The organism is Streptomyces sp. NBC_01635 (assembly GCF_045209715.1).
Lineage (GTDB): Bacteria > Actinomycetota > Actinomycetes > Streptomycetales > Streptomycetaceae > Streptomyces > Streptomyces hirsutus.
In genome coordinates, this window is record NZ_CP109277.1 from 8562949 (window position 1) to 8620619 (window position 57671).

Consider the following 57671-nt stretch of genomic DNA (forward strand, 5'->3'; position numbering starts at 1 on the left):
CGTCATCGACCTGCTGCGCCCGCACGACATCGACGTCCTGCTCCACGACCCGTACGTCGACGACAAGGAAGCGGCCGGACTCGGTGTGCGCCGGGTGGAACTGGCGGAGCTGTTCCGGCAGTCCGACACGGTCAGCGTGCACACCCCGCTGCTGCCCGAGACCCGTGGCCTGGTCGGCCGCGAACTGATCGACTCCATGCGGCCCGACGCCGTACTCGTCAACACCGCCCGCGGCGCCGTCGTCGACCAGGACGCGCTCACCGACGCGGCGCTGGCCGGCCGCATCCGTGCCGTGCTCGACGTCACCGAGCCCGAAGTCCTGCCGTCCGACCACCCGTTGTGGAGTTGCGAGAACGTCCTGCTCACCCCCCACCTCGCCGGTTCCCAGGGCAACGAGCTGCGCCGCCTGGCCGATCTCGCGCTCGCCGAGATCCGGCGCTGGGCCGCCGGCGACGGCTTCCTCCACCCCGTACGACGCGAAAGGCTGGCCTTCCTCGCATGAGCATCCCCTTCGAACTGCCCCCGGAGAACCGTGACCTGAGCCCGCACACCGGCTACACCCGCGCCCACTGGGAGGCCGCCGCGGACGGGCTCCTCACCGCGGCCTGGCGCTGGAGCACCCCCGGCCACGCCCTGCTGGACCTGCCGGGACGCCCCTCCCGCTCGGGCGTGCGCTCCGACGGCCTCGAGGGGTACGCGAGGACGTTCCTCGCCGCCGCCTTCCGGGTGGCCGGCGCGGACGGGGACGACCCGCACGACCTGCTCGAGCGCTATGCGGGCGGACTCGCCGCCGGCACCCGCACCCCGGGCCGCGACGACACCGAGTCCTGGCCGCTGATCCTCGACTTCACGGTGCAGGGCCAGCCCATGGTCGAGTCGGCGTCGATCGCCCTCGGCCTGCGCCTGACCGCCCCCTGGCTGTGGAAGAACCTCGACCCGGGCGTGCAGGACCGCGCCGAGCAATGGCTGCGGGGCGCGCTGCGGCACACCCCCGCGCCGAACAACTGGTACCTCTTCCCGTACACCGTCGCCGGGTTCCTCGAGTCCGTCGGCCGGGGCGACCGCGAGACGGCCGCGGCCCGGCAGCGCGCGGTGGAACATCTCGAGAACTGGTACCGGGGCGACGGCTGGTACACCGACGGGGAGATGCCGGCCTTCGACCACTACAACGGCTGGGCCCTGCACCTCTACCCGGTCCTCGACGCCCACCTCTCCGGTGACGCCGACGCACTGGCCCACTACGGCGCCCGGCTGCGCGCCCATCTGGAGGGCTTCGCCCTGATGTTCGGCGCGGACGGGGCGCCGATGCACTACGGGCGGTCGCTCACCTACCGCTTCGCCGCCGCGTCGGCCGTCGCGCTGGGCGCGGTGACCGGTCACAGCCCGCTGACCCCCGGGGCCTCGCGCCGCATCGCCGACGGCAGCCTGCGACACTTCCTCGACCGGGGCGCGTTGACCGACGACGGACTGCTGAGCCTGGGCTGGCACGGCCCGCACGACGCCGTACTGCAGACCTACTCGGGCCCCGCGTCCCCCTACTGGGCGTCGAAGGCCTTCGTCGCCCTGCTCGCCCCGGCCGGTCACGCCCTCTGGACGGACCGCGAGGAGCCCGCGCCGGTGGAGGAGGCAGACCGGGTGCTCGCCCTGCCCGCGCCCGGACTGCTCCTCCAGGCGACCCGGGCCGACGGAGTCGTCCGTCTGCACAACCACGGCAGCCACCATGTGAGCCCCCACCAGGCGGAGTCGGCCGCCGAGGACGACCCGCACTACGGGCGCCAGGCCTATTCCACCCGCACCGGTCCGACCGCGACCGGGAACATCGCCGACAACCACCTGTCCGTGGCGGTCGGCGGCCGGCCCAGCGTCCGCCGCCGCGTCCATCCGCTGGGTGCCGGACACGGCGACGGATGGGGCTGGGCGGCCTCCTGGCACCGGCCGGTGTTCGCCGACGGCCCGCCGATGGTGCCGGGCCTGCGGGTGGAGAGCGTCACGGTGGCCCACGGCCGTCACGAACTGCGGGTGCACCGGGTGGTGGGGGCACCGGCGGACTCCCTCGTCACGCACACCGGCTGGGCCACCGGCCCCGACGAACCGCTGGTCTCGTCCCTGCACGGCCTGCACGGCTGGGACGCCCCCGCCGCGGACCCGATCCGCGCCCCCTGGGGCACGGCCTTCACCCGCTGGGCCCGGGTACCCCGGCTCAGCGGCCGCTGCCACGGTACGACCGTGCACGTCAGCCTGGCGAGTCTGACCGCCGAACTTGACCCGCTGCCCCTGGCGGAGGCGGTCCGGGAGGTCCGGGTGGACGGAGGGAGCACGGTCGAGGTCGTGTGGGCCGGGGGCGGAACCCGCACCCGGATCGCGTTCGACCCGGTGGAGGTCAGCCACACGGATCAGTGACTCCGGGCGGGCTGCGGGCCCGTGTCGAACCGGTGCAGGGGCAGGGGCGTCGTCCGGGAGGGCGGCGCTCCTGCCGTGTCCGGACCCCGGCCCATCGAAGGTCGTTGTGTTCATGCCATTGACAAGTGGGGCAGGAGACCGAAACTCTCACTCCAGGAGCCGCAAGAAATGAACTGATGGCCGCAAAACACGTACGGCCAGTCGGCATTCCGTGGCAGGTGCCCCTTGTCTGCCCGATGCCCGATGCCCGATGCCCGATGCCCGATGCCCGCGCCTCCCGTCCGCACCCGGCCGTCTCCGCCCCGCTCCTGCGCACGCCCCGCTCCGCCGTACGTCCCGCACTCGCCCGACCACGCCCCAGCACCCGCCGTGGAACGAGGACTTCATGAGACGGAAGCGATTCGGCCCCCGGACGATCACCGGCCTGCTCCTGGCCGGCCTGGTCGTCGCCGGTCTCCACCCCGCACCGGCCGTCGCCGCGGAACCGGCCGTCCGCGGGCCCAACCTGGCGCTCGGCAAAAGCGTCACAGCCGGTGGCTCCCACCCCGGCCATCCCGTCACCAACGTGACCGACGGCAGCCAGCAGACCTACTGGGAGGGCCCCGCGGGGTCCTTCCCGCAACCGGTACGCGTCGACCTCGGCGGCACCGTCGAGGCCGACCGGGTGGTGTTGAAACTGCCCACCGGCTGGGAGGCCCGCACCCAGACCCTCACCGTCGAGGGCAGCACCGACGGCACCTCCTTCACCACCCTGTCCGCCTCCGCCGCCCGCGGCTTCGACCCCGACGACGGCAACACGGTCACCGTGGATTTCGCCTCCCGCGACCTGCGCCACATCCGTGTGCGGGTGAGCGCCAACACCGGCTGGAACGCCGCCCAGTTGTCCGAGATCGAGGTCTACGACAGCGATACCGGCACCGACCCAGGGCAGCCACCGGTGGACGGGACCAACCTGGCGCTGAACAAGCCCGTCCAGGCCTCCTCCACCGTGCACCAGTTCGTGGCGAGGAACGCCAACGACGGGCGGACGGACACCTACTGGGAGTCGTCGGGCCATCCCGCCACGCTCACGGTCCAGTTGGGTGCGAACGCCGATCTCTCCGGCGTCGTCGTGAAGCTCAATCCCGCCGCGGCCTGGGAGCCCCGGACACAGAGCATCGAAGTCCTCGCACGCGAGCAGGCGGCGAGCGGCTTCACCTCGATCAAGGCCCGCGCCGACTACACGTTCAACCCCGCCTCGGGCGGCAACACGGTCACCATCCCGGTCACCGGACGCCATGCCGACGTGCAGCTGAGATTCACCCACAACTCCGCCGGGTACGGCGCCCAGATCGCCGAACTGGAGGTCATGGGAACCGCCGCCCCCCACCCCGATCTCGTCGTCACCGACCTCACCTGGACGCCCGCGTCCCCCACCGAGTCCGACGCCGTCACCGTCCGTGCGACCGTGCGCAACGCCGGCACCGCCGCGTCCCCCGCCTCCACGCTGGACGTCAGCCTCGAGGGCACCCTCGCCGGCAGCGCCCCGGTCGGCGCGCTCGCCGCCGGAGCCTCCGCCACCGTCTCCGTGGACGTGGGCAGGCGTGCCCAGGGCGCCTACACGGTGTCCGCCGTGGTGGACCCCACGAACACCGTTGTCGAGCAGGACGACACCAACAACAGCCGCACCGCGACGGACAGACTGACCGTGGCCCGGAGCCCCGGCCCCGACCTGGAGGTCCGCGCGATCGCGAGCGACCCGGCGAGCCCTGCCCCCGGCGCCGCCGTCTCCTTCACGGTCACCGTGCACAACCGGGGCACCTCGGCCGTGCCCGCCGGCTCCGTCACCCGGCTGGAGGTGGGCGACCGTACCCTCGACGGCACGACCGGGGCGGTCGCCGCCGGCGCGAGCGTCCCGGTCACCGTCGACGGCACCTGGACCGCCACCAGCGGGTCGAGCATCCTCACCGCGACCGCGGACGCCACCGGCCGGGTCGCCGAGACCAACGAGAACAACAACATCCTCACCCGCTCCCTCGTCGTCGGCCGCGGCGCCGCCGTGCCGTACACCGAGTACGAGGCGGAGGACGGCACCTACCGGGGAACGCTTCTGACAGCCGACCCCAAGCGGACGTTCGGCCACACCAACTTCGCCACCGAGTCCTCCGGCCGCAAGTCCGTCCGCCTCGACTCCACCGGCCAGTACGTGCAGTTCACCTCCTCGGGCCCGACCAACTCGATCGTCGTGCGCAACTCGATCCCGGACGCCCCGGGCGGCGGCGGCACCGAAGCCACCCTGAGCCTGTACGCGGACGGCGAGTTCGTGCAGAAGATCCGCCTCAGTTCCAAGCACAGCTGGCTGTACGGCAACACCGACCAGCCCGAAGGGCTCACCAACACCCCGCAGGCCGACGCCCGCAGGCTGTTCGACGAGTCCCACGCCCTGCTCGGCCGGAGCTTCCCGAAGGGCACCACCTTCCGGCTCCAGCGCGACAACGACGACACCGCCGCGTTCCACATCGTCGACCTGATCGACCTGGAGCAGGTCGCACCGCCCACCGACCGGCCCGCGGGCTGCGTCTCCATCACCGAGTACGGCGCGATCCCGGGCGACGGGATCGACGACACGGACGCCCTTCAGCGGGCCGTGACCGCCGACCAGAACGGGCAGATCGACTGTGTGTGGATTCCGCCGGGCCAGTGGCGGCAGGAGCAGAAGATCCTCACCGACGACCCGCTCGACCGCGGTCAGCACAACCAGGTCGGCATCCGCGACGTCACCGTCCGGGGCGCCGGCATGTGGCACTCCCAGTTCCACACCCTCACCCCGCCGCACCAGTCGGGCGGCATCAACCACCCGCACGAGGGAAACTTCGGCTTCGACATCGACGACAACACCCGGATCTCGGACATCGCCATCTTCGGCTCGGGAACCATCCGCGGCGGCGACGGCGGAGCCGAGGGCGGCGTCGGCCTGAACGGCCGGTTCGGCAAGAACACGAAAATCAGCAACGTGTGGATCGAGCACGCCAACGTGGGCGCCTGGGTGGGCCGCGACTACAGCAACATCCCCGAGCTGTGGGGCCCCGCCGACGGGCTGGAGTTCACCGGGATGAGAATCCGCAACACCTACGCGGACGGCGTCAACTTCGCCAACGGAACCCGCAACTCACTCGTGGACAACTCGTCGCTGCGCAACACCGGCGACGACGCCCTGGCCGTCTGGGCGAGCAAGTACGTCAAGGACCCGTCCGCCGACATCGGCCACGACAACCACTTCCGCAACAACACCGTCCAACTGCCCTGGCGCGCCAACGGCATCGCGGTCTACGGCGGTTACGGCAACACCATCGAGAACAACCTGATCCACGACACGATGAACTACCCGGGCATCATGCTGGCGACCGACCACGACCCGCTGCCCTTCTCCGGACGGACCCTCATCGCCAACAACGCGCTGCACCGCACCGGCGGAGCCTTCTGGAACGAGGACCAGGAGTTCGGTGCCATCACCCTGTTCGCGCAGGGGCCGGACATCCCGGGAGTGGTGATCCGCGACACCGACATCCATGACTCGACGTACGACGGCATCCAGTTCAAGACGGGCGGCGGCGCCATGCCGGACGTCCGGATCGACAACGTCACGATCGACAGGTCCAACAACGGGTCCGGCATCCTCGCCATGGGCGGCGCCCGGGGCAGCGCCACTCTGACGGACGTCACCATCACCGGTTCGGCCGAGGGCGACGTGCTGATCGAACCCGGCTCGCAGTTCGTGATCAACCGGTAGCCCCACCGCACCGCCCCGCGCCCCGCGCCGGGCGACAGGCCCGTACCCCACCCGGGTACGGGCCCCAGTGCGTCCGGACGGCCTCCCCGCAGGGCGCGACATCCCCACCACATACGTCACAATGTGCAAGCGAGCGGATACGTGTCGTGACACGCCGGGCGGGGTCCGGGTCTCACACGAGCGGGCGCATGTGCGACATCCTTCCCGAGGGTAGAGATACCGGCCCCATAGAAAGAGAGCGGAACAGTGGCGGTTCACAGTGCGCCGGACTCGGTCGAGTCGGACTCCTACGAGGACGAGCTGCCGGTCCGGCGCAAGCAGCCCGGCAACGTGGTCGTCAAGTGGCTCACCACCACCGACCACAAGACCATCGGCACGCTGTATCTCACGACGTCGTTCGCGTTCTTCATCTTCGGCGGCATCCTCGCACTGGTCATCCGCGCCGAGCTGGCCCGACCGGGCCTGCAAATCGTGTCGAACGTGCAGTACAACCAGGCGTTCACGATGCACGGCACGGTCATGCTGCTGATGTTCGCGACCCCGTTGTTCGTCGGTTTCGCGAACTGGATCATGCCGCTGCAGATCGGCGCGCCCGACGTCGCCTTCCCGCGGCTGAACTTGTTCTCCTACTGGCTGTTCCTGTTCGGCTCGCTGATCGCGCTGGGCGGTTTCCTCACCCCGGACGGCGCGGCCAGCTTCGGCTGGACCGCCTACTCCCCGCTGACGGACTCGGTCCGCTCGCCCGGGCTCGGCGGGGACATGTGGATCATGGGTTTGGCCTTCCAGGGGTTCGGCACCATTCTCGGCGCGGTCAACTTCATCACCACGATCATCTGCATGCGTGCTCCCGGCATGACGATGTTCCGCATGCCGATCTTCACCTGGAACGTGCTGCTGACCGGTGTGCTGGTCCTGCTCGCCTTCCCGGTGCTCGCGGCGGCACTGCTGGCCCTCGAGTACGACCGGAAGTTCGGGGGCCTCATCTTCGAGGCCGCCAACGGCGGGGCGCTGCTGTGGCAGCACCTGTTCTGGTTCTTCGGCCACCCCGAGGTGTACATCATCGCGCTGCCGTTCTTCGGCATCGTCTCCGAGATCATCCCGGTCTTCTCCCGCAAGCCGATCTTCGGCTATCTGGGCCTGATCGGCGCGACCATCGCGATCGCGGGTCTGTCGGTGACGGTGTGGGCGCACCACATGTTCGCCACCGGGGCGGTGCTGCTGCCGTTCTTCTCGTTCATGACCTTCCTGATCGCGATCCCCACCGGGGTGAAGTTCTTCAACTGGATCGGCACCATGTGGAAGGGGGCGCTGAGCTTCGAGACCCCGATGCTCTGGTCGGCGGGCTTCCTGGTGACCTTCCTCTTCGGCGGTCTGACCGGCGTCATCCTGGCCTCGCCGCCGCTGGACTTCCACGTCACCGACTCCTACTTCGTGGTGGCGCACTTCCACTACGTGGTGTTCGGCACGGTGGTCTTCGCGATGTTCGCCGGCTTCCACTTCTGGTGGCCGAAGTTCACCGGCAAGATGCTCGACGAACGGCTCGGGAAGATCACCTTCTGGACGCTGTTCGCCGGCTTCCACGGCACCTTCCTGGTCCAGCACTGGCTGGGCGCCGAGGGCATGCCGCGCCGGTATGTGGACTACCTGGCGGCCGACGGCTTCACCGGGCTGAACACCGTCTCGACCATCGCCTCGTTCCTGCTCGGCATGTCGATGCTGCCGTTCCTCTACAACGTCTGGAAGACGGCCAAGTACGGCAAGAAGATCGAGGTCGACGACCCCTGGGGCTACGGCCGTTCGCTGGAGTGGGCCACCTCCTGCCCGCCGCCGCGGCACAACTTCCTCACCCTGCCGCGGGTCCGTTCCGAGTCCCCGGCCTTCGACCTCCACCACCCGGCGGTCGCGGCGTACGACCGGGAGGAGAACCGCCCCGAGCGCTCCGTGGTCCAGCCCCCCGGGGACCAGGCCTGACCGGAGTGATTCCGCAGCCCAGTGTGGAGGAGCATGTGAATCCGAGCCAGGACAGCGCCCGCGGCCTCGACCAGTTCGAGGGGTACCTGCTGTGGGCGGCCGAAGTCGAGGACGCCCGGCGCCAGGCCGAGCGGTTCACCGAGCAGCTGCCGTGGCTGACGACCGCGCAGCGCGAGGACGTGGAACGCGTCTACACCGCCGACCGCATCGAGGCCTCCCGCAGGACACTGGTCCGGATCTGCGACCGGGCGGCCGAGCTCCGCGACATGTACGCCCAGCGCTATCACCAACTCCGGGTGCGGTGCGTGGCCGCCGCGGTCGTGGGCATGGCGAGTGGTGCGGGCGCCGTCGTCCTCGCGTTCCTTGTCGGGGAATGACGGCCCACCGCCCCGCCGGGGCCACCGGAGGCCGGTGCCCCGGCGGGCAGATGGGGGACGTTGCCCGGACTCGCGCGGGGAGCGCGGCGATTTGGTTGAGCCGAAGTCAGGCTGACCCCATGGCTTCATCGATCGAAGGCCCGCACCGCGGGCGTCCACGAGCTCCGGCCCCGGGCGACCGGCGGTCCGCCGCCCTCGCCCGGTGCCGCGGCCGGCTGCCGATGCCGGTGCTCGCCCTCCTGACGGCGGCGCTCCTCACCGGCTGTGCGACGACCACCGGCAGCACGGCGGGGGAGTCGTCCCCCACGGCTGCCGTCCCCGCGACGATCCCCCCCATGTCCGCCGCCCCACCGGCAGCCGGAGCACCGGACAACACGGCACCGGGGAAGACGGCGGCGGGAAACGCGGCGCCCGGTACCGGAGCGCCCGGCACGGAGAGCACCGCCCAGGGCCGGACCGACGCCGGAGCGCACCCCGACACCCCCGCCCCGCTCGGCAACCTCGGTCCCCGCACGCTGGCCCTGATCCCCGGGAACGCCCGCCAGGCCGTCGTCGTCACCGGCAGGGGCCGGGACGCGAACCGCTCCGAGGCCGTGCTGTACCGGCGTACCGCATCGGGCTGGAAGGCGGGCACGGCCTGGCCCGCCCACAACGCCCTCAACGGCTGGACCGACGACCACCTGGCGGGCGACCTCCGCTCGCCCATCGGTGTGTTCGCCCTCAGCGACGCGGGGGGGCTGCTGCCGGACCCGGGAACCCGGCTGCCGTACGACGAGTCGCCCGAGTTCTCCATCAACGGGACGGGCTTCATGGGGGAGCCGCTCGCCGGGTCCTTCGACTACGTCGTGGCGATCGACTACAACCGTGTCCCGGGCACCTCCCCGCTCGACCGGACCCGCCCGCTCGGCGCCGACCTGGGCGGCGGCATCTGGCTGCACGTGGACCACGACGGGCCCACCCAGGGCTGCGTGAGCCTTGAGGAACAGCACATGAGGCAACTCCTGCTGGCCCTCGACCCCGAGCAGCACCCGGTGATCGTCATGGGGGACGCCGGGTCACTGAGCAGGTGAACGGGACCTCCGTGGCCGATGCCGGGGCTTCGCAGCGGGGCGGGCGGGTGCTCGGACCGACGGTCAGGGCGCGATCCCGGACCCGTCCGCCCGGCTCCCGGTGTCGTACGCGCGGTCGAAGGAGGCGCAGGACGCGGCGAGCGGCCGCGCCCTCGGGACCTGCGCAGGGGCCCAGGATTCCGGTAACACCGGGCGGGCAAGGCGATGAGGCAGCCGGTCGCGTTCACACTGTTCGGCCCCGTGATCCGTAGCCCGTCCGGGTGGCGGTGGCGGACGCGTGCCGGTCCGCGGGCGGGTCCGCGTGCCGACGTGGCCGCGCCGTCACCGAAGTCGGGCCCATGTCCTCACCCGTTCACCCGGATCGCCTTCGGAGGGCGCTGGTCGTGGTGACCGCCGTCACCGGGATCGTCGACGCCATGGCCTTCCTCGGCCTCGGACAGGTCCTCACCCCTTTCATGACCGGCAATCTGCCCTTCCTCGGTTTCGTCCTCGCCGGAGGTGAAGGGCTGGAACTCCTCGGGCCGGCCACTGCCCTGGCCGTCTCCGTCACGGGCGTGGTCGTCGGCAGCCGCCCGGGCGCGGCCCTGGCCGTCGAACGGCACCGGCGGTGGCTCCTGACCTCGGCCTCCGTCGCCGCGGCCCTCCTGGTCGACGCGGCGCTGACCGCCATCGGCCTGGACATCGGAACCGGTCGGGAACCGGAGCCCCGGCACTACTTGGTGATCGCCCCGACCGCGGTGAGGTGAGCGACAGGACGACGCCCAGGGTGCCGAGAGCGATTCTTGGCCAGTAGCGCATCCCGAAGACCAGCAGAGCGGCGACGGCCACGCCGGCGGGCGGTCGATGGACTTCCGGCCGCCGGACTCGACGGCCCCGGGAGGAGTTGGAGCTCCGTCCGCTCCGAGGTGCGGGGCCCGATCTGCGGCGGGCCCCGCGCCGCCGTCGCGCACGTCGCCGGGATCCGTCAGGACCGGGACGTGCGCCCCAGGTTCGACGGCGGCGCCGCCGGACGGTGGCTGCGGCGGCGGTGCGGCCTGCACGGAGCTGGCCTGTACAAAGGTGCTGGGCGACGGCGGCACGGCAGCACCCGCAAGGGGACCCGTTCCAGCAATGAGGCGGTGGTGCGAAGTACCGTTGGAGCTCTTCCTGTTCCGTACGGTGGCGCTCCCGTGACGGTCCTCGGCATGGAGTGGAGGAAACAGGTTCTGCCGCCGTTTTCCGGCCAAGTCGTGGCATGCCCGCAGGCGATCTCGGCCACCGTCGAACCCGTCTAGGCTGTGCCCATGGAGCAGCGCGAGATCATGCAACGGGGCGTCGGCATCCTCACCGAGGCCCTCGAGATGCGGCGGCAACTCCGGGAGAACCCGGACGCCGAGGTGACCAGAAGCGGAGCGGTCTCCGCGCTCCTCGAAGAGATGCTGCCGCACATCCAGTTGCCGGCCGACGCCAGCCCCCGCGAGGTGGCGGAGATCGTCACCGAGAAGCTGGGGCCCGCCATCGTGCACATCACCTCCGCCCTCACCTTCGCCTTCGTGCAGCTCGCCGAAGTGCACGACGCCGGCCGCACCGACGTGTCCTCCGCCGACGTCCTGCGCTCCATCTCGCTGCGCTACGAGCCCCGGCCGGAGCGGTAGGCGGCGCCCGCCGGACGGTTGAACGACCCCCGGAGGGGAAGGGATCCCACGGAGCTACGGTTGACAACGATGTCAGACCTCCCGGAGGTTTTGGTGTTCGGATCCCCGCTCAGACCGCGTCAGTCCGTCCCTCGCGCCCCCCGCACCCTCCTCGCCCTCCTGCTCGCCGCCCTGCTGCCCCTCGGCGCCCTCGCCGCGCCCGTCCACGCCGCGGAACCGGGCGGGGGGAGCTGGACCGTGCGGCAGCCCGGCGCGGCGCGCGACGGCGTGAGCGCCGAGGTGCGCGTCGACGCCGTGGACGGCACGGTGACCCTGGCCGCCCGCAGGGGTGGCGTCACCGTGCTCGAACCCGCACCCGTCGGCATCGTCACCGACACCGCCGACCTCACCTCGAACCTGCGGCTGGGATCCCGTGCTTCACGCCAGGTGAGCGAGCGGTACACGATGACCACCGGCAAGCAGCTGCGCCGCACCGTCCGGATGACCGAGACCCGGTTCTCCTTCAGCGGCACCGACGGCGCCCGACTCGACCTGCTGGTCCGGGTCGCGGACGACGGCATCGCCTACCGTTACGTCCTGCCGGGCGGCGGCAGCGACAAGAGCGGTGACGTCACCGTGGAGCGCGAGGCATCGGCCTTCCAGCTCCCCGCCTCCGCGCGTGCCTGGCTCGCTCCCTACACCCCCAACTACGAGCGTGTGTACGCCCCGGCCACCGCGGCGGGCGCCGCCGACGGCACGTACGGCTACCCGTCCCTCTTCCGCGTGGGCGACACCTACGCCCTGCTCACCGAGGCCGACGTCGACGGACGCTACGCGGCCGGCCGTCTGGTCCACGAACAGGGCGGCGGACGCTACGCGGTGGAACTGGCCGACGACACCGTCACCTCCGCCGGCCCGCTCGCCACGCCCTGGCGCACGGCCGTCATCGGCAGCCTGGCCGGCGTCACCGAATCCACCCTGGTCGACGACCTCGCACCGGCCTCCCGCATCGCCGACACCTCGTGGATCAGGCCCGGCCCGGTCGCGTGGTCGTGGCTGGACGGATTCGCCTCGGCCCAGCGCAGCCTCGCCGCCCAGCAGCGCTACGTCGACTACAGCGCCGCGCACGGCTGGCCGTACACCCTGGTCGACGACGGCTGGAAGACCACCGACTGGATGCCCGAGCTGATCGACTACGCCCGGAAGCGGGGCGTACGGGTCCTGCTGTGGGCGCACTACACCGACCTGGACACGGCCGCGGAACGTGCCGAGTTCCTTCCCCGGGTGAAGAAATGGGGCGCGGCCGGACTGAAGATCGACTTCATGGACTCCGACTCCCAGGAGCGCTTCCGCTGGTACGACGACGTCCTGCGGGACACCGCCCGGCACGAACTGCTCGTCAACTTCCACGGCGCGACCCTGCCCAAGGGGATCCAGCGGACCTGGCCCCATGTGATGACGCTGGAGGCGGTCTACGGCGCCGAACAGGGCAACGTCCCCGCCGCCGGAATCACCACCCTGCCGTTCACCCGCAATGTCGTCGGGTCCATGGACTACACCCCGATGGCCTTCCAGTTCGGTACCCGTACCGTCTCCGACGCCGCCGAACTCGCCCTGTCCGTGGTCTACGAGTCCGGCTTCCAGAACTACGCCGGATCGGTCCGGGCCTACCGGGACCGCCCCGAACTCGAGCGGTTCCTGGAGCAGGTGCCCACCGTCTGGGACGAGACCCGGCTGCTGTCCGGGCAACCGGGCCAGGGGGCGGCGTTCGCCCGGCGGCAGGGGGACCGATGGTTCCTCGGCAGTGTGAGTTCCGGCGCGGCCGGCACCCAGGGCGTTCCGCTGGACTTCCTCGGCGGCGGGCGCTGGCTGGTGGAGGTGGTCCGGGACGGTGACGACGGCCTGGTCCGGGAACGGCGGACCGTCACCGCCCGCGACACCCTGAACGTGCCGACGGCCGAGCACGGCGGCTTCGCCGGGATCGTCTGCCGTGCGGCGCCCGGCCGGGACGGCTGCGACCGGCCGGTGTCGCGGCTGCCGCTGACCTCGCTGACCGTGGAGCCGGCCAGGACCGACGTGGACGCGGGCACGTCGGTCGACGTCGTCGGCCGGTTCGCGGTGGAGGAGTTCGGCCCGGCCGAAGACGTCTCGCTGACCGTGCGGGCCCCCGAGGGTTGGGCGGTGACGGGCGACGATCCGCACGCCGGGCGGCTGCCCGCGGGGCGCGACCTGAAGGGCGACTGGACCGTGAGCGTGCCGCAGGACGCGGAGTACGGCGGCCGGGACCTGGTGGTGACCGCGAAGTACCGCTCCCCGGACGGGAAGAGCGCCCGCAAACTCCAAGTCGAGCGCACCGTCCGGGTGTTCGTCTCGCCGCCCGGCGTCGACCATGTGAGCGACCTGCCGTTCGCCGCCGAGAGCAACGGCTGGGGGCCGGTGGAGCGGGACCGGTCCAACGGCGAGCGCGACGCGGCCGACGGCGGCACCCTGAACATCCGGGGCACCGGGTACGACAAAGGGCTCGGCGTCCATGCCGCGAGCGAGGTCGTCGTCGAACTCGACGGCTCCTACCGGCGGTTCACCGCAGAGGTGGGGGTCGACGACGAGGTCGGCGGCAAGGGCAGCGTCGCCTTCGAGGTGCTCGCGGACGGCCGGGTCCTGGCCACCACCGGAGTGCTCACCGGCACCGACCCGGCCCGGCGGATCGACGTCGACGTCACCGGAGCGGAGCGGCTGACCCTGCGTGTCACCGACGGAGGTGACGGCGTCGATTCCGACCATGCCGACTGGGCCGGCGCCCGGCTGCTGACGTAGGCGTTCGCCGCGCATCGGCGACCGACGGTACGCGCCGTGCCCGTCCCCTCGGCGACGGGCACGGCGCGCTCGGACCGGGACGCCGCCGAAGCCGATCCCGTTCCCGCCGGGACCGCGGTGCACCGCCTTGCGGCCGGCAGGGCCCCGGCAAGCCCGTTCCTGCCGGGGCCCTCCGTGACAGGCCCGGGCCCGTCCAGGGGCCGCGCCGCAGGTCGTTCCGGACCCTTGACTCCTTACGCGCCAGTAGTCATCCTCGGCCCATAGCTTGCTCCGGTCATGACAACCCGCCGAGCGGGCCCGGGGCACCGGCCCGGACCGCGCCAAGGGCCGACCGTGCTGTTCCGCCGACGGAGGGACGTGGGCCGTGACCATCGCTCGACGCAGGTACGGCGGACGCCGTCATGTCGCCCTCGTCTCCCTGCTCCTGCTCCTGCTCGCCATGTCCCTCGGCCCCACGCCCAGTTCGGCGGCCGACGGCAACTGGTGGGAGCCGACCGCGCGGCCGACTCCGGACTCCGGCATCGGCGTCACCGGCGAACCCTTCACGGGCACCGACGCGCGCGGCGAGGTCCGCGGCTTCGTCGACGCGCACAACCACCTCATGTCCAACGAGGCCTTCGGCGGCCGGCTCATCTGCGGCAGGCCCTTCTCCGAGAAGGGGATCGCCGACGCGCTCAAGGACTGCCCCGAGCACTACCCCGACGGCTCACTCGCGATCTTCGACTTCATCACCAACGGCGGTGACGGCAGGCACGATCCGGACGGCTGGCCCACCTTCGTGGACTGGCCCGCCCACGACTCCCTGACCCACCAGCAGAACTACTACGCCTGGGTCGAACGGGCCTGGCGCGGCGGGCAGCGGGTCCTGGTGAACGACCTCGTGACCAACGGCGTGATCTGCTCCGTGTACTTCTTCAAGGACCGCGGCTGCGACGAGATGACGTCGATCCGGCTGCAGGCGAAGCTGACGTACGACATGCAGGCCTACATCGACCGGATGTACGGCGGCACGGGCAAGGGCTGGTTCCGCGTCGTCACCGACAGCGCACAGGCCCGGCGGGTCGTCGAACAGGGCAAACTCGCGGTCGTCCTGGGCGTCGAGACCTCCGAACCCTTCGGCTGCAAGCAGGTCCTGGACGTCGCCCAGTGCGACCGGGCCGACATCGACGCCGGGCTGGACGAGCTGTACGACCTCGGCGTACGCAGCATGTTCCTGTGCCACAAGTTCGACAACGCGCTGTGCGGAGTCCGCTTCGACGAGGGAGCGCTCGGCACCGCCATCAACGTCGGCCAGTTCCTGTCGACCGGCACCTTCTGGCGGACGGAACGGTGCACCGGCCCTCAGCACGACAACCCCGTCGGGCTGGCCGCCGCGCCCGGCGCAGAGGCGGAACTGCCCGAGGGCGTCGGCGTCCCCGCCTACGACGAGGACGCCCAGTGCAATGTGCGGGGGCTCACCGGCCTCGGCGAGTACGCGGTGCGCGGCATGATGAAGCGCAACATGATGCTCGAGATCGACCACATGAGCGTCAAGGCCACGGGCAGGGCGCTCGACATTTTCGAGGCCGAGTCCTACCCCGGCGTCATCTCCTCGCACAGCTGGATGGACATCGACTGGACCGAGCGGGTCTACGGTCTCGGCGGCTTCGTCGCCCAGTACATGCACGGCTCGGAACACTTCGTGGAGGAGGCGAGGCGCACCGAGGCGGTGCGGGACGAGTACGGCGCGGGCTACGGCTACGGCACCGACATGAACGGTGTCGGCGGCTGGCCCGCCCCGCGCGGCGCGGACGCGCCCGCCCCCGTCACGTATCCCTTCCGCAGCGCGGACGGCGGGTCCGTCATCGACCGGCAGACGACCGGCGAGCGCACCTGGGACCTGAACACCGACGGAGCCGCGCACCACGGACTCGTCCCCGACTGGATCGAGGACATCCGGCGCGTCGGCGGCCAGGACGTGGTGGACGACCTCTTCCGGGGCGCCGAGACCTACCTCGGCACCTGGGGCGCCTCCGAGCGGCACCGGCCTGCGGACAACCTCGCCAGGGGAGCTTCGGCGACGGCGAGTTCGGCCGAGTGGAACCCGTTCACGAGCTATGCGCCCGGCCGGGCGGTGGACGGTGACCGGGGCACCCGCTGGGCCAGCGACTGGAGCGACGACCAGTGGCTGCGCATCGATCTCGGCGCCGTGCGCGAGGTCGGGCGCGTCACCCTCGACTGGGAGCGCGCGTACGGGACGTCGTACCGCGTCGAACTGTCCGCCGACGGCACCGGCTGGCGGGCCGTCGGGTCCGTCACGGCCGGCGACGGCGGCCTCGACACGGTCCGCTTCACCCCGCAGCAGGCCCGCCACGTCCGCATCGTGTTCCTGGACCGGGGGACGGAGTGGGGCTACTCCCTGTACGAGGTCGGCGTGCACGGCAGGTGACGGACCGGCGCGGGTCGACCGCGCCGGTCCGACCGATTCGCCGGCGCCGGACCGTTTCGGCCGGGCGGTGTCAACTGCACTGGGGCAAGGCCTTGTTCAACAGGACCCGGACCGTGTCCAGGGCGGCGGCGCGGTCCGCGGGAACGAGGCCGATCCGGGTGCGGCGGTCGAGCAGGTCGCTCTCGTCGAGTGCCCCCTCGTGGCGCACCGCCCACAGCAGTTCGGCCCCGGTCACCGGATGGCCGGGCAGGACGGGATCGCCCAGCCGGGCGTCGCGCACGCCGAGGGCGTGCACGGCGGGCGCCTCCGTTCCGTAGTGCCGCACGAGGCGGCGGGGCGCGGGCAGGGCGGCGAGGACGTGCGGCGACGCGGCGCCCACGAGGAGCAGGGACGCGGTGCGCGACGGGCCGGCCGGCAGCCGGCGGACGCGCACGGCGGTGTCGACGGCGTCCTCGGCCATGCGCCGGTACGTGGTGAGCTTGCCGCCGACGACGGTGACGACGCCCCCGGACGAGGTCAGCACCGCGTGCCGCCTCGAGACGTCGGCGGTCCTCGGCGCCGTACCGGACCCGTCCGCCGAGGTGTCCAGCAGGGGGCGCAGGCCCGCGAAGGCCCCCACGACGTCGGCGCGGCGCAGCGGGACGTCCAGGACCGAGCACAGGACGTCCAGGAGGAAGCCGATGTCCGTCTCCGGCGCCTCGGCGACGTCGGGCACGGGGCCGTCCACGGGTTCGTCGGTGAGCCCGACGTAGACCCGGCCGTCGTCCTGGGGCAGGACGAGGACGAAGCGGTTGGTCTCCCCGGGGATGGGGATGTGCAGGCCGGCCGGAAGCGGGCCGAGGCTGTCCGGGCGCAGCACGAGATGGGTTCCGCGTGAGGGGCGGATCCGGATGCCGTCGACGAGGCCCCCCGCCCAGACGCCGGACGCGTTGATCACCGCGCGGGCGCGTATCCCGCCCTCCTCGCCGGTGAGTTCGTCGCGGACCCGGGCGCCGGAGGCGGTCAGGTCCAGGGCCCGGACCCGGGTGAGGATCCGCGCCCCGTGCGCGGCGGCGGTGCGGGCGAGGGCGGTCACCAGCCGGGCGTCGTCGGTGAGCCGGCCATCCCAGGACAGCAGGCCGCCGCGCAGCCCGTCGGCCCGTACGGCGGGGGCCAGATGGCGGGTCTCCGTCGCCGAGAGCCGGCGCGGCGCGGGCAGGGTCGCACGCGCGGTCCGGGCCGCCAGCCGCAGGGCGTCACCGGCCCGGAAGCCGGCCCGCGCCAGGGCGGCCCGACCGGGGGAGACCAGAGGGGTGAGGGGCAGTACGAACGGCTGTGCGCGCACCAGATGGGGGGCGGTGCGCTCCATCAGCACCCCGCGCTCGACCGCGCTCTCGTGGGCGACGTCGAGCTGGCCGGAGGCGAGATAGCGCAGCCCGCCGTGGACCAGCTTGCTGCTGAAACGGGAGGTGCCGAAGGCCAGGTCGTGGGCGTCGACGGCGACCACGCTCAGCCCGCGGGACGCCGCGTCCAGGGCGGCCCCGGCGCCGGTGGCACCGAGCCCGACGACGAGGACGTCGACGACGTCGCCGCCCACGGCCGCGGTCAGGTCACGGGTGCGGCGGCCGGCGGACAGAGCCGACGAGGAGGGGGCGGAGGGGGCGGAGGCGGCCGGTCCGGTGCGGGAGGTCATGGGGCGAGGGTCCTCTCCAGGATGTCGCGCAGTTCCATGAGGAGGGCCTCGTGGGTGAGGTCCGGATCGTCCTCGTCGGTCATGGTCCGCAGGGACAGGGTGAAGGACTGGACGACCAGCAGGACGGACCGCGCCTGCCGTTCGGGATGCCCGGCGCGCACCGAGCCGTCGGCGTGCCCCTCGCGCAGGGCGTCGGCCAGCAGTTTCAGCATGGCTTCCTGGCTCGCTCCGCGACGGTCCAGCACGTAGGGCAGCAGCAGTTCGGGATCCACGCCGACGATCTTCCGGAAGAGCGGGTGCTCACCGAACGCCCGCACCCCCGCCACGAGCCCGTCGACCATCCTCGCCCGAGTGGCCAGACCCGGCCGGGACTCCGGGACGGCCCCCGTGGCCACACCGATCCACTCCCGTGTCATGAGGTCGCCGACCAGCGTGCGCACATCGGGCCACCGCCGGTACAGCGTCATGCGGGAGACCCCGGCGCGGCGGGCCACGTCGGTCAGCGTGGTGCGGCGGACCCCGACGGCCAGGACACAGTCGCGCACCGCGTCGAGCACGGCGTCGTTGTCCGCTTGGTTGTGACGAATAGGCGTCATGTGTCACAGTGTAACGCCACGTGAGGCCGTCGGCGACGGCCTCGCTCCCCTCGACCGGTGAGGACGACACTCATGGACATGCTGTGGAGCGGCTGGGGCGACCCCGCCAGGGCCAAGCCGCTGCCCGACACCGTGATCGGACTCCTGCGCGACACGCTCGGCGTCAAGCCGCGCCCGAACGCACCGGTCGCCCTCGGTGAAGTGACCGTCCCCGAAACCCGGTTGGAGCCTGCGGCACGCCGTGCGCTGGCCGCCGCCCTGGACGGTTCGGACGAGGGCACGGGCAGTGGCGCGGACGGCGGCGAGGGCCACGTGCGCACCGACCCGGAGACCCGGATCCGGCACACCCGCGGCAAGTCCACCCCCGACCTGCTGCGCATCCGGGACGGCGACGTCACCGACGTCCCCGAGGCCGTCCTGTACCCCGCGAGCCACGACCAGGTGCTCGCCGTCCTGCGCGCCTGCGCCGAACACGGCCTGGCCGTGGTGCCGTTCGGCGGCGGCACCTCCGTCGTCGGCGGACTCGCCCCCGGCCGGCCGCGCCCCTTCGTCGCCCTGGACCTGCGGCGCATGGACCGCCTGCTCGCCCTGGACCCGGTCTCCCGCACCGCCACCCTGCAGCCCGGCCTGCGCGCCCCGCAGGCCGAGGCGCTGCTCGGCGCACACGGCTTCACCCTCGGACACTTCCCCCAGTCCTACGAGTGGGCCACCATCGGCGGCTTCGCCGCCACCCGCTCCAGCGGCCAGGCGTCCGCCGGCTACGGCCGCTTCGACGAGATGGTGCTCGCCCTCACCCTCGCCACCCCCGAAGGCACCCTCGACACCGGCCGCGCCCCGCGCTCGGCGGCCGGACCCGACCTGCGCCAGCTCGTCCTGGGATCCGAGGGCGCCTTCGGCGTCATCACCTCGGTGACCGTCCGGATCCGGCCCGTCCCCCGGACCCGCGTCCACGAGGGCTGGCGCTTCGACTCCTTCGAACAGGGGGTCGCCGCACTGCGCCGCCTCGCCCAGGACGGACCGCGCCCCACCGTGCTGCGCCTGTCCGACGAGACCGAGACGCTGATCGGCCTCGCCCAGCCCGAGGCGATCGGCTCCGGCACCGCGCAGCCCGCCGGATGCACGGCCGTCGCCGGCTACGAGGGCACGGAGGAGGACACCGCGTACCGCAGGCAGGGCGCCGCGGCCGTCCTGCGCGCGTGCGGCGGGACCCCGCTGGGCGAGGAACCCGGCCGGAACTGGGCTCACGGCCGCTTCTCGGCCCCGTACCTGCGCGACTCCCTCCTCGACGCCGGGGCGCTGGCCGAGACGCTGGAGACCGCAACGTTCTGGTCCCGCGTGCCCGAGCTGTACACCGCCGTCCGCGACGCCCTCACCGCCACACTCACCCGGGCCGGCACCCCGCCCCTGGTGATGTGCCACATCTCCCACATCTACGAGAACGGCGCCTCGCTGTACTTCACCGTGGTCTCGGCCCAGGGCGACGGCGACCCCGTGGCGCACTGGACACGCGCCAAGCACGCCGCCAACGAGGCGATCCTCGCCGCCGGCGGCACGATCACCCACCACCACGCCGTCGGCACCGACCACCGGGACTGGTACGTCCGAGAGATCGGCCCGCTGGGCACCGACGCACTGCGCGCCGTGAAGCAGCGCCTGGACCCGGCCGGAATCCTCAGCCCCGGCGTCCTCCTGCCCGCGGACTGACGCGCGGCCCACCGGCGGCCGCCCCACCGGGCGACCGCCCGGCCTCCGACCGTCCCGCCAGACCATGTCCCCTCCCCATCCCGTCGGCCCGCCCGGAGGCACCCGATGCGACAGTTCACCGCCGTCGTCAATCCCACCGCGGGCGGATCCACCGGAGCGGCCGCGCTGCTCGCCCTCGCGCGCCTGCTCCGGGAGGCCGGCGCCGAACTGCACACGGAGTACAGCCGCAGCCTGGCCCACGCACGGGAACTGGCCCGCGACGCGGGCCGGCGGGGCCGGGTGGTGCTGGCGGTCGGCGGGGACGGCATCGCCGGAGGCATCGGCGGCGCGCTCAGCGGAACCGGCGCGACCCTCGGTCTCGTACCGGCGGGCCGCGGCAACGACTTCGCCCGTGCCCTGGACCTGCCCGCCGATCCCGCGGCCCTGGCCCGGATACTGCTGCACAACGAACCGCGGCCGGTCGACACCATCGAGGTCGAGTCGGCCGTCCACGACCGCACCGTCGTCCTCGGCAGCGTCTACGCCGGAGTGGACGCGCTCGCCAACCGTCACGCCAACCGGTCCCGGCTGCTGCGGGGCTCAGCCTCCTACTACGCCGGCGGCCTGCGCGCGGTCACCGGCTGGCGGGCGGCGCGCTACCGGGTCACGGTGGACGGCGAGGAACACACCCACACCGGATACACCGTGGTCGCCGCCAACTCCGGCTACTACGGATCGGGCCGCGTCATCGCCCCGGACGCCCGCGTCGACGACGGCGTCCTGGAGATCGTGATGATCGCGGATGCCCCGCGGCGGCTGTTCTTCGGCCTGATGAACGACCTCAGGACCGGCGCCCACGTCCACCGGCCCCAGGTGCGGATCCTGCGCGGCAAGGAGATCCGCATCCTCGCCGACCGGGACGTCCCCTACGGGGCGGACGGCGAGGTCGAGGCGGTTCTCCCGGTGACCCTCAGGGTCCTCCCCGGAGCGCTCCGCGTGCTCCGCTGACCGGCCCCGGCGGCCTCCGTGCGGACCCGGAAACGTGCGATCCGTCCCATGCGCCGGACGTCCCGACCCCTCGGGCGTTTTCGGCGCTGCGTGTCCGGCGACGTGGGCCGCCGGCCCCGCGGCAGCACCTTGCGGCAGGCTGTCAGGCCGACTTGCCGAGGAAGGACAGCAGCGCCTGGTTGACCTCCTCGGCATGCGTCCACAGCAGGCCGTGCGGGGCGCCCTCGATCTCCACGTACTCGGCGCTCGGCAGTGCCTGGTGGAACGGGCGCCCGGTCGAGTCGATCGGCAGGATGTTGTCCGCCGTGCCGTGCAGGATCAGGGCGGGTACGTCGATGGCGGAGATGTCGCCCCGGAAGTCGGTGAACCACGTCATCGGCGCGGCCGCCGCGGCGAAGAACCCGCCCGAGGAAGCCGTGTGCCAGCTGTTGCGAACGGCTTCCGGGCTGATCCGGCTGCCGAGGTTCTCGTCGAGGTTGTAGAAGTCCTTGAAGAACGACGTGTAGTACGCGTACCGGTCCGCCTTCACCGCCGACGAGAGGCCCTCGAAGAACTCGTGGGGCGCCGCGCCGGCCGGGTTGTCGTCGGTCTTCAGCAGACAGGGTTCCAGCGAGGCCAGGAAGGCCACCTTGGCGATCCGGCCCGAGCCGAACCGGCTGACGTAGCGGGCGACTTCACCGGTGCCCATGGAGAACCCGACGAGTACGGCGTCCGAGACGTCGAGGGTCTCCAGGACCGTGTTCAGGTCGGCGGCGAAGGTGTCGTAGTCGTAGCCCGTCGTCGGCCGGCTCGACCGTCCGAACCCGCGCCGGTCGTAGGTGATCACGCGGTATCCGGCGTCGAGCAGCGCGGCGGACTGCTTCTCCCAGGAGTCGCCGTCGAGCGGGTATCCATGGATGAGGACCACGGGCTGTCCGGCCCCGTGGTCCTCGTAGTAGAGCTCGATGTCGGCGGAGTTCTCGCGTCCCACGGTGATGTGAGGCATGGGCTTCAGTCTCTCCTCGGCTCGGTGTCGGGCGGCCCGGCCCCGCGGCCCCGCCGGGGCGGCGCAACCGGGCGACCCCTCCAGGTTCGCGCGACCTGCGCGAGCCCGCATCCGGTCACGTGCCGACGAAGGGGGCGTGACCGCCGGGTCACGCCCCCACGCCCTCTGGACGGGGCTGCCGCCGGCCCGCCGGTCCGGTGGCAGCCCCGACGAGGTCAGCCGGTGCGGGGCCGCACGGTCATGACCAGCCTGCGAGGGCGGACGGTGGCGCGGGCCACCGGCTCGACGACCTGGCCGGGGGACAGGGTCAGCCGGACCCTGCGCAGGATCGTGGCGAGGGCGGTGACCAGTTCGGTGAGGGCGAAACGGTCACCGATGCACTTGTGCTTGCCCGCGCCGAACGGCAGGAAGCCCGGTGGCGGACTGCTGTCCAGCCACCGGTCCGGGAGGAAGGCCGAGGGATCGGGGAACAGCTCGGGATCGCGGTGGAGGGCATGCTGGCAGTAGGCGAGTTCGGTGCCGGGAGGCAGGGTCCACCGGCCGAGGCGGGTCTCGGTGACCGTACGCCGGGTGACGAGCCAGCCGGTGTGGTGCAGCCGCAGCGTCTCGGTGACGACCCGGTTGAGGAAGGGCAGCCGGGGCAGATCCTCGAAGGCCACCGCTCTCCCGCCGAGAACCTCGTCGAGTTCGCCCAGCACCCGTTCCTCGACATCGGGATGGCGGGCGAGTTCGTACAGCGCCCAGGAAAGCACCGATGCCGTCGTCTCCGTACCGGCCACGGCCAGCGTCAGGATCTCCGAAGAGATCTGATGGCTCGTCAAAGGCTGTCCGGTCTCCTCGTCCCGGGCTCGCAGCAGCAGGGACAGCATGTCCCCGGTGTCGCGTCCGGATGCCTGCAGTTCACCGACCGCCGTGTCGATGGTGGCGCGCACGGCGTCCCGTGCCCGGTCGAAGCGACGGTTGACGGGCAGCGGCAGCCGCTCGGCCCAGTCGGGCAGCATGACGCGGGACCCGACCCCGTTCATCACGACCGACAGATCACGGCGGAGCCGGCGGAAGGTCCGCTCGTCCAGACTGCCGGAGAAGACGGTCTTGGCCAGCATGTCCAGCGACAGTTTGACCATCGCCTCGCGTACGTCGAGGGCTTGGCCGGAGCTCCAGCCGTCGGCGGCGCCGGACGCCTCCTCGCGCATGACGTCGACGTACCCGGCGATCTCGTGGTGGGTGAACGCCGGTTGCAGCTGGCGCCGTTTGCGGACATGGGTCTGTCCCGCCGCGGTGACCACGGAGTCACCCAGCAACTGGCCCATCTTCTCGAAGAATCTGCCCTTGTCGAGGCTCGGGCCGAGTGCGATGAGCATGGTGCGGATCAGAGCCGGGTCCTGGACGACGACCGTCCGTGTCCCGGGCTGCAGGGTGATCTCGACGAGCGGGCCGTAGGCGGCGCGGAGCGAGGCGATGAATCCCAGGTTGTCACGCATGAGGTGGACCGCGTGGCCGAGGACCGGAAGCGATCCGGAGGCCCTGGGTATGGGGGCGGGAGGGGCGGAGAGCGTCAAGTGGGGGTGCTCCCTTCACGGTGATGTCCGGCGCGTTGATCACTTCCCTCCTACGAGGGGTGGCTAACCGGACACAGCACGTGTCGTGCACCATGTGTCCCGTGCGAACCGCCCGTCCGCCCGTCCGCCCGTCCGCCCGCCCCTGCGAGGCCGGCGACGGGCGGGCGGGAGCGGCGTTCTTGGAGCTCAGCCGGCGTACACCCTGCCCTCCTTCACCACGTAGTGGACCGGGTCGGAGCAGCCGATGGACGGAGTGACCAGCAGGCTGACCGTGAGGGGTGCGGGCTCCGTGCTCGCTGTCGAGAACCGGCAGACGGCGCCCGTACCGGTGAGCGGATACCAGAACCAGCCGTCCACGTCGCCGACGGTCACGCGGTCCGACTCCTTCCAGGCGCCGTCGGACCGCGTGTACACCTGCAGGCGCACGGACGCGGCGTACCCGTCCTCGGCCGAGCGGAGCGCGGTCAGCGTGATCCGGTGGTCGGTGCCGAGGACGGACGACGCGATCTGTCGCTGTTGCGGCGCGGCGGCGCCCGCGTTCGACGCCCCGGCGCCGACTGCGCCGAGGGCCGTCGCCGCCGTCAGGACGGTGAGCGCCGCGGCGGCGCCGCGACGGGTGCGAGAACGCATCGGGCTCTTGTGATTCATCTGATTCCTTTCGTGGATACCCCCGCCTTCAGGCGGGGGAGGAAGCGGAACCCCTGCGGAGCAGGGCGGGGCCCTCGGGGAGTATCCGAACGGAAATTAGCGGTAGCGGAGCGATCTTGATTCCGGTTCGGTGACGTGCCCGTTTTGCCTGGTCAGCGGGCTCTACGTTCCTGGTCATGCCTGTTGAATACCTATCTGCTGAGCAAGAGGCCCGCTACGGCCGGTTCGCCACGGAACCCTCACCCGGGGAGCTGGAACAGTTCTTCCGCCTGGACACCAGGGCCCTGGAGCTCGCTCGGGCGAAGCGCCGTTCGGCTACGAGGCTGGGGTGGGCGGTGCAGTGGGGCACGGTGCGGATGCTCGGCACTTTCCTGACCGAGGACCCCACGGCGGTGCCGGCCTCCGTGGTGCGGTTCGTCGCCGAGCAGCTCGGTCTCGACGACAAGCATTTCGCCGAGTACGGGACGCGCGCGCAGACGGTGTACGAACACGCGTGGGAGATCCGTGACACCTATGGCTACCGGGACTTCGCGGCTGGGGAGGCGGAGCTGCGGGAGTTTCTGGCGGCGCGGGTGTGGTCGTCGCTGGAGGGGCCGCGGGCGCTGTTCGACCGGGCGGTGGTGTGGCTGGTGAACAACCGGGTGCTGCTGCCGGGTGTGACGTCGCTGGCCCGGATGGTGGCCGCGCTCCGTCAGGAGGAGAACGACCGGCTGCACGCCGCGCTGTACGAGGTAGTGCCGCACGAACTGCGGACCGAGATGGTCCGGCTGCTGGAGGTGCCGGAGAAGAAGCGGGTGTCGGAGCTGGAGCGGCTGCGGCTGGGCCCGATGCGGGTGTCTGGCAGGGCCATGGAACTGGCCCTGGACCGCGCCCGCGAGGTGTGGGGCCTGGGGGCCGGCGTGGTGGATGCCGGACGGGTGCCGGCCGCGCGGATGACCGGGCTGGCCCGGTACGGGCTGACCTCGAAGGCGCCGACGCTGAAGCGGCTGGAGGTCACGCGGCAGACCGCGACGCTGCTGGCGACCGTGCGGCACCTGGAGACCGCGACGGTGGATGACGCGCTCGATCTGCTGCATGCACTGATGGCCACCAAGCTGCTGGCGAAGGCCGAGCGGATGGGCAACGACGCCAAGCTCAAGGCCCTGCCCCAGTTGCGCAAGGCCGCGAAGAAGGTCGCCGCAGCGGTCGACGTGCTGATGACGACGCCGCCCGCGACCGACACCGGCGAACTCGTCTCCGTGGTCGACGCGTGGTCCGCAATCGAGCAGGTCGTGCCGCGCGAGCAACTGGCCGAGGCGCTCGCCACCATCGCCTCGGTGGTCCCGGACATCGACGGCGACGACGACGCGGAATGGCGGGCCGAGCTGGTCGCCCGCTACGGCACCGTGCGTGGCTTCATCCGCCTTCTGGTCGAGGTCATCGACTTCGGCGCCGTCGAAGCCGGCACCCCCGTCGTTCAGGCCCTCAAGCGGCTCCCGAATCTGATCGGCCGCAAGAAGGTCGGCGCCGAAGAGGTCGCCTCCGATCTGGTGACGGGCTCGTGGCGGCGGCTGGTGTTCGCCAACCCCAACGTGCCGCACGGCCTGGTCGACAAGGCCGCGTACTCGTTCTGCGTCCTGGAGCACCTGCACCGCTCCCTGCGCCGACGGGACGTGTTCGCCAAGGACGGCGACCGCTGGGGCGACCCCCGCGCCAAGCTGCTGGCCGGGGAGAAGTGGACGGCCGCCGAGCCGAAGGTGCTCACCGCGCTCGGTCTGGAGAGCGAACCGGCCGGACACCTCGCCGAACTCGCCTCCGCTCTGCACGCCGCGTACGTCCAGGTCGCCGCCGGACTGCCCGGAAACACGGCGCTGGAGGTAGTGGGCGGGAAGCTGAAGCTGGGCAAGCTCGGCAAGGCGGAGGATCCCAAGCTCATGCCGCCGTTCAGGCAGCTGGTCAACGGCATGCTGCCGAAGGTCGACTTCCCCGAGCTGCTGCTGGAGGTCGCCGAGCTGACCGGGATGGCGGACGCCTTCACGCACATCTCCGGCGCCGACTCACACATGGAAGGCTTCACCACCAGTTTGTGCGCCGTCCTGCTGACGGAAGCGTGCAACGTCGGGTTCACCTCGGTCATCAAGCCGGACGTCCCGGCGCTCAGCCGGGGCCGTCTGGTCCAAGTCGCTCAGGGCTACTTCCGGGCGGAGAACATCTCGGTGGCGAACGGCCTGTTCATCGAGGCCCAGGCAAAGATCGACATCGTGAGGGCGTGGGGCGGCGGCCTGGTCGCCTCCGCCGACGGGGTCCGCTTCACCGTGCCCGTGCAGACCCTGTACGCGAGTTCGAACCCCCGGTATTTCGGGCTGCGGCACAAGGGCGCCACCTGGCTGAACGTGGTAAACGACCAGGTGATGGGGCTGGGCGGGGTGGTCGTGCCGGGCACGCTGCGCGACTCGCTGTTCATCCTGGACGCCATCCACGCCCGCGACGGCGGCCCGAAACCGGAGACCGTCATCACCGACACCGCGTCGTACTCCGACATCGTCTTCGGCCTGTTCGCGATCTGCGGCTACCAATTCTCACCGAGGATCGCCGACATCTCCGACGCCCGGCTGTGGCGGACGAACACCACGGCCGACTACGGGCCGCTCCAGCCGGTCTCGAACCACACCATCCGCCTGGACCGGATACGCGCACACTGGGGCGACATGCTCCGCGTGGCAGGCTCTCTAACCCTGGGCGAGGTCCGCGGACACGACCTGATCCGCATGCTCTCCCGCGACGGCAAACCGACCGGATTGGGTGACGCGTTCACCCACTACGGACGGATTTTCAAGACCCTGCACCTTCTCCAGTTCGTCTCCGACGAGGGATACCGGCGCATGATCGGCGCCCAGCTCAACGTCACCGAGGCCCGCCACCGCCTCGCCCGGAAGATCTTCTTCGGGCAGCGCGGCGAACTACGCCAGCATTACCGCGAGGGCATGGAGGACCAGCTCGGCGCCCTCGGACTGGCCCTCAACTGCGTAGTCCTGTTCAACAGCCTCTACATCGACGCCGCCGTCAAACAGCTGGCCGCCGACGGCTTCCCCGTCACCGACGAACTGCTCGCCCGGCTCTCCCCACTCCAGTACGACCACATCAACTTCCTCGGCCGCTACGCCTTCACCCGGCCGGCCGCGCCGGGCCTGCGGCAGCTGCGTAACCCACACACCGATGCTGAGGACGACGGCGAGCAGGACTGAGCGCCACTGCCCAGAAGGCTGATCAGAGTGCCCGCCACTGCTTTGGTCAGCTGCTTCGCGGCGGTCACAGCTGGTACGTGGCAGGTGCGTTTGCGTCGATCACGCCATTACCCGGCGTGTGATGCGCTTTAGGAGAACTTGTACCCGGCGAAGTCGGCGACGTGGACATACCCAATGCGCTGGTAGAGGGCATTGCTGGTGGGGTTGCCCGGGTCCGTGAACAGGACGACGTCCGTCGCCCCCGCGGCCAGCGCGGCACGGCTCGCCTCGACCGTGACGGCCCCGGCGTAGCCGCGGCCGCGGAGGTGGGCGGGGGTGTAGACGGGGTCGATCCGGACCATGCCGCCGATGACCGATGTCGCGGCCGCCATCGAGACGGGGGTGCCGTCCGGGGTCTCCCAGAAGGTGAAGTGCCGGTCGCCGAAACGCGAGTGGTCCCAGGAACCGGCGTCGATCAAGTCGATGGAGGACTGCTCCCCGACGTCGACGCAGAACTCACGGCACCAGCGCGCGACGTGTTCGCGGTCTGTCCCGCCCGTGAGACGGCCCCGGCCCTTGGGGCGCGGCTGCGGCGGGGTGAGTGTGCCGAGACGGTAGAGATGGGTCCGCCAGAAGAGTGCTGGCACCGCGCCCGTGTGCCGCTGCCAGGAGTCGGCGTATGCGGTGGCGGTGTCGTGGTCCGCGATGACGTTGGCGGGCGAGTGGCCAAGGACGGCCAGGTGGGCGGCGAGGGCATCGGTCTGCTCGACAGAGAGGGGGGTGAGGCCCAGGCGGCCGCGCGAAGTGAGATAGAAGACCGCGTGGATCTCGCCTCCGGACTCCAGTCGGCCGAAGACGGCGGTGACGGGGCCGTGTGCGTCCGGCCTGCGTATCCGCAGTTTCTCGATGTCCGTCAGCGGCGTGTTGTGCAGGGCAGGGAGCGAGCGCAGGAAGTCGCCGGCTCGGGCGAGAAAGTCGTCAACGTCTTGGGTGAGGTGCCAGTCATCCGGAAGCATGCTTCATGATCCCGGACGACCTCCACCCTGGGACTGCTTGCTCAACATCTTTCAGCCACGTGACTGACTGCTCCCGATCAGTCGCCGCCCCTGTCGGCAAAGGATGGCACCCTCAAGTGATCAACGCACCGCCCACGAATGATCATGTGATCGTGGAGGCACAGGTGCGTGACTACGGGTTTTCGCCAGCTCAGCAGGATGAGATCTGGAGACGCTGGCGCGAGGGGCAGTCGTTCAGCTTGATCGGGCGGGCCCTCGGGGCGCCAATGCACCACGTCCGCCAGTTCCTGTACCAAAACGGCGGCGTCCGGCTCACCCCGCAACAGCGATCAGAGCGGCACCTGGCCGGCGGCGAGCGCGAAGAGATATCCCGCGGCATCGCTGCCGGTGAGTCAGCCCGGCAGTTGGCCCAGCGGCTGGGCAGATCGCCTTCGACCGTCTCCCGCGAGATCGCCCGCAACGGCGGCCGGCACCGCTACCGCGCTGCGGCCGCCGATGCGTCCGCCTACGCGCGTGGGCGCCGGCCCAAGCAGGCCAAGCTCGCCCAACGGCCCGCTCTAAGGGCGCTGGTGGAGGCCAAGCTGGCCTTGTGCTGGTCCCCCGAGCAGATCGCAGGATGGCTGCGACGCCAGTTCCCCGGTGACGCCTCCATGCAGATCTCGCACGAAGCGATCTACCTCTCGCTCTACGACCCTCGTCGGCGCCAGGCGATCGACCGCAGCCTCACCCAGCGACTGCGGTCAGCCAGGCCCATGCGCCGCCCGAAGATCGCCCGTCGGCCCACCGGGCGGGCCGTCATCCGCGGCATGGTGTCCATCACTGCCCGCCCCGCCGAGCTCGAGGACCGCAAGGTGCCCGGCCATTGGGAGGGCGATCTCGTGATGGGCACCCGGCCCTCGGCGGTCGCCACACTCGTCGAGCGCACCAGCCGCTACACGGCCATCGTCGCGCTGCCGGACGGCATCAAGGCTGAGCAGGTCACTCCGCACCTCACCAGGAGTCTGCTCGGAATCCCGCCCCAACTGCGGCGGACGCTCACCTGGGACCGGGGCCGGGAAATGGCCGAGCACCAGGCCATCACCGTCAAGACCGGGATGCCGGTATACCTCTGCAAGCCGCGGAGCCCGTGGCAGCGCGGCACCAACGAGAACACCAACCGACTGCTTCGGCAGTACCTTCCCAAGGGCGCGGACCTCCGCACGTTCAGCCAGGCCGAGCTGGACGCCATCGCCCATGAACTCAACCATCGTCCGCGCAAGACCCATGACTATCGCACTCCGGCAGAGGTCTACGCTGACCTCCTGAACAGCGGTGATGCGCTGACCGCTTGAGCTCGCCATCGTTTGACGACAGGAGGCCGACGCGTCCAATGAACCCGTGCAATCCGGGGGTTCGAGGCGGCGCGAATCCAATCAGATCCGATGGTGATTGCTGACAGGGTTTGATGACAGATAGGGTCCATTCCTCCGTGCGGAAGGGGCCCCCGAGTGGCGAACCTGGTCTACAAGCGGGTCTCGACCGACCAGCAGTCCACCGCCCGGCAGAACCTCGTCCTTCACGAGGCCGGGATCGAGGACCCGGTCGTCTTCGAGGAGGCCCCGGGAACCTCCAGCCGCCTCCACCCGCTCCAGCGGCCGAAGTTCCGCGAACTGCTCACCTACGCGCGGCCGGGCGACACCGTGCACATCTCCGAGATGTTCCGCCTCGTCCGCGGCACCGGCCACATCCTCGACGTGCTCGACGTCCTCCACCGCGACCAGGTGGCGCTGCGCATCCACGACGGCGCGTTCTCCGCGATGGACCTCACCGCCCGCCACCCACGCACCGGCGAGCTGCTGTCCACCGTGAAGTTCATGGTGCAGACCCTCGCCGCCGCCGGCGAACTCCAACGCGACCTCCAGCGCGAGCTGACCTACGACGGACTGCGCGCCGCCGAGGCCAAGGGCAGCAAGGGCGGACGCCGCCCCGCCGTGGCGGCCGACAAGACCGCAGACGTGCGCGCCGCGTACCTGGAGCGTCGCTCCATCGCCGCCCTCGCCCGCGAATATGGCGTCAGCCGCGGCGCGATCCGCACGGCCGTCGCGGACCTCCTGCCCGACTACACGGCCGCCGACCCCGGCACCCCGGCCCCAGAGTTGCCGGTCGTCCTCGACATGCCGGGCAAGGTCGCCGACTTCCTCCGCGCCGGCGACCTGGAGCCCGCCGAGCGGGCCGCGCTCGACCAAGGGGTGACCGTACGCCGCGGCCAGGGCTACACCCTGCGTGTCAGCGCCGTCCCCGCCGTGCACCGCCAGCTCCTCGCCCGCTGCCAGCCGCTCGACGGCGTCCAGGGCGCCCCCGCGGTTCCGGCCCTGCGTAAGGCCCGCCGCGAGTACGAGAACCGGGTCAGCGCCCTCATCCCGACCGGACCATGATCCGGGTCAGCGGCTACCGCTAATTTCCGTTCGGATACTCCCCGAGGGCCGGCGGGAGGCGGGGTTTCGCCGCCAGGGCGAAAGACCGTGCCCTGACCGGCGGGTTTGATCCTCACAAACAAACCCACTAGTTTGTGAACTGTGGCCACTCACGTGAAGCGGGCGTACAAGTACCGCTTCCATCCGACCGATGCGCAGGCAGCGGAGCTGTCGCGCACGTTCGGCTGCGTGCGAAAGGTCTACAACCTCGCCCTCCAGGCCCGCACCGAGGCGTGGACACGGCAGGAGCGGGTCAACTACAACGCCACCTCGGCGATGCTGACGGCCTGGAAGAAGACCGAGGAACTGGCCTTCCTCAACGAGGTGTCCTCGGTCCCGCTCCAGCAGTGCCTGCGGCACTTGCAGACGGCGTTCGCGAACTTCTTCGCCAAGCGGGCCAGGTACCCCCACTTCAAGAGCCGGAAGAAGTCCCGGGCGTCCGCCGAATACACCACCTCCGGCTTCCGGTTTTGCGACGGCCGGCTCACCCTGGCCAAGATGACCGAGCCGCTGGACATCGTGTGGTCGCGCCCGCTTCCCGAGGGGGTGAAGCCGTCCACGGTGACGGTCTCGCAGGACGCGGCCGGGCGCTGGTTCGTGTCGATGCTCGTCGAGGACCCGACGGTGAAAACCCTGCCCCCTGTGGACACGGCGGTCGGGATCGACGTGGGCCTTACTTCTTTGCTGACCCTGTCGACCGGCGAGAAGATCACCAACCCGAGGCATGAACGCAAGGACCGTGCCCGTCTGGCCAAGGCCCAGAAGGCACTCGCCCGCAAGGAGAAGGGCTCCGGCAACCGGGCCAAGGCCCGCCTCAAGGTCGCCCGCATCCATGCCCGGATCACCGACCGCAGGCGGGACCACCTGCACAAACTGTCGACTCGTCTCGTGCGTGAGAACCAAACGCTCGTGATCGAGGACCTGACCGTGCGCAACATGGTCAAAAACCGGAGGCTGGCCCGCGCCGTCTCCGATGCCGCATGGACCCAGTTCCGCTCGATGCTGGAGTACAAGGCGCAGTGGTACGGCCGGGAGGTGATCGCGGTCGACCGCTTCTTCCCCTCCTCCAGGCTGTGCTCGGCCTGCGGAGCCCTGCAGAGCAAGATGCCGCTCCATGTCCGCACCTGGACATGCCGGTGCGGCATCACCCACGACCGCGACGTGAACGCCGCGAAGAACCTTTTGGCCGCCGGACTGGCGGCAGCAGCCTGTGGAGACGGTGTAAGACCTCAACGGAGCACTCCGGGCGGGCAGTCGTCGATGAAGCAGGAACCCCGGCGGGCGACCGCCGGAATCCCCCGCCTTTAGGCGAGGGAGGAAGTCAAGACTGTTCCCCCGTTGGAACGAGTGCGAGTCGGCAGGGCCCGGAAGGTCGAACCGTCCGAATACCTCCTGTTCGTGGAGGATCAGGGAGGTTCACTGAGGAAGACGTCCCGAACGGGCCCGGGGTTGTACGGCCGGGCGCAGCCGTCTCAGGCTACGCCCGGCCGGTGAACTCCCACTTCCCGTGCGGCACCTGGAAGATCACGAACTCCGGCTCCGTACGGAGGTACCGGGCCCCCGTCGGCACCGTGACCCGGGACCGTTCGTCCGCCGGTACGTGCACCTCGGCGGCCGCCCCCACGGGGACCCGCACCACCAGCCGCAGCCGGCCGTCGATCCGGGACCAGGACACCCCCGCCGGCCCGCGCACCGTCCGTATCGTGGTGCGCGCCCAGTCCACCCCCGTACGCGCGTCGGGCCGCACCACGAAGGTGGCGTAGCCCGCGTCGCCCGGCCGCAGACCCGCCACGTTCTCGTAGAGCCACTGGGCGACCGTGCCCTGGAAGTAGTGGTCGCGGGAGCGGGAATCGGCCGGCCACATCTCCCACATGGTGTCGGCACCCTGCGCGTGCCAGTATCCCCAGCTCGGATACGTGCGTCGGGTGGCGACGGCGTGGGCCACGTCCGGGCGGCCGTGCGCGGACAGTACGCGCAGCAGCACGCTGGTGCCGAGCGCCCCGGTGTTGAGGTGGTTGCCGCGCTCCTCGACGTCCCGCACCAGGCTGTCGACGACGGTGGCGCGGGCCCCGGCCGGCACCATTCCGAAGGCCAGGGGCACGGCGTTGGACGTCTGCCGGTATCCGGGGTCCTTCGCCGTGCGGTAATGCCCCTCGGGCCCGAGGAAGGCGGCGTTGAAGGCGTCCCGCAGCTTCCCGGCGCTCTCGCGGTAGCGGGCCGCGGTACCTCCCTCGCCCAGCGTCTCGCCCACTTCCGCGGTGTGCAGCAGGGCGCGGTACAGATAGGCGGTCGCGGTGAGCCGGGTGTCCTCGGGCGGATTCCCACCGTATCCGGGCGGCAGATAATCGCCCAGCGCGGTGACGGCCAGACCGTCCCGCAGTCGGGACAGCTCCCAGTCCAGATAGCGCACCAGCGTGTCCCAGTGTTCGCGAGCGGCCCGTTCGTCGCCGTACACGCGGTACATCTCGCGCACCACGAACGGGTAGACGGTGGTCCACTCGGGGGAGGGTCCCAGATCGCCGTAACCCCAGCCGCCGCTCGGCACGATCACCGGCAGCTGTCCCTCCCCGGTCTGACTGTCCGCCAGGTCGCCGAGCCACTTGGACAGGAACCGGTGCACCCCGAAGGCGTAGGCCATGACGGGCGCCCCGAGCTGTGCGTCGCCGGTCCAGCCGTTCTTCTCGTACATGGGCGTGTCGGTCGGGATGCCGTGCAGATTGTTGAGCACGGTCCGGCGCATGGCCCCGTCCAGCCATTCGTAGAACGGCTCGGAGCAGGCGAAGGAGCTCACCTCCTCGACGGGGGTGTGCACCAGCCGTCCGAGCACCTGGCCGGCCGAGGGCCGCGCGGGCAGTCCGGTGATCTGCACATAGCGGAAGCCCTTGTAGGAGAACGAGGGCTCCCAGACCTCCTCGTCGTCACCCGCGCAGATGTACTCGTCCGTCTGGAACCGGCCCGGGACGTGGCCCGTCTCGGCGTGCACACTGCCGTCCTCCTTCAGCTTCTCGCCGTACGTCAGGCTCACCACGTCGCCCTCGGCTGCCCCCCGCACGGTCAGGCGGGTCCAGCCCGCCATGGTGCGGCCCATGTCGGCCACGTACACCCCGGGGCGCAGTTCGCCGATCCCGGCGGGACGCACGGTGTCGACGATCTCGATCGGGTCGTGCGGCTGGGCGCGCAGCCGTCCGGCCGGTGCCTCCTGGATCCGGGCGGCGCGCCAGCCGCTGTCGTCGAAGCCCGGCCGGGTCCACCCGCCGGGGACCAGCCGGGCGTCGAAGGTCTCACCGGCGTAGAGGGAGTTGGAGCGCGTCGGGCCCTCGGTCAGCCGCCAGTCGTCACCGGAGACGACGGTCGTGCGGGAGCCGTCCGGATGGTCGACCTCCAATTGTGCGAGGAGCCGGGGCTCCCCGTGCCAGGGCGGCCGGTGCCAGTTCCAGACATTGGGGGTGGTCATGCCGAAGAAGCCGCGCCCGAGGGCGACCCCCAGGGCGTTCTCACCGCGTTCCAGCAGCTCGGTCACGTCGTGCACGGCGTACAGGACGGTCCGGTCGTAGTCGGTGAACCCCGGGTCGAGGACCTGGTGCCCGACCTTGCGGCCGTTGATCTCCGCCTCGTAGTAGGCGAGTCCGACGATGTACAGCCGCGCCCGGGAGATCTTCTTGCGGACGGTGAAGGGGCGGCGGAGCAGCGGCGCGGGCGATTCGGGCGCCGCCACGGCCGGCCCCGTGCCCCAGGGACCTTGGCCGTAGGGTGCGAGGACGACCGCGGGCGCCCAGCCGCCGTCGTCGAAGTCCGTTTGTTCCCAGCCCCGTTGCAGGGCCTCGGAAGTGCGCCAGCCGCCGTCGGTGGCCAGTTCGTGGCGCTGCCCGTCCGCCGTGTCGACGAGCAGCCGGACCAGCAGTCCGCCCGGATTGACGGAAGCCCCGCCGCGGTTGGTGGCGAGCGCGGCCAGGACGACGTCCCCGGCCCGGGCGCCCGTGCCCGGCGTGGCGGTCGCTGCCGCACGGACGAGCCCGGTGACGTCCGCGGTTCTCCCGGTGCGCCAGCCGTCCGTCTGCTGCGGGGCGTGCAGGATCTGCTCACCGCCGAGGTACAGGGTGAAGTCGTCGTCGGCGGTGGCGACCACCGTGGCGCGCTCCACCTCCGTCCCCGCGGGCAGTGTCAGCCGGCCCCTGAACCACCGCGGGCCCTCGGGCGCGCCGGAGGGGGTGGCACCCGGCGACCAGATCCAGTCGGCGCCCTCGAACGAGGGCGGCTGCGGCGGTGTGCCGGCCCCGATCCAACGGGCTCGCCACTCGTCCGGCGACAACGTTGTCTCCCACCAGCGCGGTTCGCTCCAGCGTGCCGCGCGCCCCTGCGCGTCCCACACCCGCACCCGCCAGAAGTAACGGGTGCGGGGCCGCAGCGCGGGGCCGTCGTAGGGGACCCCGATGCTGCGGTCCGAGACGACCCTGCCGGAGTCCCACACCATTCGGCCGTCCCAGCGGGCCCGGTCGCGAACCACCTGGATCCGGTAGGCGCTCTGGCGGGCGTGCCGCCCCGGGGCCGCCAGCTCCCACGACAGGCGCGGCCGTTCCACGTCGGTTCCGATGAGCGTCTCGGCGTACTCCACGGTGGTGCGCACGACGCGCAGTCCGCCGGAGCGCGGGGCGGCTCCCGGCGCCGCGGCCGCCGGTGCGGCGGTTGCCGGCGCGGTGGCGCCGAACGCGCCCAGACCCGCTCCCGCGGCCACCGTTCCCTGCAGGAACCCCCTGCGCTTCCATCCCTCGACCATGATGTGCGTCCTCCGTTCGCCGTGTCCGGTGATTGAAACGATTCACATCCGTTCTTCAGCGATCCTATGGACCCGGCGCCGGGCCCTACAAGGGGTGAGGCGCCGTCAGGAGAGGTTCAGGAGAGGCGGAGTGCGGCCACGAAGGGCGAAGAACAGCCAAGTATGAACAGGAAATTCGACGATCCGATCGTGGCTGACGGGTTAATGTCAGCGTCAAGGAGCACAATGATCACTGAAAGAGATCAACACCGGCGCCGCGCTGGGTACACGGTCTCGAGACCCGGCTCCGGAAAGGCCCCAGCGATGCTGTTCACCGTCAACCAGACACAGGACCGTCCGCGCGCAGGGCGGATGAACACCGGTCTCCGAGCGGCCCCCGCGCTGTCGAGCGCCTCGCTCGGCACCGCCGGCACCGACGCGCTGCGCATCATCTCCGACCCGCGCACCCCCACCTTCGTCACGGTGTACGCGAACGGCCGGCGCCGGTACAGCTACTGGCGGCCGCTCGATTCCACCACGGGCCAGGGCGGCTGCTACGCGGCCCTGCCCACCGGCGACTGCGACGCGCTGCACGAAGCGGGGAAGATCGAGCTCGGGAACCCCGTCGTGGACGCGAACCGGACGACCTACCGGGTCAGTGCCTCCTCCACCCGGGCCACCCCGCCCGCCCGCGCCCTCGCCGCCCCGCTCCGCCCGGTGCGGGAGCGCGCCCGCCCGGTCCGGGCCGTCCGCGTCGCCTGAGCCGGGCACGACGTGCACCTCGCCGCGGGCCCGCGGGGAGTGGAGGGCGCGGCGCGGGGGAAGAGTAGCCGTCGAAGACCGGGCACAGGGTGCGCGGAGTCGTGGGGAAGCGCGGGAGCACCATGAGCGGCAGGGCGACGGCACACCGGGCAGGAACGGCGCGCGGGCGACGTGTGGTCGCGGGCCGGGTGATCACGGTGCTCGCCGCGGTCGCCCTGGCCGGCTGCGGCGGCCCCGACGAAGGGGGCACGGGGGCCCCGGGCGACGTACGCCCCTCCGCGTCGCGCTCCGGAGCGGACGCGCCCCCGGCGCCCTCGTCGACTCCGTCGTCCGGGCCCGCCGGTGGCACCGCCCCGGCGAAGCCGTCGGTGCCGGCCGCGGACGGCCGTGATCCGTCCGCCTGCGCGGACGGAGACTGGGAGATCGCGGTGGCCGGACCGGTGACGATCCGGTTCGACGGTCCGGCCGGCAGCACGACCCTGTCCGTGTCCGAGGTCGGCCCGGACAGGATCGAGTACGAGGTGAAGTCCGGCAACGGCCGGTCCGCGGGCGGTGTCGAAGGCCGCGGCCAGAGCTGCCGCATCGTGCTTCGCGCAGGCGGCTCCAGCACCTCGTGCGGCGGCATCGGCGACGACGGTCCGCCCAGCGCCCGGCCGGGCACCGTAATCGTCCAGATGGCGCCGGGGGAGGACGGCACGGCCCTCCTCCGCGTCGTGTCGGGCTGACGGCTCGTCGGACCTCGCCGGTGCTCGGCGGGCTTTTGCCGCCGACACCCGCTCAGGGCTCGGACGGGAAGCCGTCAGGTGCCCGGTGTCAGGCGATGGACGCCGAAACGACCGCGGACACCGCGAGGTTGCAGGACGCCGTCACCCAGACCGCGGGATGCGGCTGCGGGTCGACCAGGGTGCTGCCCAGACGGCCCGGCGTGATGAGGTCCACCACCAGGAACGCCACGGCCATCATGACCAGCCCCAGCAGCCCGAACGCGGCGGTCGACACCAGCCCCTTGCCGAAGTCCTCGTACGTCGTCCAGATGGACGTGAAGACGATTCCGCCGATGCCGAGCAGTGCGGAGCTGAGCACCAGGGCGGCGTTGCGGTTGCGCTCCTCCCAGATCTGCCGGCCGAGCTTTCCTGGCGTCAGCAGGTCCACCAGGACGATGCCGAGCACCAGCAGGACCAGACCGAGGGCGCCGTAGGCGGTGGCCCGGCCGAGTCCGTTGACGATGTCGCTCATGGGATTGCCGGCTCCGTAGCGTGAGGGATCGAGTGATCGCGGTCGAAGGCGAGCAAAATGTAGCGCACCCGTTCGAGGCTCCGGTGAGGGCGGTCGGCGGGGAGGACGACGGCGGCGGGGACCGTCAGGCCTCCCCGCCGGCCTCCCTGCCGATGTCGTCCCAGCGGGCGACGAAGCGGGCGGTTCTGCCGGTGACGCGGTAGAGGAACGCGCCGGCGTCGTCGTTCGCCTCGAAGAAGTGGCCGCCGGGGTCGAAGGCGACTCTGCGGGTGATGCCCTGCCAGGGACGGCGCAGCAGTTCGGCCCGCAGAGCGGGACGGCCCTCGCCCTCGCCGTCGGCGGAGGCCAGGCCGTGGGCGGCGAACCGGACGGCGTCGTACGCCTCGGCCGCCCAGGGGGTGGGCGCGCGGCGGTGACGGCGGCGGTACGAGGCGGCGAACGCCTTGGTGAGGGGGTCGGCGTCGGCGTCGGTCCAGGCCGCGCTGACCATCCAGCCCTCCGCCTCGGCGAGGAACCGGTCGCCCAGGACGTGTTCTCCGGTGACGCGCGCGCCGCGATGACGGGTGGACCGCAGGGCGCGGGCCAGCGAGGCGGCGCGCCCGGGACGCAGACCCGCGAACAGGACCGCGTCCTCGGGGCGTTCGGCGATGCGCCGGGAGACGTCGGTGAACCCCTCGTCCGCCGCGACCTCTTCCACCGCGGTCTCGCCGTCGACCTTCCCGTACACGGTGGCGATCCGCACGGTCTCGGCGGACTCCTCGGCGTCGGTGAGATCGTGCACGATCACCGTTCTGGCGGGCTTCACGACCCGGTTGAGGTACCGCAGGACCGCGGCCGGACCCACGGTGCCGGTCGAGCGCAGCAGAAGCGAGGTCGTGGTGTTGAGACTGCTGAGCCGATGGGTGTCGGCCCGGGTGATCAGCAGGGTGATCCGGGCGCGGGTGCAGGCCGGCACGGTCTCGGGCACCGGCGAGTTCGTCCCGGCGGCGATGAGCACCGCCATGTCCCGCCCGGCGGCCAGCCGGGCGGCGGCACGGGCCGAGCCCTCGGCGCTTCCGCCGTCGTCGGCGGTGCGCAGGGCGAGGTCGAAGGCCCGCCGGGGGTCCCGGTTGTGCGCGTCGACGGCGAGACGCGCGCCGCGCTCGTGCGACGTGAAGACGCTGTCGGTACGGTGACCGATCAGGCCGACGGCGTACCGGGGCCGGGCGGAGGCCCCGGGCCGGGCCGGGGTGTCACGGGGCCACAGCCACCAGGTGCCGGCTGCCGCGGCCGTGACGCCCAGGGCCCGCGCGCTCCGTACGGGCAGGGGACCGTGAGCGGCGACGGACTCGGCGAGCGACGGTCCCGGAACGAACGGGGTGGCCAGTCACGGGGTGGCCGCCTCGGCGTCCGCGCCGAGCATCGGCACCACCCAGGGGCTCTCCACCCGCCGGGCCAGCTCCGTCTCCCGCGCGAATCGGGTCCGGAAGCCGTCGTCAGTGGTGCCCTCGGTCCGGATCACCTTGACCGCGGCCAGCCGACCGGAGTCGGTGCGCCCCAGGTACACCACGCCCATGCCGCCCGTGCCCAGCCGCCGCAGCAGCCGGAAGTCCGCGATGCGCGAAGGATCGGAGGGCCGCAGCGGTTCACTCATCGTGCCCCCTCCGGACCGCCGGTGGTGCGGGCGCCCGAGGTCGCATCGGCCCCGTCCTTCGTGTCACCGGTCCGGTCCTTCGTGCCGGAACCGTCCTCGTCGCCGGCCGCGGCACGCCGGGCGGCCTCGGCGACCACCAGACCGACCCCCTTGAGCACCTGGGACGAAACGGCGTCCTGCTCCTCCTCGGTGCGGCCGGCGCCGCCCCGTGCGGTCGCGGCCACGGTGACCGGGCCCAGTCGGTGCTTGTACCAGTGGAAGGGGTTGGGAGCTGTTGGGGTTTGGCTGAGCACGAGTGCGTTCTGGTGTGGATGAGTGAGCGCAGAGGGGCACGGCCATGGCCGGGAGCGGCTGCTGTCCTGCCGAAAGGGGGAATGGGGGTTCGTCTGCCGAATGCGTGACCTTGGCGGGTGCTGCTCGTTGGGCGGGGTGAGCAATTTTTCAGGACGGGGCTGGGCCGAGGGGCGGGGGGTGTGGGGTGGACGAAGGACTGCGAAAGCTCGCGGCGCCGTTTGTGGTGCCCGGCCCGTCGGGGGTGGCGATCCGCACCCGGCTCAGGCGGCTCACCGCCGCCGATGAGGAGGTGCTGCGGCGGGTGGGCGCGCATCTGGGCGCGCTGGCCTGTCGTGACCTGAAGGCGCGCTGCCATGACGGCCTCGGGCACGACGCGCAGGCGTGGGCCGCGCGCAAGCGGGACCTGACCCCGCTCTCGTCGGCCCGGTGGGCGGGCGCGATCACGAAGGCGACGCATGAGCAGTGGGCGCTGGCCCGCCGCGGTGCGCTCGCCCACCTCCAGTCCCTGCAGGCGGGGGTGCGGATGCTGCGGTACCGGCTGGCGCTGCCGCTTGGCCAGAAGGGGTCGAAGAAGGCGCCGGGCGGTTACCGCAGTCGGCGGGAGTGGCATGCCAAGGCCCGCCGCCTGCAGGTGCTGGAGGACCGGCTGGCGCGGGAACGCGCCGCCTGGGAGGCCGGAAGGGTGCACGTGGTGCGCGGCGGCAAGCGCCTGGCCCGGATGCGGCACCAGCTGCCCGCCGCACGGCTCACCCAGGCGCAGTGGCGTGCACGCTGGGAGGCGGCACGCTGGTTCCTGCGGGCGGACGGGGAGTCCGGCAAGCGGCACGGCAACGAGACCATCCGCATCAGCCCGGACGGTGAGGTGAGCCTCAAGCTGCCCGCCCCACTGTCGAATCTGGCGAACGCCCCGCACGGCCGGTACGTCCTCACCGGCCGGATCCGGTTCGCGCACCGGGGGACGGAGTGGGCCGACCGCGTGGCAGCCAACCGGGCCGTCGCCTACCGCATCCACCACGACGTCCAGCGCGGCCGCTGGTATGTGACCGCGTCCTGGCAGAAACCCGTGTCGCAGCCGGTCCCCCTGGCGGCGGCGCTGGCCGGCGGGGTGATCGGAGTGGACATGAACGCCGACCACCTGGCCGCCTGGCGCCTGGCGCCTGGACGTGCACGGCAACCCGACCGGCACCCCGCGCCGCTTCTCCTACGACCTGACCGGCACCGCCGACCACCGCGACGCCCAGCTCCGCCACGCCCTGACCCGCCTGCTGCACTGGGCCCGCACCTGCGGGGTGCGGGCGATCGCGGTGGAGGACCTGGACTTTACGACGGAGAGGACCCGCGAGAAACACGGCCGCAACAGGCGGTTCCGGCGGCTGATCTCCGGCCTGCCCACCGGCCGGCTCCGCGCCCGCCTCGTCTCGATGGCCGACGCGATGGGCCTCACCGTCATCGCCGTGGATCCGGCTTACACCTCGAAGTGGGGCGCCCAGCACTGGCAGAAACCCCTGACCAGCACCACCCGCAAGACCACCCGACACGATGCGGCGAGCATCGCGATCGGACGACGCGCCCAGGGGCATCCGCTCCGGCGTCGGACGACACCGCCCCGCACCCACCAGAGTGATGGATGCGGGCATCGGATCGTCCAGGCCGCACCGGATGCCCCCGGGCGTGAGGGACCCCGCCGCCGTCTTCCCGGACCACGGACCCGATCCGTGCCGCCGGACGCGGAGCGAACGCGGGCGACCAGGACACCCACCACCGTTCGGGGTGTCCGCGGTGAGCGGGAATGGGTCCCAGACTCCCTCCTGCTCACTGACTAGGAACGGTTCGCCCCCTTCTCCCCGTCCACGAGGAACATCCCGGACTCCAGGAGGTCGTCGTCGGCGATGGCGTTGCGTTCCTCGGCGAACGGATTCGCCTGCGAGTACAGCTCGCGCACCCGCTCCGTGGCGTTCAGCCGCTGCTCCCGGCAGCGCAGGGACTCCTCCAGGGAGGTGGCCATGTCCCGGCGCCCGCCCAGGACGTTCTCGTGCACGGTGACGGTCAGCGACACGTACACGGCCTTCCTGCCCTCGGCCTCCGGCAGGACGAACGCCCGTGTGAGGCTGGCCAGTACGCTGCCCGGCAGCGGCTCGCGGCGCCACACGCAGTCCTCGCCGAGCACGGCCCACTCGGCGGGATCGCTCTCGTACGGGACACGTTTACGGAAGCCGGCGCCGAAGAAGTCGGGCCGCACGGCGAGTTCGCGCAGGAAGGCGACCGCCGCGCTCCGTGTTCCCGGCGCCCGGTCCTCCGTCACGGTGTACGCCTCGTCCGCCGGCGAGGCGCTCGGGGAGGGGGAGGGCGACCGGCTCGCGGTCGTCCCGCCGCCTTCGCCCGCCCGCTCCCCGGATGCCGTCGGGGAGGCGGAACCTCCGTCGGCCCCCTCGGTACACGCGGCCAGCAGCAGCGCCCCCGCCACCGCGGCCACGACTGGTCTGTACGCGACCCTGCCCCGCCCCCGCCCCTGCTTCGAACGGTCGGTTCCGTTGCTGTAGGCAGTGTGGCGCATGATGAACGCATCGGGTAGCAACTCAGCCTGAAATAAAGGCTCTTGATGTTCATGGAGGTCGTCGGTGGGTCTCCTCGGGTGACGAGTGAACGGCTGTGGATCCCTGGTCCGTACCAGGGTATTGACGCCCTCTTATCTCACGTCTTGAATCAAGGAGCTACGCGCTCACCCCCACTTGTCCCCCCACAACCTCGGTCGGCGTGCCCGTCCCCGCGGGCCGCCGTACGGAAGGGAGAGTCATGTCCTCTCCACGCACGCTGCGCAGATGGCTGACCGCCGCTCTGTCCGCGGCTCTGGTCGCCTCCGCCGCCGTCGGGACCGCCCGGGCGGAACCGGCGGACACCACCACGACCGCCGCCGTACCCGCGGACGGTGCCGCGGCCGCCGCCGTGACGTTCTCGGACACCTTCGACGGCCCCGCCGGGGCGGCGGTCGACTCCTCGAAGTGGCAGCTCGAGACCGGTGACAACGTCAACAACCACGAACGGCAGTACTACACGTCCGGAAACAAGAACGCCGCCCTGGACGGCCAGGGCCGCCTGGTGATCACGGCCCGCAAGGAGAACCCGGCCAACTACCAGTGCTGGTACGGCACCTGCCAGTACACCTCGGCCCGGCTGAACACCGCGGGGAAGTTCACCGCGCAGTACGGGCACATCGAGGCACGGATGAAGGTCCCGCGCGGCCAGGGCATGTGGCCCGCCTTCTGGATGCTGGGCACACCGGTCAACTGGCCGGACTCGGGCGAGATCGACGTCATGGAGAACGTCGGCTTCGAGCCCTCCACCGTCCACGGCACCCTCCACGGGCCCGGCTACTCCGGTTCGGGCGGCATCGGCGCCGGCTACACCCTCCCCGGGGGGCAGGCCTTCGCGGACGGCTTCCACACCTTCGCCGTCGACTGGGCGCCGAACTCGATCACCTGGTCCGTGGACGGCAACGTCTACCAGACACGCACCCCCGCCGACCTCGGCGGACGGTCCTGGGTGTTCAACAAGCCGTTCTTCCTCATCCTGAACCTGGCGGTGGGCGGCTACTGGCCCGGCGACCCCGACGGCTCCACCGTCCTCCCGCAGCAGCTCGTCGTGGACCACGTCTCGGTGACCACCGGGGACTCGGCCCCGGGCGCCGCCGTCAGGGGCCTGGCCGGAAAATGCGTCGACGTCGCCGGGGCGAACCCCGCCAACGGGACCCCCGTCCAGCTCTACGACTGCAACGGCAGCGCCGCCCAGCGATGGACCGTGGGCTCCGACGGCACGCTCCGCGCGCTCGGCAAGTGCCTGGACGCCACCGGCAACGGCACCGCGAACGGTACGCCCGTCCAGCTGTGGGACTGTACCGGCGGACCCAACCAGAAGTGGACGGTCACCGGGGCACGCGACATCGTCAATCCCCAGGCCGACAAGTGCCTCGACGTGACCGGCAACAACGCGGCCAACGCCACCCGGCTCCAGATCTGGACCTGCACGGGCGCCGCGAACCAGAAGTGGACGGTGGGCTGATTCCCGACCGGCTCCGGCGGGACCGCGACCCCGGTGGCGGTCCCGCCGACCGCTACGCTCGCCGGATGCGTACTCCCCGCTCGGCCTCGGGCTGGACCATGGCCGCCTTCGGAGCGCTCGCCGCGGCTCTGGGGGCGGTGGGTCTGATCGCACCGGGGGCGCAGTTGTCCCTGCTCGGCATCGAGGCCCCGGACGTGCGGGGGAGCGGCGACCTCACACCGGCCTTCGTGACGGCGTCCTCGATGGCGGCGCTCAACATGGGCGTGTACTACGTCCTCGCGGCGCTCGCCGACTGGCGGGCCTTCTTCCGGTGGACGGTGCCGTTCAGGCTGCTGACGTGCACGGTGTTCACGGTTGCCGTGATCGGCGGCCGGGCACCCGATGCCTTCATCGGCGTCGCCGTGTGGGAGGGGCTCGGCGCGGTCGCGACCGGTGCGGCGCTCCGGTACGAACGGCGCGCCGCCGCCGCGGCGGCCGGCCCCGCCGGCGATGCCCCGGGGGCACCGGGGACCCCGGACGGCGCCGGAGCCTGACGCCGGCAGGGGCGCGACGCCGGCAGGGGCGCGACGCCGCGCCCGTCCCGCGTCCCCGGCCGCCGCCCTTCACCGCGGTCGCCCGACGGCTGAGCCGTCCGGGTGAAACGCTGTAACTGCGCGCCGAGCACACCATCGGCCTCCGCGCCGGCCCCGGCGGTGACGCGGAAGAGCCGTTCGTCGACCTCGTGCGGTGGGCCGGCCTGGAAGTGCTGTGCCACGGGCCCGGGATCACCCTGATCCGCGGCCTCCACCGCGCGTGACCCGTGTGAGCCGTCGTCATGACGATACGACGACAGCTTTTTTGCCTTTCTTTTGCCTTCGGGGAACACGGCCGCGACGGCGTCCGTTGAGCAGGCGGACCGCACCATCCGGGACTGACGACCGGTACCGGAAAGACAGCAACAGAAGCCGAGGTGGCACCAGTGGCGATGTGGGACCGGGTCAAGGACCAGGCCAAGGCGCTCCAGCAGTCCCAGGCCGCGAGGTCGGGAGGAGGACAGCACGGGAACCCCGGACCGGGACAGTCCGGCGGCCGCGCCCGCGGCTCGTCCTCCGGCGGCTCCAAGGCCCAGCTGCTGGGGCTGCTGAAGTCGCAGCTGGCCTCTGCGAAGACAGAGCTCAAGAGCGGCGCCTACAGGGACGCGAGCATGGCGATGTGCGCGCTGGTCGCGGCCGCCGACGGGTACGTCGAGCCGGCGGAGCGGCAGCGCGTGGAGGAGCTGATCGTCTCCAACGAGGTCCTGCAGAACTTCCCGCCGGACCAGCTCCGCAAGCGGTTCAACGAGCACGTGGACCAGCTCATGGCGAACTTCGAGACGGGCAGGGCACGAGCGCTGCAGGAGATCGCCAAGGCGTCGAAGAAGCCGGTCGAGGCACGCGCGGTCGTCCAGACCGGCATGGTCGTCGCCGGGGCCGACGGCACCTTCGAGGCGTCCGAGCAGCAGGCCGTCCGCGAGGCCTGCGCGGCCCTGGGCATCTCGCCCACGGAGTTCGGAGTCTGAGGACCCCTCGGACCGCTCCCGCCGTCCGTCCCGGAGCGGGGCGGACGGCGGGAGCGGTGGGGAGCCGCCTCGGCCGGTGGTCAGTTCCCCGTCGTCGCCCCGCCCGTCGCCGCGGTGTCCACGGTGTGGCCGAGCAGGTGCAGCGGCGCGGCCGACACCCCGGCCCGTTCCACCGCGTCCCAGTGGGCCAGGGCCACCCCGGCGTCCACCAGGCCGTGCACCGGCGGCAGTTCGTGACCGGAGGCGTGGAGCAGGGACTCGAACCGGCAGGAGGCCAGGGTGCCCTCGAGCCAGGGCTGGGCGAGATAGCCGGCCGCCGCCGCGTCCGGCAGGTCCCCGGCGACCTCCCGATCGGTGCTGCCGACGTGCAGCAGCCCGCCGCCCAGCACCAGGACGTCCTTCCGCTCCCGCATGCGGGAGAGGGCCCGCCCGGTGTCGAAGCAGTGCGGGAAGGAGTCGTCGACCACGATGGCCCCGGGCCGGAGCCGGTCGACATCGAGCACCGCGGTGGCACCGCTCACCGCCGTCACCAGAAGGTCCGCGCCGTGGACCGCGTCCGGCAGCACCCGCTCCGACTCCACGACCTCGAACCCGGCCGCATCGACCAGTCCCCGCTCCCGCAACCGCCCTCCCAGGGCGGTCAGCCGCGGCCCGCTGCCCCGCACATCGCACAGGAGCAGCCGCCGGGGAGGCCGGGCGGCCAGGGACAGCAGCAACTCCAGTGAGGAGGCACCGATCGAGCCCAGACCGGCGAACGCCACATCGAGGTCCGAGAGGTCCCGACCGGTGGCCTCCAGCGCCGCGTGCACCGTTTTCACCACGGACACGACCGTTGCCGCGTGCCCCGTCGTCACGGCCGCCGGATGGCGTCCGGACCGCAGCACGTCGAAGCCGTAGCCGGTCAGCGACGGAATCATCCCCGCCAGGGACACACATCGCGCACCCCTGGCGGCGGCGAGCGCCACCGCACGGGCGGTGTGCTCCACCAGCCCGGTGTCCGCCGCGAGTTCGTCGGCGAACAGCGGGACGGAGACGAAGCCGGACCGGCCCAGCGGCGTACCCACCGTCTCCACCAGGCGTGGGGCGCCGTCGGGGAACAGCATGGCGCGCACTTCTTCCCGGGGCAGCGCCGACGCGGGCAGGCCCGCCAGGTGCGCCAGATGCTCCGGCGCGGGCAGGTAGCCGACCAGGGCCGCGTCCATCGTGTCCCGCGTCCCGGGCCCCCTCGTCCCGGACCGCTGGGCGGCAGGCCTTTGTGCCAGGAGACCGCCTGTTTCGGGACCGCCCGTTTCGGGACGGCCCGTCCCCGGCCGGCTCGGCACGCCGCTGTCACCCGCCGCGGCCCGTTCGAGACGTCGGCGCAGTGAGCCGGCGAAACGGTCGAGCGCGCCGGGTGCGAACGCCGGGCTCGCGCCCCGGACCGTCACCCGCAGCCCGTCCCCGTCGGGCCGCACCGCCATGAACACGTCCGTCATGGACGACGGCGGCAGGAACGTACTGTCTCCCGCCTCCCACGACAACCGCGGAGTGCCGCCGGCCGCGGGCGCCAGAGCGGAGAAGTCGAGGAAGGTGAAGAAGAACTGGGAGGTCAGGGGAAGCCCGTCGGCCCGCCGTGGGACCACGTCCTCGTGGGCGCGTGCCTCCTCGGCTTCGGCCGCCACGCGCCGCAGGGCGCAGGCGAAGTCCCCTGCGTCGGCCGGGTCGGCGCCGGTCGGGCCGACGGGGGCGGGCCGCACCGGGACGGCCGAGGCGAACGGGCCGAAGATCCGGTGCGCGTCGGGCAATGCGCCGTCCCGGCCGCTCACCGCCAGTCCCACGATCAGATCGGGCCGGCCGGTCAGTGCCGTGAGCTCCTGGTGGTAGGCGGTCAGCAGGGGCGCGTACAGAGTGGTTCGCGCGTGGGACGCGAGCGCGCGCAACGCCGCTGTCGGGGAGGCCCCGAGCGTGAACTCCGAGGAGTCGAACCGGACCCCGCCGGTGGCGGCCCCGGCACGGTCCGTCGCGTCACCGGCCACCGCCGCGGGGCGCAGCACGGGCGACCGGTACGGGGCGCACACCCGCGCCCGGCGTTCTGCCGCGGCCGCCCCGGTGACGCCGGTCCCGTGGCCGGTCCCGTGGCCGGTCCCGGCCGACCACCGGACATGGTCACGGAAGTCGCTGCGCAGCGGCGCGAGGCGGGGTGCGGTGCCGCTGCCGCCCGCCAACCGGTCGTACACCTCGGTCAGTTCCCGCAGGAGCAGCGCCGCGCTGTAGCCGTCGCCGATGACGTGATGGGCGTGCACCAGCAGGGTGTGCTCCCGTGCGGCGAGACTGAGCACCTGAAGGCGCACCAGCGGCCAGGCCCAGGTCTCCAGGCGCCGTTGCGCCTCGGCCGTGGCCCGTTCGTCCACCTCCGCGTCGGACGTGACCGTCTCGAAGACGACCGGCAGACGCAGCGACGGGGGCAGTTCCTGCTGGACGGGCGGACGGGCACCGGCGGGAAAGACGGTGCGGAGCATGCCGTGCCGCTCCACCAGCAGGTCGACCGCCGCCTGGAACACCTCGGGGTCCAGCGGCCCGGACAGCCGGATCCGCGCCAGCCAGGTCCCGCCGCCCGGCGCGAGAGCCTCCGCGAGCAGGAACCCGCGCTGGCCGGGTGTGACGGGGAACGGGGACGTCCGGTCGTCACCGGCCGGAAGGGACCGGACGGCCGGGGGCGTGGTGACGGAGGAGGCCGAGGCCGTGGCGGCGGAGCGAGGCTCCGCTTCTGCCGCGGCGGCGTCGAGGGCCGCGGACAGTGCCGCGAGCGTGCGATGACGGTAGACCACCGTCGGCCGGGGCAGCGGCGCTCCGTGCTCCGCGAGCCGGGCGAACACGCGCAGGACGAGCAGCGAGTCCCCGCCCAGGTCGAAGAAGTCGTCCTCCCGGTGGATCGATTCCACCCGGAGCAGGTCCGACCAGACCGCTGCCACGCGTCGTTCGGTCGCCGTGACCGGCGGGGAAGCCCCGTCGTCGTCCGGTGCCGCCGGACCGGACCGGGAGGACGGGCCCACCAGCGCCAGGCGGTCGACCTTGCCGGTGCCCGTGAGGGGCAGCGCGTCGACGCATGTGATCCGGGCCGGGATCATGTACGACGGCAGAACGCCGGCCAGACGGCGGCGCATCTCCCGGGTGTCGGGCCGGCCGGCCGAGGACCGGAGGGTGACGAAGGCGAGCAACTGCCCCTCGTGCGCCGTCACCACCGCCCGCGCGATCCCGGGGCATTCCTGGAGCGCCGCCTCGACCTCTCCCGGCTCCACCCGGTTCCCGCGGATCTTCACCTGGTCGTCGACCCGGCCGAGGAACTCCACGGTGCCGTCGGCCGATCGGCGGACCCAGTCCCCGCTGCGGTACCATCGCCGGCCCGTCCGCACGGTGAACGCCCGTGCGGTCAGCTCCGGTTCACCCAGGTAGCCGGGGGTCAGACCGACGCCGGCGATGAGCAGTTCCCCCGGCTCGTCCGGCTCGCAGGCGGTCCCGTCGGCGCGGACCACTTCCAGGTCCGTACCGGCCACGGGGCGTCCGATCGGCACTTGCCGCACCTCGTCGCCGGGACGGGCGTCGAGGATCTGGCAGGTGGCGTTGACGGTCGTCTCGGTGGGCCCGTACAGGTTGGCGATCCGCGCGCCGTTCCCGAACAGGTCGAACCAGCGGCGCACATGGTCCACGGGCAGTGCCTCCCCGCCGACGTGCACCCACCGCAGCGCCGTCAGATCGGGCAGCCCCGCCCCACCGCGTGCCCTCCCCTCGGCGGCCGACAGCAACTGCTCCCACAGCGTGGGCACCGAACTCCACACGGTGACCCGCGCGCGCTCGACCCGCGTGAGCAGCAGCTCGGGATCCCGCAGCAGGTCACGCGGCACGGTCACGACGGTGCCGCCGACCAGGAGCGGTGCGAGCACCTGGCGCACCGAGGCGTCGAAGCAGGGCGACGCGGTCTGCGCGAGGCGGTCGCCGGGACCGTAGCCGAAGGTGGCGACCGCCCAGTCGAGGTAGTTCTCCATCGCCCGGTGAGTGATCGGCACCGCCTTCGGGCGTCCCGTGGAACCGGAGGTGAAGATGACGTACGCGATCGCCTCGGCGTCGGACGACGCGGCAGGAGCGGCCGTGGCCGCAGGCGCGGTCACGCCGGCCTCGGTGTCCGCGTCCGGCAGGCTGTCGTCGGCGACGGGCACCGCCCGTACGGCCGTCAGAGCGGCGGCGGTGCGCCGGGTGGCGGCGTGGCACACCACGGTGGTCGCGCCGGTGCGGGCCAGTTGGCCTGCCAGTCGTGCGGTGGGGTGCTCCGGGTCGAGCGGGACCCAGCCGGCCCCGGCGCGCAGGATGCCCACGACACCGACGACGGTGTCGGCGCCCGGCTCGGTGAGCAGCCCGACCAGATCACCGGGGCGTACGCCGCGGGCGTGCAGGCGTGCGGCGAGTCGAGCGGAGGCATGGTCGAGCGCCCCGTACGTGAGCGACGCGTCCGCGGTGTCCACGGTGCCCGTGGCATCGACGGTGTCCACGGCGACCGCGCCGGGTGTCGCCCGGAACCGGGCGAGCAGCCGCGCGACCAGCGGGACACTCCCGTCGCCCCGCACGGACGAGGACGGCACCACCGACGCGGGGGCGGGGCCGGTGTCCGGCGACGGCTGCGACGGCCGCGGTGTGCACAGCGCGGCCAGTTCGGCGCGGAACTCCCGGTCCAGACGTGCCACGGTGGCCTGCCGGAACAGTGGCTCCGGATAGTTCCACGACAGCCGCAGCTGCGGGCCGTCCGCCCAGCACAGCAGACTCAGCCGGGTCGCCGCCGATCCGGTGCCGGCCGCGGTCGCCCGTACTTCCACCGGACAGTCGGCGGCCGGCTCCGCCGGGAAGCGGGCGAAGCTGAAGCCCGCCGGACTCACCGTGTGGTCGCCGAAACCGGTACCGGGCCGCACGCCGGGCAGCAGCGCGGCCAGGTCCAGGCTGCTGAGCCCGGCGTGCCGCTCGCTCTGCAGCCATATCCCGCGCAACCGCTCCGCCAGGGCGACGACGGTCTCGTCGTCCTCCGTCCCACAGAGCAGGGGAAGGGTGTCGGCGAGCGGACCGACCAGCCGTTCCACGCCCTCGAAACGGTCCTCGCGACGTGCCCTGGCCACGTTCACGGCCACGTCCCGGCGCCCCGACCACCGCGCCAGACAGCGCACATACGCGGCGAGCAGCAGGTGGAACAGGGAGACACCCCGCGCGGCGGCCAGTCGTTCCAGGCCGGTGGTGAGATCCGCGCCGAGCTCGCCGTAGTACTGCACGATCGGGCCGGACGGGTCGGAGGCCGACGCGCCGGGAACGTGGTCGTAGGGCAGCCGGAGGGGTTCGCCGCGCGTGGCGAGCCGCTCGGCCCAGTACTGCCGGTCGGCCTGCCCCCCGGCGGATCCGGAGAGCGGCAGGCTCGACGCATACCGTGCGAAGTCCGGTGCGGGAAGAGCCTGTCGCGGACGCCGCCCGTGGTACAGATCGGTGTACGTGTGGCACAGCTCCTCGGCGAGGACGTTCAAGCTGTAGCCGTCCGCCGCCGCGTGGTGCACCACCAGCACCAGATGGGCGAGCCCCGGATCCTGGCGGAGCAGCACGGCCCGGACGGGCGGCAGCGCCGCCAGGTCGAACGGCCGGTTGCACACGGCCGTCTCGGCATCGGCCACCTCCTCGGCGGCGCAGTCGCGCACCTCGAACCAGTCCCGCAGCGGTACCGGAGGCGCCACACGCTGCACGGGCAGCCCGTCCGGGGCCTCCACCCGCAGCCTGAGCATGCCGTGCCGTTCGGCCAGCGCCGCCAGCGCCCGGCCCAGCAGACCCGTGTCGAGCGGGCCCCGCACGGTCAGCCGCAGATGACCCCGGGCGGGGAGGTCCGGACGCAGCCGACTGCTGGTGTACAACGCCAGTTGTACGGGGGTCAGCGCGAACGCCCGTCCGTCGTCGCTCCCGTCCCCGGACGCGTGACCCGGTCCGTCTCCGAGTCCGCTCCCCGCACCCGTCCCCTGGTCCGCCGCCGCTGTCCGGGACGGCACACCGGTGCGACCCTCCAGGTCCAGGTGGGCGGAGAGTTCGCGCACCGTCCGGTGTTCGAAGAAGAGCGTGGTGGGCAGCTGCCGCCCAAGTTTCCGCTCCAGCCTCTTGACGAGGTCGACGGCGCCCAGCGAGTCCAGCCCGAGCCGCAGGAACGGCGTGTCGTCGTCGACGCCCGACGCCGGGATGCCGAGCGACTGGGCCAGCAGTTCCCGCAGGACGACAGCGGTGCCGGAGGACATCGGGGGCCGGTGCCGGTCGGTGCCGGTCGGCCCGGTGGCGCTCTTGACGCTCTCGACGCCCGTGGGCCGCGCCGGACGCGGTGGGGCGGCGGCCGGTCGGGCCCCGGGCGTCAGGTCGGCGACGACCAGCTGTGTCGCGCCGGTGGCGCACGCCGCTCGCAGCGCGGCCAGCGCGGGCGCGGTCGCCAGAGGGCGGCCCCCGCCCCCCGCGCCGGAGGCGAGTGCCCCGGCGCCCGCGGCGACCGCGAGGCCCGTCTCGGCGAACGGCCCCAGGTTCACCGAGAGCCAGGGCCGGCCCGCCAGGCGCTCGGCTCCGGCGAAGGAGTCGAGGAAGGCGTTCGCCGCGGCGTAGGCGCCCAGCGCACCCGCCAGGCCGTGCAGCACCGACGACACCGAGGAGAACGCGACGCGCACCCCCGGCTGCTGACCGTGCCGGTGCAGTGTCCCGGACAGCAGCACCGTGCCGAGGGTCTTCGCGCCCAGCGCCTCCACGGTCTCCGGCACGTCCGCCCCGCGCAGGCTGCCGGGCCGTACGACACCGGCCGCGTGGAACACGGCATCCAGCGGCGGCAGTTCGCCCACGAGCCGCTCCACGTCACCGGGCACCGTGAGGTCGGCCGGGACGTAGCGTGCCTCGGCACCGAGACCGGCGAGCTCCTTCAACAGGGCCGCGGGCGGCTGCGGGGAACGTCCCGCCAGCACCAGGACCGGCCGGCCCCGGCCCGCCAGGTCCCGGGCCAGTGCGGATCCGATGCCTCCGGCGCCGCCCGTGATGAGAAACGTACCGTCGGCCGGCAGGCGCTCCGGGTGGTCCGGCCCGCCCGGTTCTCCCCGTGTTCCCGGATCTTCCCCCGCTGCCGGCACGACGGAACGCACGAGGCGCTCTCCGGCCCGCCAGGCGATCGCTCCCGTCGCCTGCGGCGCCGTCAACTCGGCGGCCAGGCACCGCAGCCACCCTTCGCCGGGAGCGCCGGGAGCGCCGGGAGCGCCGGGAGCGCCGGGAGCGCCGGGGAGGTCGTGGGACGAGAGGTCCACCCAGTTCGCGACCGCGCCGGCCGACTCCTCCGGTACGGCCAGGGCCAGACCGCCCAGGACCGCCTGCGCCGGCACAGGCTGCTCCACGCCGCGCCCGGTGACGTGCGCGTCCTCGGTCACGACCAGCAGGCGGCGGGCCCCGGTCCGGTCCAGCAACGCGAGGGCGTCCTGGAACGCCGCGACCGCCTGCCGCAGCTCCGCGTCGAGGCCGCCCGCCGGGTTCGCCGGGTCCGGCGCGTCCTGCCGGACCCCGCGGCCGAGGAGGACCACGGCCTGCGGACGGACGTCACCGTGGTCGGCAGTGACCGCCCGTACGCCGAGGGCCGCGAACCCGTCCGCGGTCCGGCGTACCGCCGAGGCGTCCGCTCCGGTCACCAGCACCGGGCCGGGAAGGCCGGCACCGGGAGGACCGGTAGGGGGGAGATCGTCGCCGGACAGGGGAGCGGGCCGCCACTCGATGCGGTGCAGCAGCCCGCGCGCATCGGGCTCGGGCCAGTACCTGCGCCGCTGGTACGGGTACGGCGGCAGCGGCACCCTGCGGTTGCCCGTGTCGAGCGCCGTACGGTCGAGGGGCACCCCGCGCACCCACAGCCGTGCCACCGTCTCCATCAACTCCCGGGCTCCGCCCGGTGCTTCTCCGCCGTCGAACGGTGCTGCGGGGGCGGACACCACAAGGGCGCCGGGCGCTGCGCCGTCGGCCCGGCGTCCGGCGGCCACCGCACGGATCGGACCCGCGAGGTTCTCATCCGCCCCGATTTCCACGAACGTGTCGTAGCCCTCGTCCAGCAGGCGCTCCACGGCCCGGCCGAACAGTACCGGTCGCAAGGCGTGTTCCCGCAGATGGTCCGGATCCATCCGGGGCTGCCACTCGGCGGTGAGCGTACTCATCACCGCGAGTTCGGGATCCGCCACCGTCAGCCTGTGCGCCGCACCGCTCACCGCATGCGCCACCGGCTCCATCAGGGGCGAGTGGAAGGCGCGCGACACCCGCAGCGGACGGACCGTCGCGCCGTGCGCGGTGAGCCGCTCCGACGCCCGCTGGACCGCGTCCGGAGAGCCGGACAGCACCAGCCGGCCGGGACCGTTGTACGCCGCCACCGCGAGGTCGCCCGGGGACGCGGCCACCAGCGACTCCACCTCGCGTTCCTCGGCGCCCCGCACCGCCGCCATGGCACCCGGCGTGGTCGACCCGCCCATGAGCCGTCCCCGTTCCGCCGCGAACAGCACCGCGTCGGACAGCGACAGCATGCCGCCGGCACAGGCGGCCGCCAGTTCACCGACGCTGTGCCCGACCAGGGCGTCGGGCCGCACCCCCCAGGCGGTCAACTGCCGGGCCAGCGCGACCCCGTGTGCCACCAGCAGCGGCTGCGCCACCTCGGTCGCGGCGAGCGCGTCGCCGTCGGCGTCGCCGTCCACGCACCAGGCCGTCAACTCCCGCCCGTGCACGGCCCCCACCAGCCCCGACGCCTCGTCCAGCGTCGCGCGGTACACGGGTGCCGTGGCGTACAACTTTCGCCCCTGCCCCGGCCGCAGACCGCCCTGACCGGGGAACACGTAAACGGTCCGGGGCCGGTGCGTCACCGTCCCGGCGGCCGAGCCCGGCACGGGCGAGCCGTCGGCGGCGCGTACCGAGGCGAGCCGTTCGCGCAGGTCGCCGGCGGCCACGACGGCGAGACGGTGCGGCCGTTCGTCGCGTGCGGCGCCCGCCGCCAGGCAGACGTCGCCCTCCTCGGACTCCGGATGGTCGCCCAGATGCTCCGAGACGCGCGCCGTCCACGCGTCGAGCCCGGCCGCGCTGCCCGCCGAGAGGGTGAGCAGGCCCGGACCGCGACGGTCCCGGTCCTCTTCCCGACGGACCCCGCGCGGCGCGTGCGCCGTTCGCGGTGGGGCCTGCTCCAGGACGGCGTGCGCGTTGGTGCCGCCGAAGCCGAAGGCGTTGATTCCCGCCCTGCGCGGCCCGGGCGACTCCCAGGCCGTCACCTCCCTCACGAGGGCGAACCCCGACTGCCCGACGGCGGGCGAGGCCGGTGTGTGATGCAGCGAGGCCGGGAGACGTCCGTGCCCGAGGGCCAGGACCACCTTCACGAGCGAGGGAAGTGCCGCCGCGTTCAGCAGGTGCCCGATGTTGGTCTTCACCGAGCCGAGCAGCCGGGGACGGCCGTCCGGGCGGGCCGGGAAGGCATGGGCGAGGGACCGCAGTTCGATCGGATCGCCGACGGCCGTCCCCGTGCCGTGGGCCTCGACGTACGAGACCGACGCCGGGTCGACCCCGCACTGCTCGTAGGCACGGCCGATCACCTCGCGCTGGCGCAGCGGGTTGGGTGCCATCAGACTCAGCGACGTACCGTCGTTGTTGACGGCGGTGCCGCGTACGACGGCCAGGACCTCGTCGTCGTCCCGCTGGGCCTCGTCGAGCCGCCGCAGGACGAGGACCGCGCCGCCCTCGCCGGGCACGAACCCGTCGGCCGACGTGCTGAAGGCACGGCTGCGCCCGGTCGGCGACAGGGCCTTGGCTGCCTCCAGGGCCTGGTGCGCCGACGCGGTGAGGTGCAGGTTGACTCCGCCCACGACCGCGACGTCGCACTCGCCGTCCGCGAGACTGCGCCGGGCCAGATGCAGCGCCACCAGGCCCGAGGAACACGCGGTGTCCACGGCGAGCGCCGGACCGTCCAGGTCGAGGCAGTGTGCCAGCCGTGCGGCGACCAGGTTGGGGAGATTGCCCGTCAGGGCCGTGGCGGTCGGCGGCGTGCCGGCGGTGTCCGCGTCCGCCAGGAGCTGCCGGTAACCGCTGTCGCCGACGACGGCGAAGACCCCGGTCCGCAGGGCTCGGCGGCGGGTCCCGGCGTATCCGGCGCGTTCCAGCGCCTCGTGGGCGAGCTCGAGGAAGACACGCGCCTGCGGGTCCAGCGCGCGCGCCTCCTCGTCGCCGATGCCGAAGTGGGCGGCGTCGAAGGCGGCGGGGTCGTCCAGGAACGCCCCCCAGCGTCCGGTCGCCTCGAGTCCCCTGGAGCCGTCCGGTCGCCGGCGGTCCGTGCCCCAGCGGTCCGGGGGCACCGCGGACACGGTGTCGCGGCCGGCGGTGAGCAGGTCCCAGAACTCCTCCGGGGTGTCGGCCCCCGGGAACCGGCAGGCCAGCCCCACCACGGCGGTCGCGGACGCCCCGCCCGCAGCGGACGCGACCTTCTGTCCGCCCGTTTCCGCTCCGTCCGTCGACGTGCTGTCCGTCGACGTGCCGTGCGTCGACGTGCCGTGCGTCGACGTGCCGTGCGTCCGTGCGCCGTCCGCCTCGACGACGTCCATGAGATGGTCGGTGAGCGTGGCGACCGTGTCGTTGCGCATCACCGCCGGACCCAGCGAGACACCGAGGGAACGTTCCAGCGCGGCGAGCGCCTCCATGGCCCGGAGCGAGGTACCGCCCAGTTCGGCGAACCGGTCCCGGTCCTCGAACGACGCCTCGGGCAGTCCCAGCACCGCAGCCCACGCCTCGCGCACCACCCGCCGCACGTCCCCGCGCGACCGGGGCACCGCACCCCGGCCCCCGGACGACGACGGCCGCCGAGGCCGTTCCACCGCACCCGAGTCGCCCACCGCACCCGAGTTCGCCACCGCACCCGAGTCGGCCACCGCGCCGGAACGAACCGACGGCCGGTACCCGTCCGCCTCGAACCGGGACCGCATCCGCTGCCGCTGCACCTTGCCGCTCGTCGTCCGGGGGAACGCGGACGGCGGCAGCGCGAACACCCGCACGTCGTCGTGGCCCAGCGCCGCGCGGACCCGCCGCGCGACCCGGTCCAGCACCTCGGACGCGGTACGTGGCGGCCGCGCCCAGGCGACGAACACCACCACCCGCTCCCCACCGGTCACCGGATCGGTCGACCCGACCACCACCGTCGTCCCGGTCGGCACCCCCGGTGTGCCGGACGCCACCTCCTCCAGGTCCGGGGCATGGAACGTACGGCCGTTGACGAACAGGACATCCTTGGACCGGCCACTGACACACAACCGGCCGTCCCGGAGGAAACCCAGGTCGCCGGTGCGCAGCCATCCGTCGGTGAAGGACCGTGCCGTCGCCTCGGGCAGGCCGTGGTAGCCGCGTGCGATCTGCGGACCGCTCACCTCGATGTGCCCCACCCGCCGGTCGCCCAGCGGCCGGCCCGCCTCGTCGGTGATCCGCACCGAGCAGCCCGGCACCGGCACCCCGACGTCCATCAGCTCCACCGACTCCGCCGCGTCGCCACCGGGTTCCCGCTCCACCACGCGGCCCCGGCCGAGGGCGGCACGTTCCACGGCCACCGGCACGGCCACCTCGCCCAGCGGCGGGAACGCCACGGCCAGCGTCGCCTCGGCCAGCCCGTACACGGGCATCGCGGCCCGCGGATCCAGCCCCGACGCCCGGGTCCTGGCGGCGAAGTCCCGCCACACCGTCGCCGATATCGGTTCGGCCCCCACCGTGATCAGCCGGACCGAGCTCAGGTCCAGCGCGGCGAACACCTCCGCGGGGACCCGGCGGAGGGTCAGCGCCAGCGCGAAGTTGGCGGCCGAGAGGACGGTGCCCCGATGCGCGGCGGCCACGTCGAACCACAGGCGGGGGTTCTTCGCGAACGACAGGGGACCGATCTTCACCTGCCTGGCCCGCGCGGCCAGCGGCGCCAGATGCGTGCCGATGAGCCCCATGTCGTGGAAGTACGGCATCCAGCTGACCACCACGTCCTGCTCCGTGAGGGCGGAGGCCTCGGTCAGCTGCCGCAGGTTCGCCAGCACGGCCCTGTGGGTCAGTTCCACGCCCTTGGGCGCCCCCGTGCTGCCGGACGAGAAC

33 protein-coding genes and 2 pseudogenes (2 of these 35 only partly in view) are annotated in these 57671 nt (G+C 72.5%); 22 read left to right on the forward strand and 13 right to left on the reverse strand.

The annotated features are described in order from the left end of the window. From OHB56_RS39095 to OHB56_RS39140, 10 genes are all read left to right on the forward strand, one after another. Positions 1-502, forward strand: partial view of a hydroxyacid dehydrogenase gene (locus tag OHB56_RS39095; protein WP_326751025.1) — the end only. It extends 530 nt beyond the left edge of the window; 502 of the gene's 1032 nt are visible here — the last part of the coding sequence; its start codon lies beyond the left edge, outside the window; it ends in the stop codon at positions 500-502. Next, the gene (locus tag OHB56_RS39100; protein ID WP_406358639.1) at positions 499-2400 is read left to right on the forward strand and encodes a DUF2264 domain-containing protein; all 1902 of its coding nucleotides are present in this window, start codon (positions 499-501) and stop codon (positions 2398-2400) included. The genes OHB56_RS39095 and OHB56_RS39100 overlap by 4 nt, the downstream gene beginning before the upstream one ends. Positions 2401-2785: 385 nt before the next feature. Then, a complete protein-coding gene (locus tag OHB56_RS39105) occupies positions 2786-6169 on the forward strand; it encodes a CARDB domain-containing protein (RefSeq protein ID WP_406358641.1) in 3384 nt (1127 codons plus the stop codon). A 246-nt stretch (positions 6170-6415) separates the two neighbouring features. Then, positions 6416-8140: a cytochrome c oxidase subunit I gene (gene ctaD, locus OHB56_RS39110; RefSeq protein WP_406358642.1), complete on the forward strand. Its 1725-nt coding sequence runs from the start codon at positions 6416-6418 to the stop codon at positions 8138-8140. Between the two features lie 35 nt (positions 8141-8175). Further along, on the forward strand, positions 8176-8517 hold the full coding sequence (locus tag OHB56_RS39115) for a hypothetical protein (RefSeq protein ID WP_406358644.1): 342 nt from the start codon (positions 8176-8178) through the stop codon (positions 8515-8517). Positions 8518-8636: 119 nt separating this feature from the next. Beyond that, entirely contained in the window at positions 8637-9587 is a 951-nt protein-coding gene (locus OHB56_RS39120; RefSeq protein ID WP_406358646.1) for a hypothetical protein, read from the forward strand. A gap of 338 nt (positions 9588-9925) precedes the next feature. Continuing rightward, positions 9926-10333, forward strand: coding sequence for a DUF1275 family protein (locus OHB56_RS39125; protein WP_406358648.1), 408 nt, complete (start codon positions 9926-9928; stop codon positions 10331-10333). Between the two features lie 537 nt (positions 10334-10870). After that, entirely contained in the window at positions 10871-11221 is a 351-nt protein-coding gene (locus tag OHB56_RS39130) for a hypothetical protein (protein WP_055592751.1), read from the forward strand. Between the two features lie 69 nt (positions 11222-11290). Then, positions 11291-14014, forward strand: coding sequence for a glycoside hydrolase family 97 catalytic domain-containing protein (locus OHB56_RS39135; protein WP_406358650.1), 2724 nt, complete (start codon positions 11291-11293; stop codon positions 14012-14014). 439 nt (positions 14015-14453) lie between these two features. Next, complete coding sequence (locus OHB56_RS39140; protein ID WP_406359305.1) at positions 14454-16442, forward strand: discoidin domain-containing protein; 1989 nt, start codon at positions 14454-14456, stop codon at positions 16440-16442. 70 nt (positions 16443-16512) lie between these two features. Here OHB56_RS39140 and OHB56_RS39145 read toward each other — a convergent pair whose 3' ends face one another. Both OHB56_RS39145 and OHB56_RS39150 read right to left on the reverse strand, forming a co-directional pair. Continuing rightward, complete coding sequence (locus OHB56_RS39145; RefSeq protein ID WP_406358652.1) at positions 16513-18114, reverse strand: glycerol-3-phosphate dehydrogenase/oxidase; 1602 nt, start codon at positions 18112-18114, stop codon at positions 16513-16515. Beyond that, positions 18111-18710: a TetR/AcrR family transcriptional regulator gene (locus tag OHB56_RS39150; RefSeq protein WP_406358654.1), complete on the reverse strand. Its 600-nt coding sequence runs from the start codon at positions 18708-18710 to the stop codon at positions 18111-18113. Before OHB56_RS39150 ends, OHB56_RS39145 begins: the two co-directional genes overlap by 4 nt. Before the next feature lie 72 nt (positions 18711-18782). On the opposite strand from OHB56_RS39150, the gene OHB56_RS39155 reads away from it, so the two are divergent. Further along, positions 18783-20414 carry an FAD-binding oxidoreductase gene (locus OHB56_RS39155; RefSeq protein WP_406359306.1) on the forward strand — a complete coding sequence of 544 codons (1632 nt, stop codon included), beginning with the start codon at positions 18783-18785 and terminating at the stop codon, positions 20412-20414. A 105-nt stretch (positions 20415-20519) separates the two neighbouring features. Continuing rightward, complete coding sequence (locus OHB56_RS39160; protein WP_406358656.1) at positions 20520-21401, forward strand: YegS/Rv2252/BmrU family lipid kinase; 882 nt, start codon at positions 20520-20522, stop codon at positions 21399-21401. 142 nt (positions 21402-21543) lie between these two features. Here OHB56_RS39160 and OHB56_RS39165 read toward each other — a convergent pair whose 3' ends face one another. From OHB56_RS39165 to OHB56_RS39175, 3 genes are all read right to left on the reverse strand, one after another. Continuing rightward, the gene (locus OHB56_RS39165; protein ID WP_326751014.1) at positions 21544-22386 is read right to left on the reverse strand and encodes an alpha/beta hydrolase; all 843 of its coding nucleotides are present in this window, start codon (positions 22384-22386) and stop codon (positions 21544-21546) included. A 215-nt stretch (positions 22387-22601) separates the two neighbouring features. Continuing rightward, the gene (locus OHB56_RS39170; protein ID WP_406358658.1) at positions 22602-23945 is read right to left on the reverse strand and encodes a cytochrome P450; all 1344 of its coding nucleotides are present in this window, start codon (positions 23943-23945) and stop codon (positions 22602-22604) included. A 186-nt stretch (positions 23946-24131) separates the two neighbouring features. Then, positions 24132-24593 carry a hypothetical protein gene (locus OHB56_RS39175; RefSeq protein ID WP_406358660.1) on the reverse strand — a complete coding sequence of 154 codons (462 nt, stop codon included), beginning with the start codon at positions 24591-24593 and terminating at the stop codon, positions 24132-24134. A gap of 176 nt (positions 24594-24769) precedes the next feature. Here OHB56_RS39175 and OHB56_RS39180 point away from each other — a divergent pair, with 176 nt between their 5' ends. Next, complete coding sequence (locus tag OHB56_RS39180; RefSeq protein WP_406358662.1) at positions 24770-27817, forward strand: Tn3 family transposase; 3048 nt, start codon at positions 24770-24772, stop codon at positions 27815-27817. Positions 27818-27945: 128 nt separating this feature from the next. Here OHB56_RS39180 and OHB56_RS39185 read toward each other — a convergent pair whose 3' ends face one another. After that, positions 27946-28812, reverse strand: coding sequence for a GNAT family N-acetyltransferase (locus tag OHB56_RS39185; RefSeq protein ID WP_406358663.1), 867 nt, complete (start codon positions 28810-28812; stop codon positions 27946-27948). 266 nt (positions 28813-29078) lie between these two features. Between OHB56_RS39185 and OHB56_RS39190 the strand changes: the two genes are divergently transcribed. From OHB56_RS39190 to OHB56_RS39200, 3 genes are all read left to right on the forward strand, one after another. Next, entirely contained in the window at positions 29079-30143 is a 1065-nt protein-coding gene (locus OHB56_RS39190; RefSeq protein ID WP_406358665.1) for an IS30 family transposase, read from the forward strand. A 156-nt stretch (positions 30144-30299) separates the two neighbouring features. Then, positions 30300-31226: a recombinase family protein gene (locus tag OHB56_RS39195; RefSeq protein WP_406358667.1), complete on the forward strand. Its 927-nt coding sequence runs from the start codon at positions 30300-30302 to the stop codon at positions 31224-31226. Positions 31227-31367: 141 nt separating this feature from the next. After that, positions 31368-32573: an RNA-guided endonuclease InsQ/TnpB family protein gene (locus OHB56_RS39200; RefSeq protein ID WP_406358668.1), complete on the forward strand. Its 1206-nt coding sequence runs from the start codon at positions 31368-31370 to the stop codon at positions 32571-32573. Positions 32574-32742: 169 nt separating this feature from the next. Here the strand turns inward: OHB56_RS39200 and OHB56_RS39205 are convergent, their stop codons facing one another. Continuing rightward, positions 32743-36039, reverse strand: a complete 3297-nt coding sequence (locus OHB56_RS39205; protein WP_406358670.1) for a family 78 glycoside hydrolase catalytic domain — start codon at positions 36037-36039, stop codon at positions 32743-32745. Positions 36040-36342: 303 nt separating this feature from the next. On the opposite strand from OHB56_RS39205, the gene OHB56_RS39210 reads away from it, so the two are divergent. Then, on the forward strand, positions 36343-36780 hold the full coding sequence (locus OHB56_RS39210) for a hypothetical protein (protein ID WP_326751005.1): 438 nt from the start codon (positions 36343-36345) through the stop codon (positions 36778-36780). A gap of 122 nt (positions 36781-36902) precedes the next feature. Then, positions 36903-37505 (forward strand): hypothetical protein, encoded by a 603-nt coding sequence (locus tag OHB56_RS39215; RefSeq protein ID WP_406358672.1) that lies wholly within the window; start codon positions 36903-36905, stop codon positions 37503-37505. 88 nt (positions 37506-37593) lie between these two features. On the opposite strand, the gene OHB56_RS39220 is transcribed toward OHB56_RS39215, so the two are convergent. The 4 genes and pseudogenes from OHB56_RS39220 to OHB56_RS39235 form a co-directional block, all read right to left on the reverse strand. After that, complete coding sequence (locus OHB56_RS39220) at positions 37594-38016, reverse strand: DUF350 domain-containing protein (RefSeq protein WP_055595833.1); 423 nt, start codon at positions 38014-38016, stop codon at positions 37594-37596. A 124-nt stretch (positions 38017-38140) separates the two neighbouring features. Continuing rightward, positions 38141-39298: an ABC transporter substrate-binding protein gene (locus OHB56_RS39225; RefSeq protein ID WP_406359307.1), complete on the reverse strand. Its 1158-nt coding sequence runs from the start codon at positions 39296-39298 to the stop codon at positions 38141-38143. Then, positions 39275-39649 (reverse strand): annotated as a pseudogene (locus tag OHB56_RS39230) (protein kinase domain-containing protein); the annotation flags it as partial. The pseudogene OHB56_RS39230 and the gene OHB56_RS39225, both read right to left, overlap by 24 nt. After that, the gene (locus tag OHB56_RS39235) at positions 39646-39942 is read right to left on the reverse strand and encodes a hypothetical protein (RefSeq protein ID WP_326751002.1); all 297 of its coding nucleotides are present in this window, start codon (positions 39940-39942) and stop codon (positions 39646-39648) included. The pseudogene OHB56_RS39230 and the gene OHB56_RS39235, both read right to left, overlap by 4 nt. Before the next feature lie 185 nt (positions 39943-40127). On the opposite strand from OHB56_RS39235, the pseudogene OHB56_RS39240 reads away from it, so the two are divergent. Then, positions 40128-41766: pseudogene (locus OHB56_RS39240) on the forward strand (IS200/IS605 family accessory protein TnpB-related protein). Here the strand turns inward: OHB56_RS39240 and OHB56_RS39245 are convergent. Beyond that, on the reverse strand, positions 41763-42416 hold the full coding sequence (locus OHB56_RS39245) for a hypothetical protein (protein ID WP_406358674.1): 654 nt from the start codon (positions 42414-42416) through the stop codon (positions 41763-41765). The pseudogene OHB56_RS39240 and the gene OHB56_RS39245 overlap by 4 nt on opposite strands. A gap of 320 nt (positions 42417-42736) precedes the next feature. Between OHB56_RS39245 and OHB56_RS39250 the strand changes: the two genes are divergently transcribed. From OHB56_RS39250 to OHB56_RS39260, 3 genes are all read left to right on the forward strand, one after another. After that, complete coding sequence (locus OHB56_RS39250; RefSeq protein ID WP_388438356.1) at positions 42737-43999, forward strand: RICIN domain-containing protein; 1263 nt, start codon at positions 42737-42739, stop codon at positions 43997-43999. Positions 44000-44064: 65 nt separating this feature from the next. Next, positions 44065-44532, forward strand: a complete 468-nt coding sequence (locus OHB56_RS39255) for a hypothetical protein (RefSeq protein WP_326750998.1) — start codon at positions 44065-44067, stop codon at positions 44530-44532. 425 nt (positions 44533-44957) lie between these two features. Next, on the forward strand, positions 44958-45536 hold the full coding sequence (locus OHB56_RS39260; protein WP_326756882.1) for a TerB family tellurite resistance protein: 579 nt from the start codon (positions 44958-44960) through the stop codon (positions 45534-45536). Between the two features lie 80 nt (positions 45537-45616). Here the strand turns inward: OHB56_RS39260 and OHB56_RS39265 are convergent, their stop codons facing one another. Beyond that, on the reverse strand, positions 45617-57671 hold the 3' portion of the coding sequence (locus OHB56_RS39265) for an amino acid adenylation domain-containing protein (RefSeq protein ID WP_406358677.1). 458 nt of this gene lie beyond the right edge of the window; the window shows 12055 of its 12513 coding nt (coding positions 459-12513); the start codon falls outside the window, past its right edge; it ends in the stop codon at positions 45617-45619.

Coding starts and splice junctions, on each gene's coding strand:
- OHB56_RS39125 (WP_406358648.1), top strand. CDS start 9,926: ATGTCCTCACCCGTTCACCCGGATCGCCTTCGGAGGGCGCTGGTCGTG.
- OHB56_RS39220 (WP_055595833.1), bottom strand. CDS start 38,016: ATGAGCGACATCGTCAACGGACTCGGCCGGGCCACCGCCTACGGCGCC.
- OHB56_RS39155 (WP_406359306.1), top strand. CDS start 18,783: ATGGACATGCTGTGGAGCGGCTGGGGCGACCCCGCCAGGGCCAAGCCG.
- OHB56_RS39120 (WP_406358646.1), top strand. CDS start 8,637: ATGGCTTCATCGATCGAAGGCCCGCACCGCGGGCGTCCACGAGCTCCG.
- OHB56_RS39210 (WP_326751005.1), top strand. CDS start 36,343: ATGCTGTTCACCGTCAACCAGACACAGGACCGTCCGCGCGCAGGGCGG.
- OHB56_RS39185 (WP_406358663.1), bottom strand. CDS start 28,812: ATGCTTCCGGATGACTGGCACCTCACCCAAGACGTTGACGACTTTCTC.
- OHB56_RS39215 (WP_406358672.1), top strand. CDS start 36,903: ATGAGCGGCAGGGCGACGGCACACCGGGCAGGAACGGCGCGCGGGCGA.
- OHB56_RS39145 (WP_406358652.1), bottom strand. CDS start 18,114: ATGACCTCCCGCACCGGACCGGCCGCCTCCGCCCCCTCCGCCCCCTCC.
- OHB56_RS39190 (WP_406358665.1), top strand. CDS start 29,079: ATGCACCACGTCCGCCAGTTCCTGTACCAAAACGGCGGCGTCCGGCTC.
- OHB56_RS39130 (WP_055592751.1), top strand. CDS start 10,871: ATGGAGCAGCGCGAGATCATGCAACGGGGCGTCGGCATCCTCACCGAG.
- OHB56_RS39165 (WP_326751014.1), bottom strand. CDS start 22,386: ATGCCTCACATCACCGTGGGACGCGAGAACTCCGCCGACATCGAGCTC.
- OHB56_RS39250 (WP_388438356.1), top strand. CDS start 42,737: ATGTCCTCTCCACGCACGCTGCGCAGATGGCTGACCGCCGCTCTGTCC.
- OHB56_RS39160 (WP_406358656.1), top strand. CDS start 20,520: ATGCGACAGTTCACCGCCGTCGTCAATCCCACCGCGGGCGGATCCACC.
- OHB56_RS39100 (WP_406358639.1), top strand. CDS start 499: ATGAGCATCCCCTTCGAACTGCCCCCGGAGAACCGTGACCTGAGCCCG.
- OHB56_RS39105 (WP_406358641.1), top strand. CDS start 2,786: ATGAGACGGAAGCGATTCGGCCCCCGGACGATCACCGGCCTGCTCCTG.
- OHB56_RS39150 (WP_406358654.1), bottom strand. CDS start 18,710: ATGACGCCTATTCGTCACAACCAAGCGGACAACGACGCCGTGCTCGAC.
- OHB56_RS39175 (WP_406358660.1), bottom strand. CDS start 24,593: ATGAATCACAAGAGCCCGATGCGTTCTCGCACCCGTCGCGGCGCCGCC.
- OHB56_RS39140 (WP_406359305.1), top strand. CDS start 14,454: ATGTCCCTCGGCCCCACGCCCAGTTCGGCGGCCGACGGCAACTGGTGG.
- OHB56_RS39255 (WP_326750998.1), top strand. CDS start 44,065: ATGCGTACTCCCCGCTCGGCCTCGGGCTGGACCATGGCCGCCTTCGGA.
- OHB56_RS39180 (WP_406358662.1), top strand. CDS start 24,770: ATGCCTGTTGAATACCTATCTGCTGAGCAAGAGGCCCGCTACGGCCGG.
- OHB56_RS39205 (WP_406358670.1), bottom strand. CDS start 36,039: ATGGTCGAGGGATGGAAGCGCAGGGGGTTCCTGCAGGGAACGGTGGCC.
- OHB56_RS39135 (WP_406358650.1), top strand. CDS start 11,291: ATGTCAGACCTCCCGGAGGTTTTGGTGTTCGGATCCCCGCTCAGACCG.